The sequence below is a fragment of the Pantoea sp. B623 genome, from assembly GCF_024814475.1.
GTDB lineage: Bacteria > Pseudomonadota > Gammaproteobacteria > Enterobacterales > Enterobacteriaceae > Pantoea > Pantoea ananatis.
In genome coordinates, this window is sequence record NZ_JANUXM010000004.1 from 4,192,730 (window position 1) to 4,250,400 (window position 57,671).

44 protein-coding genes, 2 tRNA genes and 2 pseudogenes (2 of these 48 running past the window's edge) are annotated in these 57,671 nt (G+C 46.3%); 31 read left to right on the forward strand and 17 right to left on the reverse strand.

Annotated features, from left to right (window positions below):
- From NXS97_RS21385 to NXS97_RS21435, 11 genes are all read left to right on the forward strand, one after another.
- A protein-coding gene (locus NXS97_RS21385; protein WP_112900181.1) for an FHA domain-containing protein crosses the window boundary here: on the forward strand, positions 1 to 465 show its 3' portion. It extends 462 nt beyond the left edge of the window; the window shows 465 of its 927 coding nt (coding positions 463-927); its start codon lies off the left edge, out of view; the stop codon is at positions 463 to 465.
- Positions 459 to 1,823, forward strand: coding sequence for a FliI/YscN family ATPase (locus NXS97_RS21390; protein ID WP_105076836.1), 1,365 nt, complete (start codon positions 459 to 461; stop codon positions 1,821 to 1,823). Before NXS97_RS21385 ends, NXS97_RS21390 begins: the two co-directional genes overlap by 7 nt.
- 25 nt (positions 1,824 to 1,848) lie before the next feature.
- Entirely contained in the window at positions 1,849 to 2,271 is a 423-nt protein-coding gene (locus tag NXS97_RS21395; RefSeq protein WP_128574353.1) for a hypothetical protein, read from the forward strand.
- On the forward strand, positions 2,268 to 2,915 hold the full coding sequence (locus NXS97_RS21400; protein ID WP_128574352.1) for a hypothetical protein: 648 nt from the start codon (positions 2,268 to 2,270) through the stop codon (positions 2,913 to 2,915). The genes NXS97_RS21395 and NXS97_RS21400 overlap by 4 nt, the downstream gene beginning before the upstream one ends.
- A complete protein-coding gene (locus NXS97_RS21405; protein WP_200286891.1) occupies positions 2,915 to 3,970 on the forward strand; it encodes a FliM/FliN family flagellar motor switch protein in 1,056 nt (351 codons plus the stop codon). The genes NXS97_RS21400 and NXS97_RS21405 overlap by 1 nt, the downstream gene beginning before the upstream one ends.
- A gap of 5 nt (positions 3,971 to 3,975) precedes the next feature.
- A complete protein-coding gene (gene sctR / locus NXS97_RS21410) occupies positions 3,976 to 4,629 on the forward strand; it encodes a type III secretion system export apparatus subunit SctR (protein ID WP_105076839.1) in 654 nt (217 codons plus the stop codon).
- Positions 4,630 to 4,639: 10 nt separating this feature from the next.
- A complete protein-coding gene (sctS, locus tag NXS97_RS21415; protein WP_042676587.1) occupies positions 4,640 to 4,900 on the forward strand; it encodes a type III secretion system export apparatus subunit SctS in 261 nt (86 codons plus the stop codon).
- Between the two features lie 2 nt (positions 4,901 to 4,902).
- Entirely contained in the window at positions 4,903 to 5,700 is a 798-nt protein-coding gene (gene sctT / locus NXS97_RS21420) for a type III secretion system export apparatus subunit SctT (RefSeq protein ID WP_042676586.1), read from the forward strand.
- A gap of 11 nt (positions 5,701 to 5,711) precedes the next feature.
- Positions 5,712 to 6,797 carry a type III secretion system export apparatus subunit SctU gene (gene sctU, locus NXS97_RS21425; RefSeq protein ID WP_042676585.1) on the forward strand — a complete coding sequence of 362 codons (1,086 nt, stop codon included), beginning with the start codon at positions 5,712 to 5,714 and terminating at the stop codon, positions 6,795 to 6,797.
- A gap of 202 nt (positions 6,798 to 6,999) precedes the next feature.
- Positions 7,000 to 12,303, forward strand: a complete 5,304-nt coding sequence (locus NXS97_RS21430; RefSeq protein WP_105076840.1) for an AvrE-family type 3 secretion system effector — start codon at positions 7,000 to 7,002, stop codon at positions 12,301 to 12,303.
- 14 nt (positions 12,304 to 12,317) lie between these two features.
- A complete protein-coding gene (locus NXS97_RS21435) occupies positions 12,318 to 12,734 on the forward strand; it encodes a type III secretion system chaperone (protein ID WP_105076841.1) in 417 nt (138 codons plus the stop codon).
- A gap of 122 nt (positions 12,735 to 12,856) precedes the next feature.
- Here the strand turns inward: NXS97_RS21435 and NXS97_RS21440 are convergent, their stop codons facing one another.
- From NXS97_RS21440 to NXS97_RS21505, 15 genes are all read right to left on the reverse strand, one after another.
- Positions 12,857 to 14,110 carry a hypothetical protein gene (locus NXS97_RS21440; protein WP_181901432.1) on the reverse strand — a complete coding sequence of 418 codons (1,254 nt, stop codon included), beginning with the start codon at positions 14,108 to 14,110 and terminating at the stop codon, positions 12,857 to 12,859.
- 930 nt (positions 14,111 to 15,040) lie between these two features.
- Positions 15,041 to 15,223 carry an HrpT family type III secretion system protein gene (gene hrpT / locus NXS97_RS23255; RefSeq protein WP_308736891.1) on the reverse strand — a complete coding sequence of 61 codons (183 nt, stop codon included), beginning with the start codon at positions 15,221 to 15,223 and terminating at the stop codon, positions 15,041 to 15,043.
- Entirely contained in the window at positions 15,220 to 17,406 is a 2,187-nt protein-coding gene (gene sctC / locus NXS97_RS21445) for a type III secretion system outer membrane ring subunit SctC (RefSeq protein WP_259232796.1), read from the reverse strand. The genes hrpT and sctC overlap by 4 nt, the downstream gene beginning before the upstream one ends.
- Before the next feature lie 15 nt (positions 17,407 to 17,421).
- Positions 17,422 to 17,814, reverse strand: coding sequence for a hypothetical protein (locus tag NXS97_RS21450; protein ID WP_042677803.1), 393 nt, complete (start codon positions 17,812 to 17,814; stop codon positions 17,422 to 17,424).
- Complete coding sequence (locus NXS97_RS21455) at positions 17,814 to 18,038, reverse strand: HrpF protein (protein WP_042677804.1); 225 nt, start codon at positions 18,036 to 18,038, stop codon at positions 17,814 to 17,816. Before NXS97_RS21455 ends, NXS97_RS21450 begins: the two co-directional genes overlap by 1 nt.
- An 83-nt stretch (positions 18,039 to 18,121) precedes the next feature.
- Positions 18,122 to 18,745, reverse strand: coding sequence for an HrpE/YscL family type III secretion apparatus protein (locus NXS97_RS21460; protein WP_259232797.1), 624 nt, complete (start codon positions 18,743 to 18,745; stop codon positions 18,122 to 18,124).
- A 4-nt stretch (positions 18,746 to 18,749) separates the two neighbouring features.
- On the reverse strand, positions 18,750 to 19,319 hold the full coding sequence (locus tag NXS97_RS21465) for a hypothetical protein (RefSeq protein WP_042677806.1): 570 nt from the start codon (positions 19,317 to 19,319) through the stop codon (positions 18,750 to 18,752).
- Between the two features lie 2 nt (positions 19,320 to 19,321).
- The gene (gene sctJ, locus NXS97_RS21470; protein ID WP_105077022.1) at positions 19,322 to 20,095 is read right to left on the reverse strand and encodes a type III secretion system inner membrane ring lipoprotein SctJ; all 774 of its coding nucleotides are present in this window, start codon (positions 20,093 to 20,095) and stop codon (positions 19,322 to 19,324) included.
- 8 nt (positions 20,096 to 20,103) lie between these two features.
- Complete coding sequence (locus NXS97_RS21475; protein ID WP_105076846.1) at positions 20,104 to 20,484, reverse strand: EscI/YscI/HrpB family type III secretion system inner rod protein; 381 nt, start codon at positions 20,482 to 20,484, stop codon at positions 20,104 to 20,106.
- Between the two features lie 65 nt (positions 20,485 to 20,549).
- A complete protein-coding gene (locus NXS97_RS21480; RefSeq protein ID WP_128574363.1) occupies positions 20,550 to 20,789 on the reverse strand; it encodes a hypothetical protein in 240 nt (79 codons plus the stop codon).
- A 115-nt stretch (positions 20,790 to 20,904) separates the two neighbouring features.
- Positions 20,905 to 21,906 (reverse strand): sigma 54-interacting transcriptional regulator, encoded by a 1,002-nt coding sequence (locus tag NXS97_RS21485; RefSeq protein ID WP_116219967.1) that lies wholly within the window; start codon positions 21,904 to 21,906, stop codon positions 20,905 to 20,907.
- A gap of 474 nt (positions 21,907 to 22,380) precedes the next feature.
- Positions 22,381 to 23,382 (reverse strand): lytic transglycosylase domain-containing protein, encoded by a 1,002-nt coding sequence (locus NXS97_RS21490; protein ID WP_200286893.1) that lies wholly within the window; start codon positions 23,380 to 23,382, stop codon positions 22,381 to 22,383.
- 119 nt (positions 23,383 to 23,501) lie between these two features.
- Positions 23,502 to 24,785 carry a hypothetical protein gene (locus NXS97_RS21495; protein ID WP_042677808.1) on the reverse strand — a complete coding sequence of 428 codons (1,284 nt, stop codon included), beginning with the start codon at positions 24,783 to 24,785 and terminating at the stop codon, positions 23,502 to 23,504.
- A 341-nt stretch (positions 24,786 to 25,126) separates the two neighbouring features.
- Entirely contained in the window at positions 25,127 to 25,918 is a 792-nt protein-coding gene (locus NXS97_RS21500; RefSeq protein ID WP_116219930.1) for an AvrPphF family type III effector, read from the reverse strand.
- Between the two features lie 466 nt (positions 25,919 to 26,384).
- Positions 26,385 to 26,460: transfer RNA gene (locus NXS97_RS21505), tRNA-Asn, on the reverse strand.
- A 290-nt stretch (positions 26,461 to 26,750) separates the two neighbouring features.
- On the opposite strand from NXS97_RS21505, the gene NXS97_RS21510 reads away from it, so the two are divergent.
- The gene (locus tag NXS97_RS21510) at positions 26,751 to 28,550 is read left to right on the forward strand and encodes a DNA/RNA non-specific endonuclease (protein ID WP_116219931.1); all 1,800 of its coding nucleotides are present in this window, start codon (positions 26,751 to 26,753) and stop codon (positions 28,548 to 28,550) included.
- A gap of 31 nt (positions 28,551 to 28,581) precedes the next feature.
- Positions 28,582 to 28,764: pseudogene (locus tag NXS97_RS21515) on the forward strand (2Fe-2S iron-sulfur cluster-binding protein); the annotation flags it as partial.
- 309 nt (positions 28,765 to 29,073) lie between these two features.
- Here NXS97_RS21515 and NXS97_RS21520 read toward each other — a convergent pair.
- The gene (locus NXS97_RS21520) at positions 29,074 to 30,618 is read right to left on the reverse strand and encodes a methyl-accepting chemotaxis protein (RefSeq protein WP_042677810.1); all 1,545 of its coding nucleotides are present in this window, start codon (positions 30,616 to 30,618) and stop codon (positions 29,074 to 29,076) included.
- A gap of 798 nt (positions 30,619 to 31,416) precedes the next feature.
- Positions 31,417 to 31,492 (reverse strand) — tRNA-Asn (locus NXS97_RS21525).
- Positions 31,493 to 31,995: 503 nt separating this feature from the next.
- On the opposite strand from NXS97_RS21525, the gene NXS97_RS21530 reads away from it, so the two are divergent.
- From NXS97_RS21530 to NXS97_RS21615, 18 genes and pseudogenes are all read left to right on the forward strand, one after another.
- Positions 31,996 to 32,919, forward strand: coding sequence for a sugar ABC transporter substrate-binding protein (locus tag NXS97_RS21530; RefSeq protein ID WP_013026300.1), 924 nt, complete (start codon positions 31,996 to 31,998; stop codon positions 32,917 to 32,919).
- Between the two features lie 30 nt (positions 32,920 to 32,949).
- Entirely contained in the window at positions 32,950 to 34,434 is a 1,485-nt protein-coding gene (locus NXS97_RS21535; RefSeq protein ID WP_116219932.1) for a sugar ABC transporter ATP-binding protein, read from the forward strand.
- Between the two features lie 23 nt (positions 34,435 to 34,457).
- Positions 34,458 to 35,483, forward strand: a complete 1,026-nt coding sequence (locus tag NXS97_RS21540; RefSeq protein ID WP_028715298.1) for an ABC transporter permease — start codon at positions 34,458 to 34,460, stop codon at positions 35,481 to 35,483.
- A 662-nt stretch (positions 35,484 to 36,145) separates the two neighbouring features.
- Positions 36,146 to 37,063, forward strand: a complete 918-nt coding sequence (gene nac / locus NXS97_RS21545) for a nitrogen assimilation transcriptional regulator NAC (RefSeq protein ID WP_013026297.1) — start codon at positions 36,146 to 36,148, stop codon at positions 37,061 to 37,063.
- A 210-nt stretch (positions 37,064 to 37,273) separates the two neighbouring features.
- Positions 37,274 to 38,233: an HTH-type transcriptional regulator Cbl gene (gene cbl, locus NXS97_RS21550; RefSeq protein ID WP_013026296.1), complete on the forward strand. Its 960-nt coding sequence runs from the start codon at positions 37,274 to 37,276 to the stop codon at positions 38,231 to 38,233.
- 779 nt (positions 38,234 to 39,012) lie between these two features.
- Complete coding sequence (locus NXS97_RS21555; protein ID WP_181901428.1) at positions 39,013 to 41,106, forward strand: NUDIX hydrolase; 2,094 nt, start codon at positions 39,013 to 39,015, stop codon at positions 41,104 to 41,106.
- A gap of 1,449 nt (positions 41,107 to 42,555) precedes the next feature.
- Positions 42,556 to 42,792, forward strand: a complete 237-nt coding sequence (locus tag NXS97_RS21560) for a hypothetical protein (protein WP_042677263.1) — start codon at positions 42,556 to 42,558, stop codon at positions 42,790 to 42,792.
- 104 nt (positions 42,793 to 42,896) lie between these two features.
- Positions 42,897 to 44,177, forward strand: a complete 1,281-nt coding sequence (locus tag NXS97_RS21565) for an HlyD family secretion protein (protein WP_105076852.1) — start codon at positions 42,897 to 42,899, stop codon at positions 44,175 to 44,177.
- Complete coding sequence (locus tag NXS97_RS21570) at positions 44,164 to 46,269, forward strand: peptidase domain-containing ABC transporter (RefSeq protein WP_405037498.1); 2,106 nt, start codon at positions 44,164 to 44,166, stop codon at positions 46,267 to 46,269. Before NXS97_RS21565 ends, NXS97_RS21570 begins: the two co-directional genes overlap by 14 nt.
- Before the next feature lie 402 nt (positions 46,270 to 46,671).
- Positions 46,672 to 47,991 (forward strand): PTS sugar transporter subunit IIC, encoded by a 1,320-nt coding sequence (locus tag NXS97_RS21575; RefSeq protein WP_042677258.1) that lies wholly within the window; start codon positions 46,672 to 46,674, stop codon positions 47,989 to 47,991.
- A 171-nt stretch (positions 47,992 to 48,162) separates the two neighbouring features.
- Positions 48,163 to 48,984: pseudogene (locus tag NXS97_RS21580) on the forward strand (LysR substrate-binding domain-containing protein); the annotation flags it as partial.
- 150 nt (positions 48,985 to 49,134) lie between these two features.
- The gene (locus NXS97_RS21585; protein ID WP_029570234.1) at positions 49,135 to 50,592 is read left to right on the forward strand and encodes an NAD-dependent succinate-semialdehyde dehydrogenase; all 1,458 of its coding nucleotides are present in this window, start codon (positions 49,135 to 49,137) and stop codon (positions 50,590 to 50,592) included.
- Positions 50,593 to 50,945: 353 nt separating this feature from the next.
- The gene (locus NXS97_RS21590; protein ID WP_014605498.1) at positions 50,946 to 52,415 is read left to right on the forward strand and encodes an aldehyde dehydrogenase; all 1,470 of its coding nucleotides are present in this window, start codon (positions 50,946 to 50,948) and stop codon (positions 52,413 to 52,415) included.
- A gap of 32 nt (positions 52,416 to 52,447) precedes the next feature.
- Complete coding sequence (locus NXS97_RS21595; RefSeq protein WP_013026293.1) at positions 52,448 to 53,116, forward strand: haloacid dehalogenase type II; 669 nt, start codon at positions 52,448 to 52,450, stop codon at positions 53,114 to 53,116.
- 10 nt (positions 53,117 to 53,126) lie between these two features.
- Positions 53,127 to 54,404 carry an FAD-binding oxidoreductase gene (locus NXS97_RS21600; protein ID WP_116219934.1) on the forward strand — a complete coding sequence of 426 codons (1,278 nt, stop codon included), beginning with the start codon at positions 53,127 to 53,129 and terminating at the stop codon, positions 54,402 to 54,404.
- Between the two features lie 145 nt (positions 54,405 to 54,549).
- Positions 54,550 to 56,157 (forward strand): ABC transporter substrate-binding protein, encoded by a 1,608-nt coding sequence (locus NXS97_RS21605; protein ID WP_022623356.1) that lies wholly within the window; start codon positions 54,550 to 54,552, stop codon positions 56,155 to 56,157.
- 26 nt (positions 56,158 to 56,183) lie between these two features.
- Entirely contained in the window at positions 56,184 to 57,137 is a 954-nt protein-coding gene (locus tag NXS97_RS21610) for an ABC transporter permease (protein WP_022623355.1), read from the forward strand.
- On the forward strand, positions 57,137 to 57,671 hold the 5' portion of the coding sequence (locus NXS97_RS21615; protein WP_014605501.1) for an ABC transporter permease. The gene runs 314 nt beyond the window's last position; only the first 535 of its 849 coding nucleotides appear in the window; it begins with the start codon at positions 57,137 to 57,139; its stop codon lies beyond the right edge, outside the window. The genes NXS97_RS21610 and NXS97_RS21615 overlap by 1 nt, the downstream gene beginning before the upstream one ends.

The window sequence follows — 57,671 nt, forward strand, 5'->3', positions numbered from 1 at the left end:
AGTTGCACTATTTTAAGTTGGATATTACAACCAACTATTGCACAAACCGGGCGTGACGAAAACCAGCGTCCAGTTTTAGCCACGCTTCAAGAAATGCGTCCTGCTTTACTTGCCATGTTAAGAGAAAGAAATCTTATTCCTGGTGTCAAAATCGACATGCAGAAGGGGAAGATTGTTTTATACGGTGAGTTAAGTAAAGAACGTATTTTAATATTGGACCGCATGATTGCTCGTTTCCACAATGAGTATAACGCTATGCCACAACTCGTGAATAACACACGCCCATTATCAGAAAAGCTCCCTTTTAGGATTGTTCAAGTATCTACAGGGGGACATGCTAACATTGTTACTGATGATGGAAAGCGTGTTTTTATTGGTGATGATATCGATGGGCTACATTTAGCTTCTATCACTGACAACCGTATACTTTTTACGGGTAATAAAAATATAGAGGTTAACTGGTGATGAGTGAGGTTAATGTCGACATTGACGCATGGTTCCAAAACAAGAAAGAACAAATAAATCGTTTCAACGCAATTAATGTTTTTGGACGTGTCACCGGCGTTGGTGGCATTCTTTTAGAGTGCCATTTGCCTTCTGCACGCTTAGGAGACCTTTGCATGGTTCAGGGGAAATCCGAAGAGCCAATAATGGCAGAGATTGTCGGTTTTACGCCTAATAACGTTTTGCTTTCAGCGCTATCTCAAGTCGATGGAATCGCACAAGGTGCCAGAGTTACTCCCCTGTATGTCGCACATAGTATTGTTACGAATGATAATTTATTAGGTTGTGTGCTCGACGGATTTGGACGCGCGATAGAGCCTGGTGGCATTGATGCTTTTACGATCCCAGGTGAAAGCCAGACCTATACACAGGTAATAAGCGATCCACCGTTACCAACGGATCGTCCCAGAATCGATTCTCCTTTAGTGACAGGCATCAGGGCTATTGATGGGTTGTTAACGATAGGTCTGGGTCAGCGTGTTGGGGTATTTGCCGGTGCCGGCTGTGGCAAAACAACGTTGTTAGCAGAATTAGCGAGAAATACGCCTTGTGATGTCATTGTATTCGGTTTAATTGGTGAACGAGGGCGTGAATTGCGTGAATTTCTCGACCATGAACTCGATGAGACCTTACGTTCCAGAACAGTGATGGTTTGTTCAACGTCTGATCGAAGTAGTATGGAGCGAGCGCGTGCTGCATTTACCGCAACCGCGATTGCGGAGTCATATCGTGATAAAGGCAAAAATGTCCTTTTAATTCTCGATTCACTGACTCGTTTTGCCAGGGCCCAGCGTGAAATTGGTCTTGCATTAGGTGAACCTCCCGGACGAGGAGGATTACCTCCTTCTGTTTATACATTGTTACCTAAATTGTTAGAGAGAGCAGGCAGGACAAATACGGGCTCCATTACTGCATTTTATTCCGTTTTGATTGAATCAGACTCAATGAATGACCCTGTCGCTGATGAGGTTCGATCGTTAATTGATGGTCATATTATTCTGACGCGAAAACTTGCTGAAAAGGGGCATTATCCTGCAATTGACATTCTTGCAAGCCTCAGTCGTACCATGACAAATGTTGTAGATAATCATCACATGAAACAAGCGACATCAGTACGCAGGTTAATGGCAGCCTATAAGCAAGTAGAAATGCTTCTCCGCTTGGGGGAATATCAAAAAGGAAATGATAATTTTACCGATGCGGCGGTTGAGGCACAGGATTATATAGCAAATTTTTTACAACAATCTAATCGTTTGCCTTGTCCCTATGATAAAACCAGGAACGAATTGGATGTGTTAAGTCATTATGCAAAAGTATAACTATTTTGAAACTGAAGATGGCACTATGTCCGAGTTTGATGACTATGAACATATCATCAAAGTTTTATTGCCAATACGTAAAGAACGTCTTCATAAGATCGAACGTATTGAGCGCGAACAGAAAAAATCGTTAAAAAAAAGCCAGGAATTAAAGGCTGAAACTGAAGAAGCTCTTGAAAAGAAAATATTCACGTATAAAGAAATTTGTCGGGTTTTCAATGATAAAAACTTAGGGTTGCAATCCTATACCAAGTTGATTTCCTCCCTGGATAAAGAGGACGATGCAAAAAAAACAGTATTAGAAAATGCTAATCGTGTTTCAAAGTTGCAGAGTGATGTCGAGCAAAAGCAGGCGAAGGTTCTTAAAACTGCATTCGAGAAAAAAATGAGACTTCGTGATGTTGAGAAAATTGAATCGCTTCTTGATGTTATTAAGGAATTATCATGATTAATTCTAATCTGTTTTATGTTGAGAATAAGCTTAGTCTCGAAAAAAAAACGAATCAGGCCTATACAGATAATCAGGAAAACACATCAAAAGTTGGAAAATTGCAGGTTACTCGTAACAGACAAGAAGCTGAGAAAAAAAATATGCGCTTTGCGGATGAACGAACAAATCGTTTATGCCGTACGGGGGCGGGCGAAAGATTTAGTCAGAATCATACTTCTCTCGTTTCTGAAGAAGAAGGTGGTTTATTCATGCGTCTACTTAATGATGAAGAGGACGAAATCGTACCTCTTCTTCATGAGTTTCCTTCATTCCAACAGCCTGTGACGAGAAGGGAGGAGTATGAGAATAAATCTGCTCCTCATGTTCCCTTTACATGGGATGAACTGGATTCTGATATAGAACAGCTGATACAAACTGTTCCATATAATGAATGCAAATTTTCAATTGAGTTACCTTGTCTCGGTGCCGTGGATGTTAATTTTAAACAAACTCATGATAATGGGTTAGATATCAGTCTCGGCTTACAAGAACAGGCTTACAAGGCACTGAATCCTTTTCGTGAGAAATGCCGACTTTCTCTGGACAAAAAATTAGGCAAATCCGTTCGTTTAAACCTTACACAAAAAATACAGGTTTGCTAATGAAATCACTGAAATTGCGGTTTATCACATATAAGGAGCAGAGGCTTCGTCAGAGGATCGGATCGGGACTACTCTGGTATTTTAACCGCCATGACGCATTAGGGACAATTTATTTAAGCCTGTATCAAGGTGAAATGGTCAAGACATTGAGCTATTGGCAATGCGAGTCTGGGGGCTTCGCCTTAACTGAGGCTGAAACTCTGCTCGCAAGCTTGACTGATGCCCCCACCTTTACTGCAGCAGATGCACATGAAAATGGTGACTGGTTTTGGTCGTGGTGGAATACGCATTTACCTTTTGAAATAACAATGCTTTTTGGTTTTATAAAACCCGATACGATAACGAATCAGGAGGAAGACTTATGTACCGTTGAGAGCCTTACATTAAGGCTTGAGGTTAGGATAAACCAGCAACATTTTTGTAGTGCTGTAAAGATGTCAGAAAATGTGCTTGAAAAGTTACTTAACAAAAATGAATGGCACTGTACTAACAGAATGTTGCCTGAAAGTTTTCCCATGAGTTTTCCTATCCAAATAGGAAAGACAGCGTTAAGTATCGAGGCAATTTCAGGCTTAAGAAAGAATGATTTAGTTCTACTTCAACGTAACGATTTTACCCCTGAAGGAAAAGGTATCATTACCTGCGGTAAATTAATTCTTAAAGGTGAATTTTGTAAGCAAGCGGGTGAAATGGAATATTTTTATGTTAAAAATGTGGAGACTACTACCGTGAATTTACATCCAGAAGAACCAGAAGAAACGACATACGCCTTCGAAAAGAGCGATGCGCAAACAACCACGAATCCAGCTTTTGCTCCTATACCATTGTCACTTTCAGTTCGCTGTGGGGTACTGAAAATGACACTAGGTGAACTTCAGCAACTTGATACAGGATCATTGATACTTGTTGATAATGTTATTCCTGGCGAAGCCTTACTTTGTCATGGTGATTACAGTATTGCAAAAGGTGAACTGGTTGATGTCGAGGGGAAGTTAGGCTTTCAGGTTACAAATATATTGTCAGGTTCGGCACGTTCATTGCATGAGGATAGTTGATATTTATGCAAGATCTTTCACTTAATCCGATGACTCTTGCACTTTTTCTTGGTGCATTGTCGTTGCTGCCTATTATGTTAATAATATGTACAAGTTTTTTAAAGATATCTATGGTGCTTTTATTAACACGTAATGCGATGGGGGTGCAGCAAATCCCCCCAAATATGGCTATCTACGGTATTGCACTTGCAGCAACGCTTTTTGTTATGGCACCTGTTTTTAATGAAATGTCTGAGCATGTTAAAGCTGTGCCAATTGATATGAAGACACCTGAAAAGCTCGACTCTACAACACATAACGCTATTGAACCGTTACAGCATTTTATGTTAAAGAATGCTGATCCCGATATCCTCACGCACTTACAAGAAAATGCACAACGAATGTGGCCGAAAACCATGGCTGATTCTCTCACACATGATAGTCTGATGCTTCTAATACCATCGTTTGTATTATCGGAACTACAAAATGGTTTCAAAATTGGTTTTCTAATTTTCATTCCTTTTATTGTTGTTGATTTAATTGTTTCTAATGTTTTACTTGCTCTGGGAATGCAAATGGTTTCACCAATGACGATATCCTTACCGCTAAAAATTTTACTTTTTGTTTTAGTAAGTGGTTGGACACGGCTACTTGACGGTTTATTCTACAGCTATATGTAGTGAGGGCTATATGGATATCATGACACTTTTTCGGCAGTCAATGTTACTTGTAGTGTATCTCTCTGCACCACCGCTTATTGTTGCGGTGATAGTAGGAACCCTTGTGTCCTTACTGCAAGCTGTGATGCAACTTCAGGATCAGACCTTGCCTTTTGCAATTAAGCTCGTTGCAGTCGGGTTAGTGCTGGCTTTTAGCGGACGTTGGATAGGCGTCGAATTAATTGACTTAACTCAAAGTGCATTTCAAATGATGCCTTATGTGAAGAGTTAGTTATGTGGAATAGCCAACTTCATGAGATGTTCACTTTTATCATTTCAGTCGGCTTTGGGATGGCGCGCATTTACCCCTGCCTGTTGTTATCACCTGTGTTCTCCTTCGGCGTTATTAAAGGTGGACTACGTGGTGTTATCGCCATAGCTGTTGCACTTTTTCCTGCCCCTGCTATTCAACAGTCAATGCTCCTTAATAATCCCTCATGGTTTTTTCTTGGTGGTTTAGTTATTAAGGAATTAGTCATTGGGTTATTAATAGGTTTATTCCTGAGTATGCCATTTTGGTTATTTCAGTCAGTTGGTGCTTTGTTTGATAATCAGCGAGGAGCATTGATGGGAGGACAGCTTAACCCCTTATTGGGTGAAGACGAAACCCCACTAAGTTTTCTTATGCAACAATCGGTTGTTTTTTTATTGCTATCTGGGCTTGGCCTTACTGTAATAACCCAGGTGCTATGGGATAGTTATTTACTTTGGCAACCTCTTCAGTGGATGCCGTTCCCTGATTATGCCGGATTTAGAGTTTATCTAGAGGTTTTGAAAGAGGTTTTTATTGATATCGTTATTTATGCGGGTCCAATAGTCGTACTTCTACTTATGGTCGATTTTGCACTGGCTATATTGAGTATATACAGTCCTCAGTTACAGGCGACCCTATTGGCTGCTCCTGTAAAATGCTTGCTAGGAATGTTTTTCCTGGTTCTTTATATTCCGAGTTTAAATGAAATTGTTAGTCGTCACTTATATGATTTCAAAGATCTTGTTGTCATTCTAAAAAATGTATTTAGTAAAAGATAAGTAGGGATGATATGTCTGAAAAAACAGAACAGGCAACACCTCAGAAACTGCAGGAAGCGCGAAAAAAAGGGCAGGTTGGCCAGAGCCAGGATGTTCCAAAACTCCTTATCTGTGCAGGTTTACTTGAGACAATTTTTGCTTTGGCCGGCGATGGTATGCAAAGATTACAATCTATCTTTTCGCAATCCGTGATAAACATCAATGAGCCGTTTTTCACTGCTATCAAAGATGTTTTTTTATCTTCATTGTGGTGTCTGGCTTATTTCTCTGCTGTTACAAGTTCTGTGGTTGTTATCATGCGTATTCTAGGGGGGTGGGTACAGTTTGGACCGCTGTTTGCGATAGAATCTATTTCTTTTAAATTCGATGCATTAAACCCTGCTGGTCATCTTAAAAATATGTTTTCTGCAAAGCAGTTGACGTCTTTGTTTTTAAATATTTTTAAAGCTGCAGTTATATTTGTAGTCTTTTACTTTTCACTTGAGTCTGAGCTTTCCTCATTTATACAGTTAGCCTCTGTACAAGATCTTAACCAATTCTGGATTGCAGTGCTCTCGCTATTAATTAAGTTGACCAGAACTACGCTTGGTATCTTAATATTATTAAGTATTATAGATTTTGCATTACAGAAGTTTTATCACCTTAAGCAGCAACGTATGAGCCACGAGGACATACGTAATGAACATAAGCAGAATGAAGGCGACCCGCATATGAAAGGGCACCGCCGGCAGAAAGCACATGAGATTTTGAATGAGGATCCTAAACCGCAACGTGTTGTCAATACGGAAGATGCAGATATGATCCTTGTTAACCCCACTCACTATGCAATCGGATTATATTATCGTAATGGTGTGACACCTCTGCCTTTAATGTTGTTTAAAAGTGAGGGATATGAGGCTAAGGAAATTATTGCAGAAGCGCAGAGTAAAGGCGTGCCAGTCGTAAGATTCATCTGGCTGACCAGAACGCTTTACCATTCTGTTCAGGAGGGGGCATATATAAGTCGTGAAACTTTAAAAGCTGTGGCGCAGGTTTATCGTGTATTACGTGAGTTTGAAGAGCATTATATAGGGGAAATAATTGAAATGGATGAATAGTTTAATTACTCTTCATTGTTTTTTTTGTGCATTATAACAATACGCAACTTTTATTCTTCTTTATGTAAAATGCACTTTTCTTCCATGACATTTTTTGATGGCTAAAGCAGAACGATCAAGTTTTTGTTATGCCTGGAACGTATTTTATTTTGAAACCACTACATAAGTAATCAGGATCGTAACTTTTCCAGGAGCGGGTGCTATGGCCTCTGTAATGCGGAATGTTATTTCTACTCTGGGTTTACGTAAAAACCAGCGCACTGAAACTTTATCGACTGTCTCACGTCGTCAGGAAAGTGTCGTTCAACAGCCTATGGCGCCCTTGCACTCAGGCGGAGGTACGCTAAACAGAACGCTGAGTGAGCATCCTTCAACCCTGGCAGAACAACTTCATCAGTCTGATTATGTTCCTGCCAAAAAGAGTAGCCGTTTCAAACGTTTTTTTAACAGTTCACTATTTCACAAAAAACGGGCACAACATCTTGCAGAAACAGGTGTTGAACCCCGCCATCAAGTTGACGCCAGCTATACTGGTTCTCCACCCCGTTTGCAACTTAATCTCCCGGATGAGGATGAGAGCATAGAACATGCGCTTGATGCTTTATGGGATCGTGAACGCGCTGAAAACGGAGGTAGTACGTCTTTACAAACCGCCGCACCTAAAACTGGGTCAGTAATAACAGATCCCTCAGCATCGATGTCATATCATGTTAACTTTGCCACGTCAGACAGACTTACTCCATCGGATACATCAGAAAATCTTAGTGAACTTACTAAAAATGCAACTGTTAAAATACTGCTCGAAGATAATCATAATGTAACAGTGATGAGTGAATGTGACGTTCGAAAATCATTTTTGAGCCAAACCATTGGAGATGCAAACAGACATTATCAGTACACCGCATCTGATGCGGTAAATCTTCAGCACGCACTATTGGAAGACAGTGGGAGATTAATCTCTCTTCATACTTTTTCCCATTCGCTAATCGGCATTACCAGTAGTCAAGCCGAAGCAAAATTTCGTCGTAAGGATGCTGGCCGTCCTTTTTTTACCCCTACAGGTCATCACCCCTCAACGCGTGCCATTACCTTTAATGATGATAGAGATATCTGTATCTCAGAACTTCATTCTGGTCGCGTACACTTGCAGGCGAAAGTTTCTTCTCCAGACAATGCTATACTCAGCCACCTTTCCGGTATATTCATTCAGCGTGGAACTCAACATTTATTCCGCATGGTTGACGGTGAAATGTATCGAATGGCAGAAGGGAATACAGAATGGAAACACTATACGCTTCACGGTACAGAGACGGATAAATCTGTTATGCGATTAAGTTTGCAGCAAAATGCACAACTTTTTTGTATCTATGATAACCATTCGCTGTTTGACATAGACTCGGGCTCGCAAACCTCTCCCATTGAGGAAAACATTAAACATTATTCTGTTTCGACAGAGGGTAAAGCATTTCTTCTCGTCAAGAGTGAAGAGGGACATCAACAAAGCATTAAATACTTGCCCAGATTCGATGCATCAAATAATGAGCATGTTACCTGGAAAATCCAACCATCGGGTTTAACCCTGAATACTATTGCTCATGCTGAAAATACATTGCTTGGTGTCGGCAGTGAAGGAAAAATTCATATTGCAACGACAGCTGATGCGCAAGACGTACTGCAGTTTGGTGCAGGGGAAAATCGTGTTCTTGAAATATTACTTCACCAAAAATTAAGTAAGGATGTTGGCGAAGGGTATTTTGTCGAGGATTTGATCCATGGTAAAAATAATCGTTTGCATGCGGTTGTTAAAGACGCTATGGACAGAAAGCATGCTCTTGTTATCAGTCCTTTTAAGGATGGCGAAAGCATACAGTCAGCCTGGAACTTAAGTGACAGCCTTGTTCTGAATTATAACAAAGGACTACCACAGATTTCGCCTGACCCTGAGCACATTGTCAGTATTAGTCAAGGTGGGCTGTTAACCCTTGACAAGGGAAAAGTGCATTTTTTTAACGATACCACCCAGGCCTGGGAGTCAACAGAAATTGAGGCAACGTCATTACGTTGTGGTCAGGATGGCCAGGCATGGATTACTACCGACAAGAACGATGTTAAAAAACTGAAATTAAATTTTTCCAGTAATAAAATACAAGCTGGGCAGAATGTCTTTGCGCTATATCAGGTTAAGAAAAGCGTAAAAGAAGACACTGCCATGGTGGGGACTGAACCTAATCATGAGAGGGTTGCGACCGCGATACTTGATAATGGGCGCTTTGTTCAGCTTGGACATGATGGCGATCTGCATATCATTCACGTCAATAACGATAATCGTCGGGAAAGACACGCGCCATTAAGGCTCGGCAAAAATGTATTAAATCAGGCCATGTACAGCGCTGTGGCAAAAACGACTGAAGGTTTAGAACCTGATTCGGAATATGACAGTGTTAAAGGGGGACATGCAATTAAAGATATTGCTATCGGCCCGTCAAATCGCCTGTTTATTCTCAGTGACAAGGGAACGGTATTCAGTATCGCCGCTGAGCACTGGCTAAAAGGGCGTTTGGACGATATGAAAATTGAAAATGTACCACAAGAAATCGATGACGATGGTAATGCCTGGAATGTGCTTCCAGATTCATTTCTGGTAAACCAACGTGAACGGCTTTTATTGAAAATAGGTGAAAATTTATTAGCTAATGATGGTGATGGCCGCTGGCGACATGTGGATGCCGAAAACGCACTTCGTGACACTTCGATGAATAATTATGCGGAGCGTTATTTCACACGCATAAGCAGAGCTACGCCTGAAGGTAGGGTCGCTAAAACAGGTCTTACCTATAAACAAGAAGTAAATACTTTTGGGCAGACCGGACATGACAGTACGAAAGTGCATACGGGATTTCGTACCCGTCTTAATACTTTTGTGTTTCGTCCCCTCATTCGTCTGATGCCACTGAAAAATGCCTATGCTTTAGTCACCCATAAATATGGCGGACGCAAAGGGTTAACTGCAATTTATGAGGAACAAAGTAAACAATTTGAAGAATTGAACCATATTCTGGATAAGCCTCCTGTCGACCCTGCAGCCTTGTCTCTTGACGAACAACTTGCTCTGATTAAGAGCCGAAAAGGGGCACCAGAATGGCTAGAGGATGTGGTGACATTTAATCATATTATTGCACAAAGCACGATGCATCAGGCTCGCCAAATTAAAGAGCGTTATGAAAAATTTGAAGCTCCAGTGAAAACCGAACTCAACGCTTTTACGAATCATATGAATCCTGCCACACTGCGTAATAGCGATTTACTCAATAAATTATTGCTTGTTTTTAAGCATTACCCGGGGGATACGGCTAATCACGCCTCTCATTTGCTTAGCGCACTTGCAGAAAAAAAGGTAAAGCTGTCTTATCAAAAAGAAAATGTACCCTTTGGTATGCACCGTGACAAGTATGATAAAACCGGCCTGATAAAATCCCGTCTTATCCTTGATGCGGTTACGCTTGTAAAATTACATCATATTACCACGCGCATAGCCTCAGCACTTCAACACCCTATAGAACAACGCCAGACTGAACTTGGCAGCCTGAGGCAAGAATTCAGCCGCCTGCGTTTGGATGAATGGGAAAATAACCCGATTAACCAAATTACTCGGCAGGGCTTTACGGACAATGACAGGCTGGAGGCAAACTACGATGCTATAAAAACAATGCTTCAGGCGTTTTCTCAACCGGAACATGCTATCAATGTGACGGCCAGAACAGTCACACATGCCAAAGATCAGGCTGACTTAATCAGGCGTCTGGATAAAACCGTGCGAACGATGCATAAAGGGGAAAGCATTTCATTTAGTCGTGCTTATACAGTGACAGGCACCTTTAGCGGGGCGCCAAGCATGCATGCCGGCGGTGTAATTGCTGCGGCTAGTATCCGCGCAAATCTTGCCAGAAACTACAATATGACGCTCACGCGTGGTGAGGGGGCGATTAACATCAGCCTGGGGCGTGATGGTGGAGGAAGTGTTACCTTACTCGGTGGTATCGGTTATAACGTACTAACGGATCATATGAAAGCGCATCCTATTCATATTGATAGTGATCGCGATCTGTCTCCAACAATACGTTTTGGCGGCGTGATGTCTGCAAGACCGCTCGATTTAAAAAAGCAAAACAGTATCAGTTTTGATATTACTGAAGCAGATTTTCCTCAGTTTATACGCGGTCTCGAAGAGGGAACGCTTGATCCATTAACACTCCTCAATATGGGCGTCAATCACAGTGTCAAACATGGCAATATCGCAACTGTAAGTCTGGACGCGAACTTCGTAATAGAAGCCTCGGTGGGGTTTCCCGTTACGCCTAAATCCGAAAAGCATGTGATTTCCAACTTACGCACTGGGTTGATTGCTAATGTGGGGGGGAATTTAATGTCAGCAACGCGAGAAAGAGACCGTTCACGTAAAGAGGACAGTGCCTCTTACGGCCGAAGCAATAACAGTATTCAGGTTTTAAGTAATGGGGTAGTAGGTGTCAGTGCTGCAATCCCTATAGGTGTATCAGTAAGAGATGACAGGGGACGCGTCCCGTTTTTTACCGCCCTTGGCGCATCAGTACAGTTAAGCGTTGATAGCACAACTAAGCATAACCTGTCTGTTACGACCAAAGTACCACGCGAGATTGCATCAACTGACATCGAAGAGCTAACCAACAGTATTAAAGGCGCTTTTACCGACTCAGCTACGGTCCAGCTCCTGGAGGAACTGAATGGCCCACAAAAAGATGATGACAAACCCACTCTCACAACATTAGAAAAAATGACCAAGTTAAACCAGCACTTTACGCCAAGAAATATGCATACGCATAACAACTCACAGCGGGAGTCATTGCGCAAACTGGATAAACTGATACGTCAACATCAGGCCTGGCAGGATGGAAATTTATTACTGGATGGGGCTGAGCATAAAATTACTGTTAACAACATGAGCAAAGTTACAGGTGAAAGCGTTGGGGATATGTTAGCTCATATGTTGAAAAACATACTGGGACCGGCAGATTTAGGATCGCTTCACGATATGATTAAGAGTGATGCTGAACTGGCCGCCTTGATTAAGACACTTCAGGATAATACGAGTGCCACTGCCGTTGTCACCTTCGAACTCAAGGATGAGGAGCGCGATGCACTGGAAGAGCGTTTACTGTCCGGTAAGAATGTTCCCGACGATCTCCATCGTGAATTACTCTCGCCAGGCAAGATGCGTATTAAAGCAGTCGAATTTACTAAAAATCAGATTAAAAATGATGGCTTTGGCACACCTGCTTTTTTACTGGGGGGGGCAAGCAGCGCGTCCGTTTCAATGAAACGCAGCCTGGGTAAAATCAACTTTAGTTATGGTGCAAATCAAGACAACCCCGTTGGCTACAGTCTGGAAGGGCGTATTGCAAACGCCAACGAAGCGCTTGCACAAATGTTATTACAGGGGCAGCAGCAGCATTGGGGTCTAAAAGGTTGAGTAAGGAGGAGAAGATGTCTGCGACAGACAACGTGAATACATGGCTTGCAGCATGGGGAGCAGCGCATAATACGGTACTGTCATTAAATAATGGTGTGTGTGCCATTTTTAAAGATAAACAGGAAGCCGCAATTATTGAGTTACCTGCAGAGAGTGAGAGTCTGCTTTTTCATTGTAAAATTGAAACGTTCCACGAAAACGTGAAAACAATAGAGTGGTATTTACGCATGTTGTTAGCGCTCAACTTTGAAATGGACGCGATGCGTGGCTGCTGGTTAGCGTTAGATGATAAAGATAATCTACGACTCTGTACACAAGTCGAACTGGCAATTCTGAATAAGCAGACTTTCATCAATATGCTTGAAGGATTTATGAATCAGGTCACGGATGTGGTTGAGTTTTTGGCAGAAGTACAGTCTGCATCAGCCTGACGGACATCACGCGATTAAGTTGGGTATGCAAAATGCGCTGTAATCATACTGCGATCCTGAAATACACCCGCGAATCTCTGGCGCTGTAACCCGCCCGAGGGCGGGTTACAGGCTTGTGAGTGTCAACGGCTGTATGTCAGCTCACCATCGATCACGCACCCGTCGCTACACAACGTGACTTTATTCGCCTGGAAACTGTGTCCCGGTGCGAATAAAATTTCCTTCTCTCCAACAAAGCTTATGCTGGTGGGATTATGGGCATCCATAGCATCCACATGGATACCGCGCGCATTATTCGCCGCAAAGTTAAAGATAAGGGAAGAGGGGTTCCAGTTTTCAGTACGCAACTTAGCCAGTGTCGTTCGTCTGAGTGACTCTGTTACAGGATCGTCACTGCGCAAATCAATGGTATACATAGGAGAGCCAAGCTCATCAAGCCGGTTTATACCTGAAAACTGTAGGGCCTGAGCGCTGCTTGATGTGGTGCTAAGAAAACCATTGAATAAAAGTGCGTCACCGTTAAGAACTCGCCGTAATGCAGCGTTACTACTGATACGCGTCCCGTACAGATTATCCTCGGCTATCATCCCTTTTTGCACAGTGACCCCAGAAATACGGGGTGCGTGCGCTAAAAACTCTGCTAAGGCTGCCGTGGGCGCACGGAGATTTCGTTCAATGTGCGTTTTGGTATCGTTAAATTCTTCTGCTGTTTGTCCCTCAATACCATAATTTTCGTTAAAATTTTGTACAAAATGATTAAGATCTTGCTCACTGACCGGATTTGGATGCATAGCCGTTAAGTAATGCCGCAGTGAGGGATATCCCATCGCATTCACATTCATTAAATAGTTATCACCACAATCGGCCTGATACCGGTCCAGCGCATCAGCAACCGTCGCAATGCTTCTGCGCTGCGCGTACTGATGACTATAGGCAAGCGTTGTGTCGTGAAGCCGCCTCAGCTGGTCCGGATAACGATTCAATTCATGACTCGACAGACGTGCCAGATTACGTCTGGCCTGAGCGATATAATCAGCCCGATGGCGCAGGATGCTTTGTTGCACGTTCGCGGGTATCTGCATATTCCCACGTCGTAAAACCGCATTCGAATTCGGGCCAGAAAACGCTGAGGTAAAACCATTTTGTGCTACCGCAGTAGTGGCGACCTGCCTGCCATAGACGGTGGCACGGTTTGCACCCGGACGTCCCCCCATGGATGTCGGCGCAGCGCCAGAGGTGCCCGAACGGGAGGGGGGCCGTTGCAGAGCACTGTAACCGGCTGCAGAAGGTGGGCGTGGAGGCATACCATATCCTCCCATCGAAGGATGATGCGATGTCATGCCATAGCCTGAAGCAGAAGGGGGACGCGGTGGCATTCCATACCCTGAGGCTGAAGGGGGACGTGGAGGCATACCATAGCCTCCTGCAGAAGGAGGACGCGGTGCCATACTATATAAACTCTGTCCGGCATAAGGCATCTGACCAGAATGGCTAGCGTGTGGCTGCATGCCGTAAATGTTCATCGATGAAGATGAACTGCCTCCTTGTCGGGAGGGGGGGCGATCGGGGTAATATGAGTATTGAAATGGGTTTTGAGCGCTACCGGGAACGCGACCAGACATAATTATTTTCCTCATTGTGTTAATAAAATCAAACAACTGTGTGTCATGGCGTCTTAACTCGTTCCATTAATATAATTAAAGTGTTTTTTTTTCTGGTAAGAAAAATGATATAAAGGCTTTATGGCTGAGCCTGATGTGTTCAATGAATTAAGGGAGTGAACAATAAATAGTTACGTCAGCCTTTTCTACGAAAAGAGAGAACATAAACAAAGCACGGGGACGGTTTTTTATCTTTTAGGAGGGGATTAGCGGCATTGTACATTGCGGCATCAAAGATGCCTCTTGTTATGTGATGAGACGCGTCATCACTTACTGTTCGTTTTAACCCCCCCTGTAAATAATATTTACAGGGGGGATGTCAATCGGGAAGGCTTTCACTTAAATCGATTAATAATCTTATAATATCGTGTGCGTCATCACCCGGTATTAAATGATACATTATAATTAAGTTACCAGCGTCGTCACTGGTAATATAACAGCCATCAAATCGAGATGGCTGTTGATACCGTACCGTCAGTGCATTGAAAATGGTTGCTGAATTACTGAAGTCAACGTTATGCCGTAATAACAATTGTGGGACATGGTCACCTGCCAACTCAAACGTCAGCTTGCGACTCAAGTGCCACCGGCAGCGTTCATTCCTGACGCTGCACTGGATAAACGCATTGATATCATTAACAACGATCATTGATTGACGGAGACGGAGGTGTAATCATAAGGGCCATTTCTCAAATCGGGTTGCCACCAAATGGTTAAGCTGTCAGGTTTTGAGACAGGCCGACATGACATTTCACGGCAACCCGGCAGCTTCGGTGTACTGCAGGCCGTAAGAATAAAGGCTGTGATAATGACTAAAATTTTCATCATGATTGGGTCTCACTTGGAACAAGATTCACTGAATGAGTGTGCTTTTTATGATGGTGAGTCGGTTTTTTGCCTGCCTGTGCAGACTGAACAGGTGAGGAACGAAGACTGTTACGCTGAAGTAAAGACGCGCGATTTTGATATGGCGACGCCTCTGCATTATAAGCGATATACACTTCGGTGGATTCGCCAGGTTTTAGCTCTGAATGAGGCCATGCAGAAACGGCGAGCGTCTGTGCCCGGTGACAACTTGCTTCATCAAATCGTTGTGACTGGCCGGAAACATTCGTGATAACACCGACCGTAATGGCAAAACTGTCATTCGAATACCATTGTTGGCGAGGTTCCTGCCTGAAGGTCAGCGGTGACTGGCAGAGTGCATTCAATGAAGGGCCACTGTTAGCGACTTTCATTCCCCCAGGGAGGTGGCCTTCAGCCAGTTCACGCATTGCATTCTCAATCTCGCGTTTACTGTTGGCAAACTCGTGTCGACGATTGATATTTTGTAATGCATCGCTAACGGTTCCCCGGTTATCAGCATCAACATATCGAGAGGGATCAACCTGATCGCCAATGAGATGAGGGGTGATGATAAACAGACGTTCGCGTTGTTCTGTCGTGCGATTAGTACTGCTAAATAAACGTCCTAAAAACGGGATCTTTCGTAAAATGGGGATACCGCTGTCACTGTCTCCGCTTTGTTGTGTATGAAATCCACCCATAACCAACGATCGTTTAGCCTGCACAAGCGCCTGCGTACTAATCACGCCATTTTCAGTACTTTTGGCCGAACCATCTTCTTTTTCGTTAAGTTTGCCATCCTCAACATCCACAACCAGTTGGACAGCTTCTTTACCTGGAATTTGACCAATGGAACGCGGGGTAACGCGAAGACTGGTACCGGCAGTCACCTGCTGAATATCCGCTACGCGCTCACCTATGGCGGTTATAAATGCTGTCTTACTAAAATCAATGACGGCAGGTTGGTTTTCCAGCGTCAATACAGAGGGATTAGCAAGAATAGAAGCTGTTCCTTCGCCTTCAAGTGCCTGAATATCTGCAATGAAACGTGTTGGATCAGTAATGGCAAGGGTAGGGGTTGCACCGCTTAATAATGACGGTCCCCCCGTGACACTGCCAAACTGGCCCTGCCAGTCCACAGAAAGACGAGACAGTTCATTACGATCTATGTCGACAATCAAAGCATCAATCTCAACGAGCTTTTGAGGTTTGTCGATCATATTAATGAGTGCCTGGTACTCCGCGCGGAGTTTTTTGTCATCCCTTACAAGCAACGTGTTGTTGCGGACATCGGCAGACACTTTACCTTGTAATTCTGGATGATCCGAGTCTCCATTATGTTCATGTGCCGCATTCAAACCGGTAACACGCTGCAGCATTTGATTATAAAGCATATTGGCGCCATTCATCTGATTCTGACGTGCCATGTCGCCAAGGTCACTGCCCGCGTTCCCGCCCTGGTTATCCTGTACACCACCTGCGCTTTGGCTCCCACCCTGGCCCAAGAGTTCATTTAAAATACTTGCTACGCCCGGTACGACGAGTTTTTTGTCCCGGAAGTAAATACTCCTGTCTGCAACATCAGCATATTTAAGTGGAAAAGCCATTAAAGTGGTTTCTGTATTCTTTTCATCTGGTTCGGATTTTTTGCTGAACTCAGAAACCAGATCGACATATTTCGGTGGACCTGTCACAAGCACAACACCATCATCAGGTAATTCTCCCCAGCCAAATCGCGGCTCCAGAAGTCCCACGCCTTCCAATGCCTGTTTGATATCCGGTGCTGCATCCTGACTGATTTTTAATCTACGGGAGGTTTGTGCAGACTGTGCACTAATATAAAGTGTATTGTTGTAAACAAACCATTGAAAATGATATTCAAGTGCAAGTCGGTTGAGGAAGGCTTCCGGGCTTTCTGACCGTAAGCGGGCAGTGACCGTTTCCTCGGGGAGTCCATCGATATTAATATCGACTCCATGGCCGTTTGCAAAATCCTGAAGAATCACATTGAGTGATGTTTGATCGGCCGAATAGGCATAAGCACCACTTTTCCAGTCATCTGGCGTACTGGCATAGCTGCTATAAATAGGGCTGGCACTAAGTGCGAGTGCAAAAATAAGTGGTGAGCGTAAGCAATGTGTAATGAGTGGTTTAAGTTTAAACACGCGTCTCTCCTTTTATCAGGACGCTGAATAGACAGTTGCAGGGAGTATCGTTTTAATAACGGCTTGCCATATTTCGGTTTGCTGGCTGATGTCATCTAGTTGTGAAAATAATTCCTCCGTTTTATCCTGACCGATACGCTGTATAAGATAAAGTGTCTGACTGGATGGGTTTAAACCCAGTGCCGCAGCGGTTAAACCAAACTTTTCAAGTGCAAACGGAGTTATCATTATTGGTAATTTTAATGTATCGTTGTTAACCTCATGTAAAGTAATAACGCGCGAGAAAACAAAAAATCCTCCATTGCAGCGTTCGAGGCATAAATGAATATCATTAAATAGTAGCTCAAGCGGTCTTTCAGGACAGTTGAGCCAGTTATCTACTTCCCTGTAAATATCATCTTCATCCATTATGTAATAGAGTCAATGATGGCTTTACGAATGCCATGAGTGAACTGAGTGTACTGTGAATTTGCCCAGTTAGCGTTTGAAACGTCCATAAACGCCATTTGGAAAGCATACATATCACCAATGTCGTATGGATTGTCATTTTGGTTACGGGCAAAATTGAAAGCATCATTTTGTGCTTTAACCAGATTGTGATCCAGACGCCTTGACATTACATCACTACTCATTTTTATCTCTCCTGTACTTGCTTAATGATTAAGTGGTATGTTGATATTGACTGTTCCAACAGAATATTCCCAGAGATTAATCCTTATTCCTGAAGACGTTGCGCCATTTTTTTGCAAAGAGATTGCCAACTAATTGGTATTTCGCTTTTTTCATTTTCCAGGCGTAGCGAGACATTGGGTAGGTTTTTATCTATTTTGCAAGTCCAGTTCAGTTCCGGATGCGTGGCAAGCCATTTTTTTATTTCAGGGCTGATGTCTGATGAACAATAGAGCGTTGTGCCAGTATTAGTATCCAGTACTTGATTCAGGTGCAAAAGCATTGAACTGACTTTAATATCCATGGGTTGTTCGTTAAGTATTTGTGTAAGTGCATCAACCAGCAAATTTTCAAGACGTGGCAGAAGACGCTTTGACCATTCTTGCCGTTGTATTTCCCATTCATTAAAAAAAGCTTTAGCCTGCAATAAAAAAATTTCTTCTTGATTTTTACGTTGTTCTTGTAGCAGCGCTTCATGACATTCTATGGATTTTTCTTTGTTCAAAGCGGCTTCTTCATTAGCTTTTTCTAACAAAAGAACCGCCTGAGCTTTCGCCTGTTCAATAATGGATAAGCCCTTCTCATGCATATCCAGATCTTCCAGGTGAATGATGTTGCTATCCACCTTGGGCGCAGAGGGAAGTAATGTGATTTTCTTTTTGACCCACATAGTTTCAGTTCCCGTATTGTGGAAGATTCCATAAGGCTGACTCCCACAGTGCGTTTAACCGTCCCGGGTGAATAGATTCATTGGGCGTCATGAGCTCACTTTGCTGAATGTTATGTTTGTCGAAACTAAAACGGAGTCTTGGCCAGTTTTCCATAGAAAGCTCTCTGAGCAGAACTAACGCAGTCGCTTCACCCGAAGTACTGTAATCAGCGCAGAGCCATTTCTCACATCGTAAAGCGCGCGATATACGGCGATAGTTAATTTTTTCGGCCGAACTGAATGTAAACTGGCGCTGATGAGGAAAACACATTTCATGAATGATATGCAATAGCGACGCGCGTTCCTGCGTATTGAGATTGATTATTTTTAAAATTCTCAAATGAACAGGTGGAGGAAGAGAATCAGGAACACCAAAGACATGCGACATTTCACTCGCATGATGCATGCTAATTTGTTTTATTGCTTGTTTCGGCAACTGGAAGACAGCATGGTTTTTCCAGCTATCATCCATATTAACCCACCATCCTTTATGCCACCATTCAACCCAATGATCAATCTCGTGCCCATTTGTCATCGCTATTTTTCCGCAGGTAATTCTGTACGTTTGGTAAGGCGTTTGAGCTTATTGCCGGCTCGAAAGAAAATAAAAATAACAACCAGAATAAGAACGATAAAGCCACTGATACACCACCTAACCGTATTATACTCATCAGGTGTCAGTTGAAATGGGCCGAGTTGAATAATATCGGTATGATCTTCGTATGTGAGTGCGGGAACAAACACGATAGATAAGTCTCGATCAGTTTTACCAGCCAAGCCAGGTATACTGGTTGAAACAAGCTGACGGATTCGCGGCTCAATACTATCGGGATCAAGTGTTGTACGATATTTAATAAAAACAGATGCTGACGCAGGTTGTACGGGCTCACCTGGTGCAATACGTTCGGGGAGTACGACATGAACCCTCGCGGTCACAACACCATCAATTTGCGATAGTGTTGATTCAACTTCCTGAGAAAGTGCATAAATATAACGAGCACGCTCTTCAAGTGGGCTTGAAATCACCCCATTCTTTTGGAAAACTTCGCCAAGGTTCGTTCGTGCTTTATGTGGTAGACCAACTGCATCAAGTATTTTTACACTTCGCTCAATTTCTGATGACTCGATGGAAACTGCAACACCTGTCTTGTCCATCTGCTTGTGAGCATCAATATGATACTGATTAAGTTCCGCAATAATATCGTTTGCATCGGTTTCGCTTAGACCACTGAACAACACCGTTGCGTCATTACACCCTGAAAGGGTAAATAACAGCACGAAAAATGATAATTTTAAGGCGATATTTTTCATCGTCATTATTATTGCAGGTTAGTTAGTTTATCGAGAGTTTGCGTCGCTTTAGAAACAATTTTGGCATTCATCAGACTTTCAATGTAATAGTTTGAGATGGACTCATTAGCTCTGCTCATAGCAAGCATATCAGAAGAACGAGAAGCATTTTTAAGGTCTTTAAATGCCAGGTCGCGTTTATGTTCATTACTAGAAAAGGTTTGTGATAACTCTGAAAAAATTGCCGATGAATGTGATATTGGTTTAATCTTTTTTGCTTCTGACTCGCTGGAATCGACCGCAAGTTGTGATGAAAAATAGTCAACGTCTGATTTTTGCGGTTCTGAGAATGTTGCATTTATTGTCAGGTCAGGGGCAACATTAGTATTCTGTATAGAGGTGACTTTCATTTTTGTCTCCTGACAAACTTATTAGGAAAATTACGGGCTGCAGAAACAGCCCGTAAAGGAATAACTTAGTACTGGACTTTGTTCTGGGTCGCTGCGTTACCTGCTGTAATTGCGTTGTTAGCAATTTGGTTCAGGTTTTGCATTTCAGCACCCATCTGGGCGTTTTTGATACTGTTTGACTGCATTTCAGCCATTACGCCTGTCATGCCTGCTGCATAACCACTACTGCTGGCCATCTGACCTGCACCTGAAGCCGCACCGCCTGCAAAACCACCTGCCATACTTGCTAAACTCGTTGAAGGCATAGCTATATCCTCTTTTAAATTAATAGTTACGTTTTAATGAATACACGACATATTCAACTATTAAGTGGAGGGGGCTTTGTGTTAGTTCCATAATCATATTCAATTTATACAAAGATCATTCGTTACCAATATTTAGCATTTTTATTCTGTGATAAAGTGTACGTCGAGGTATCCCCAATTCATGTACAACGTTGTCAATTTTATTCTCATGACGTTTAAGGCAGTCTGTGATTAGACAACGTTCGATGCGGCGCAAACGATCTTTAAGCAATGTCGCGCCGGGTTCACGTGGGACAGAACTGTTTAAAGGTGAAAGCCCTAATACATAGCGTTCTGCTGCGGCCTTAAGTTCCCGAATATTTCCTGGCCAGGCATGCAATAGAAGCGACTCATCCAGTTCGAGTGAGCGGGCAGGGACGGGTTGGTTTAATCTCTCCGCTGCTTCAAAAGTAAATCGCTGAAATAAAGGAATAATCAGCTCAGCATTTGATCTTAAGGTTGGGGTCTGAATTTTAATTGTTGACAAGCGAAAGTAGAGGTCTCGTCGGAATTTCCCTTGTCCGACAAGTTTAATTAACGGCGTTTGGGATGCCGCAATAACCCGTAACTTTAATTCAATAGGCTGGGTTGAGCCAAGCCTGCATACGCTTCGTGTTTCAAGCACGCGTAGAAGTTTGGCCTGTAAAACCAAAGGCATACTATCAATTTCATCAAGAAAAAGAACACCATCGCCCGATGTTTCAATGTATCCGGGGCGTGAACTTATCGCTCCGGTATAGGCTCCAGAAACCACACCGAAAAGTTCACTTTCTGCAAGATTTTCCGGAATAGCCGCACAATTGACAGGTACCAGGGGCCCTTTAGCGCCTGAAAGTTCATAAATTTTACGCGTTAATGTATCTTTTCCTGTTCCGGTCTCACCTTCCAGAAGCAGGTCAACATCTAAAGGCGCGAGTGTTTCTATCATTTTGTGCAAGCTAGCATGGAAATCTGCTTCACCAGATTCAGTTTGGATGCGCGGAAAACAGGCGTCATTCTGGGCATCAGGGATTGCACACTCCCTGTTTTTTTCAGGAAAATCATATAATTCGTATAGTTTTTCTCGATTTGTAAGCATTTTATTCACCATTCCCCTTGAAATTACATCAGGTAAATCGGCTACCTGAATTAAAAAAATCCCATACTCAAAAAATTAAATTAACGCTTATTTCTTTAATTTAGTTAACTCATATCATTCATTAGCACTTCGTGACGAACTATCAGTTTCCTCTGAACTTACTGTAGGCAATCGCCTTTTATTTGTAGGGATATCCTTACCACGTTTGCTTTTCTTTATTCTTGTTGGGTATTATTGATGAATTTCTATGGGGACACGGCATTAGATCAACATTGCGTAGACAGGACTTAAAATGGAAGGTTGGTGAAGTCATTTTGCAGGATATATACTTAAGTTTCTGACACTAACGATTTAATCGTAAGTGTCGGATGGCTACTGGAGTTTATTTATAGTGGAGATTCCATGTTTATATTTTTTCACGATATGATAATGTAAGGCAGTATCTAAATCATACTGCCTGTAAATTAACTAAAATCACGCAGGGAGAGTACCTGTACCACTTTTGATAATGGCTGCGAAATTCTGAACTTTATTAACGTAAGTTGAATCGCCGGTACCATATTTTGAAATATCACTTAAATTACTTAGGTTCACATTTTCTGGCCCTGAATTGTAAGCACGCAATGCTGCACCATCGTCACCATTAAATTGCGCTTTCATATCTTTCATGTACAACGCTCCTGCCATAATGTTGTCATCAGGGTTGTTGGGATTTGCATCAGACTTAAGGAGATCTGGATATTTTGTTTGCAGATCCTTAAATGTGTTCTCGTTAACTTGCATGAGACCGGCATCAGTCAATCCGTTGCCACCGTTCGTTGATGAGGCATTGATAACGCCTCTTGATTCTTGATAGATCTGGCCTGCCAGCACTGCCGGATCAATGCCTGATGCTTTGGACGCTTTTTCAATGGCACCTTCAAAAGGTTTGAGACTTTCAGGTAGATGCAAACCGGATGATGAGACACCACTATTCTCCCCAACGCCTGATCCTGCTGGTTGAGAAGGAAATGCAGTTCCGCCATTTTCCTCTGAATTCCCTTGTTCAGGCTGATCAACATCTTCAGACTCATCAGTTTTATCTGAGCCATCGATATCATCTGAGCCATTGATATCATCTGAGCCATCAACATCACTCGCACCTCCAGTGGAGGGTGACTGAATACTACCGGTATGGTCATTATTTTTTTGAGAGCTTTGCATAAGTGACTGCATCATCTGCATCATCATTTGCATGAGTTGCATGATGGTTTGAGAAAGCTGTGCAGAGTTATTATTGGCATTGCTAGTGTTATTTGAAGCCTCATTATCTAATGGTGTTCCCGCATTACCACCAAAGTTGATATTTCTGTTATTAATAGGCTCATTACTCTGGGTGGGCGTATTCCTGTTGTTATCCAAATTGAGCGTAATTTCACATGAATTGACATGTAAAGGCAGAGATGGCTGTGCATTGCTACCAGATATAGTATTCATTTTCCTATCCTCTTAATGTATTGACCATATTGTGACCTCATTAGGTCAATTTTAAGTAGGTTAAAAAATAATAAAGTTCCAGGTTCGATGTTATTGTATTCATAAATAAGATTTTTTAATCATCTCTGCATTTTTCCCTGGAATTGTTTCCCTAACCAACTGGCCGCACTTGTTATGGCATTTGGAGTTTCATGAATGGCATGACTCATGTCGTTACCCAATTTCTCGCCCATAATTTCTACGGCCGGAACTGCCGCATAAATTGGTGCTAATCCTAAAGTGTTTACCAGATGACTCATTGCTTGCGTTGAGGCTGAACTGAAATGAGCACTGCCCATGGCGGCCATCACTGCGGATCGGGCCCAACTGACGGCGCCAACGCCACCTGCCATAATCGCGGTTTTTCCCAAGCCACCTGCCGTTGCCAACGCCCGTAATGCTGCAGGCGAGTCGGTTATGACATCCAGTGGAAAAGAGGCGGCTCTTTTTACCCCACTAGTGACACCGTCTTTAAAAGGTGATGTGTTTTTAAGTGCGTTATATTGCTGAGCCCAGTCAACACGTGAAAAAAGATATTCGGGACCAATCCGGTTTTTTTTTAAATTGACTTCATTGTTAGTAACACTCATGAGTCCGCCAGAAACGATACCACCAACGGCAGAAAAATAGCTGTCTACCTGTGCAGCGACTGCCGGGCCTTTCCAGGCTGATACGCCTGAATTTAAGCCAATGCGTAGTGCGTTTCTTAAGCTATAGTACTGAATGGAAAGGCTGTTTTCTGCAGCAAGCGCAGTTTCGGTTGGCAGTTTTTTATGAAATATTGTTTGCATCACGGGTTCAAGTTCATTCTCTTTTGCTTGCATCCAGGTGACGTCCGCAGTCATTCGATTCAGAAGAGAACAGCCAAAAGTATCTGCAAGACTCGCTTGCATACCGGCATTCATGCCAAGAAGTGCAGCATGATGCGCAAACGATGATAGTACAGGAAATGAATCAATCGCCATCGATGAAGCCGCAAACGGAATGGATCTTACCGCACCTCTCAAAAAATGATTAGCTCTGTTTAACCGTATGCCTTTCAGAATTGTTGCTTCAATACTTTCCGGCGTTTCACCCATACTATGCAATTGCTTTGTCCTGGTTAGAATCATTTTATCCAGCGCATCACAATTATCAGCGTCGATATGCTTTTCAAAGATGCGCGATAATCTACTATGTATCGCTTTTTCATTAGGACTGAGTGCGCCTCTTTCCGTTGCGTCGTTAACAGAGCCGGTAGCCACTGATTGCGTCGATTCATTATGCGATATCGTTGTAGGCGTTGCATTCTCAGGCTGGTACTCTACTGCGTCATAATAATGTTCGTTTTGGCCGATTCGTGATGAGTCGGAAGACGTTCTCATAATAATTTCCTCATCTTTTTTTGGCAGGTGGGTAGAATCTAAAAAAGATCCCTTTATTAAAGGTAACGTATTTTGGATGCGTAGTGTCTTTAATTTTTCGCTGTAAAACCATGTTTGAAAATTATTTTTTCGAGTATGGTGTAAATGTTGTTCAAATATGTATAGGGGAGACTATCACTACTGTTATTAATTATGATCGATTCGAATGTTTTAATATATTTTTGCTACAGGTATGTCAGGCCTCACTGTCTGTATTAATAATACATAAGACCGACTTTTACTGGTTTATTCATTGTCACATTGATGTTCTCAGTTTGAGCATACTAATCAATGTAAGCTGATTATTGTACGATTTGTACTGGAACACTCTCACCGTGGGGTAATGTGACAATTAAAGGCGCTGTATCCCGATCCCCTGTTATAGCTGAGCCGACATCAAAATAGACTTTACCACCACGTTGGAGAAAATCCCCTAATTTCATTTTAACAACAATATTATTAGGATTTTGCCGGCCGTACATCGCGGCAAAGGTATGAGCTTGAGAGCCTGCCATTACATTCAGTGTAGGGCCGAGATCACTTGCACGAGCTGGTGCCGGTGAATAGGCTTCAGCCGTTCCTACTCGCGCATCAGCATAAAATCTGCTCGATTGATTCGCTACTAATTTGTCATGACGCACAATTCTTGCCATTGACTCAGGATTCCCTTGTATGCAGCCGTTGCTGACATATCGGCGTTCGGTAGTCCGATAAAGACTGGTATTGGCGTTGAGGTTATGCATATACCTCATCGGATCGTGCTCACTTAAAAAACGTTCTTGTTCATCGGGCGGTAATTGCCTTACATGAGTGAGTTCAGGGGCTGGCGCCCGGTGGCCAGACCGTGATTGCGAGCGCTGGGGCATGCCATGGAGGCTATCAGAACGCGATTGAGTAGGTTGGCGGGTAATGCACATCGCGCTACTTCCGCTGCTGCTCGCGCTCTGAGCAGATAAAGGGTGAGAAGGCGATGGTATGGAATCGTTACCTTGAGAGCGAGAAGGATGCGAAGTAAAACTGGTTTGTAGCCTTGGCATAGCACTGCGCATTTGACTCGTTGAAAAGGCCCCTGAACGCGAAGGAGGACGCTGCATGCTATTGACCTGCGTGTTGCTTTGCCGTGAAGAGGGGCGTTCTGGATAAGCAGAATATTGATAGGGATTTTGTGAACTTCTGGGGATATGTCCTGACACAATAAATCTCCGATAGGATTAATTTTCGTTTTTGTGTCAGCACGTTCAAAAATGTTCCACAGTAGCCATCATGTTATCTTGTTTTGGCAGCGCACCATGAGTCGCACTAGTTACACTGTCAATGCTTATCGTATGCGTGAAGCTAACGGGAAAGCGGCCTTAGCAGAGCTGAATTCCAGAGGGTCAACAACAGGTAACGGTTTTCAGATGGCTGACCTGGAAAAGTCTTAAACTTAAAACCACGATCAGGGTACTGGTCAGTGCATGTCACAATGACAATAACTTTTTCAACTCAGACAGGACAGAACTCAGGAGTAATAATGTTTAAAAGCCCGCTCAGGTTTCCCTGAGCGGGCTTCTTTAAATCTGGCTCCTCTGACTGGACTCGAACCAGTGACATACGGATTAACAGTCCGCCGTTCTACCGACTGAACTACAGAGGAATCGTGCTACAGGGCGCATAGTAATGGAGTCGGCATGCTGAGTCAAAGCGGTTTTACCCGCTTTCGGATCGTTTGCTGAAGGATTCAGCAGCCTGGTTATTTCATCCACAGTTTACCACATGGCAGGGCCGTTCAAATCGTCAGGAAAGGCCAGTTTAAGACGCCGAAACAGTCTTATAGAGACCATGTTTTCTGCAAGTTAGCCACTGTGTCGCAGCGCCGCAATGTGCCGCCTGTTCCGTGATAAACAGCTATGGTTAAAGAGAGCAAACCCAACCATGGAGATGCGAATGAACGAGCAACTGAAAGCGCAGATAGCCTCAAGGCTGGCGATTACGGCCGGGCAACGGCAGCAGACGCGCACTGCGCTCAGCCAGGGCCAGCAGGCGGAACCGGACTCACGACGAGCGCAGCGCTATGCGTTTCAACAGCGGGCCCGCCAGAGCGTCATTATGGGCGCTAATGACTTGCTGCCGGTGTCATTTTTACAGCAGGGGTTACGCGCAGCCCGCGCCGTCGCGCTGGTCAGAGAAGATGGCATACCTAAGGGAAGTGGATTTCTGACCTATGGCAACCTCTTCGTCACGAATCATCACGTGCTGCCTGAAGCCGCCATTTCGGGCCGCATCACGCTGCAGTTCGGTTATCGCCAGGGCGAATCCGGCGAAATTCTTCCAGGACGTCTCTATGCGGTGGATGCCGAGAGTTTCTGGCTTTCCAGCCCAACGGAGGCGTTCGACTGTACGTTAATAGCGCTTGGCGAGGCGCTTAACGACAGCGGTGAGCAACCGCTGCCGCTGGCACTTAACGATCGTAATGATAAACATGCGCTGGGCATCAGCCTCAATCTCATCCATCATCCGGGTGGTGCGCCACAGCAAATCACGCTGCGCAACAATGCCCTGTTAGCACGTCACGAACAGTTTCTGCACTATGAGGCCGACAGTGAAGGCGGCTCGTCAGGTGCACCGGTCTTCAACGACGGCTGGCAGCTGGTGGCCCTTCATCATGGCGCCACAGAAGACAGCGGAAAATGGGTTAACGAAGGCATTCGCATGAGTGCGCTCACCGACTGGCTGAAGGGCGAGTTGCCAGCGCTGTCCCCGCATGGGCAGGCAATCCTGATGCAGGCGCTCACGGCCGATAATGCACCGCTACTGCCTGAGTCCAGTGCCGCCGCGCCAGATGAAAACTACTTTAATCGCGACGGTTTTCAGGCAGACTTTCTGGCGGACAATCCTGTCGATATGGCACAGATTATCGCGCCGCGTGCAGGGGAAGTCGCCCCTCTGCGTGACGGGCGCAACGGCGCTGATGCCAGGCTGAATTACGAGCACTTTTCTCTGCTGATGAATGCCGAACGACGGCTGGCTTTTTTTACCGCCACCAATATCGATGGGGCACGCTATATCAACATTGACCGCGGCAGTGGGCAACCTTCGCTGTTGCCCGAAGGTGACCGCTGGTATGAAGACAGCCGCATCGACAGCCGCTATGTTACTGGTCAGTCGTTTTATAGCGCGTTCAGTCGCTGGTTCGATCGCGGTCATCTCACCCGCCGCAGCGATCCCACCTGGGGCACGGCGGCTGAGGCGGTGCGCGCCAATAAAGACACGTTCCACTTCACTAATTGTTCCCCGCAGCATTTTCGCTTTAACCAGAGCGTACAGTACTGGCAAGGGGTTGAGCGCTATATCCTGGAATATGGTGTGTTGAAGACTAAACAGCAAATTAGTGTACTGACCGGCCCGGTACTGAACGATCAACATCGGCAGTACGGGGATTTGCAGGTCCCGCTGCTGTTCTGGAAGGTCGTTCTGCGCATCGGTCCACAGGGCACGCCGCAGGCCACCGCACTGCTGGTCAGTCAGGATAAGCTGCTGGATGAGCCTCGCCGCGTGTTGCCGCTTTTACAACCGGAAGCGGCGCCGCAGGTGGACGAATACCGCGTGGCGGTTCGTTCACTGGAAACCCTCACCGGGCTTGATTTCAGCGCATTTCGCGACTGGGACAGCTGGCAGCCCGATCCCAGCCTGCTGGCCGAGCCTGTGCAGGCAAAGCTGATTATGACGTGGCCGGAGCTATTGTAAACGCGAAGAAAACGTCACTGGCTGACGCCTCAAGCTGGGGCTGCATATTCCCAAGGCGTGCGGTATGGGCATCTTCGGCACCTGCAAGGTGAAATGCCTGGAAGGGGAAGTGGAGATGAACCACAACGGCGGCATCACCGATGAGGACGTAGAAGAGGGCTATATTTTGTCGTGCTGTAGCATTCCCAAAGGCAATATTGTCGTCGAGTTTTAACCCCATGCAGACGAATGCTTGCGGGGAGCATCCTCTTTTTTCCGACGTTGAGGCGTCAGTGAACAGCGAACCTCATCGAGATTCGCTGTGTAATGCCATTGTAAAAAACAGGCGGGAGCGCGTGAAAGGGGGGCTACTCCGGGTGTGGCGATTGTTGTCATACGTGCGCAACAACGGCAGCAATGCCAGCCTGAACCCTGTGATTTTCTGTGCTGTGGATCAGGGCTTTATTCCTGTGCCGGCACCCGTTGAACCGGGATGCTCTACGAAAACAGAAAATATGCTTCACCATGAACCCACAACCCGTTCTCAGACATGAAACGCCGCTACCATACCGCGCAGCGCCTGCGCCTGTTCAGACAGCGAACGCGAGGCTGAAGACGACTCCTCGACCAGCGCCGCATTGTTCTGGGTCACGCCGTCCATCTGACTCACCGCCACGCTGACCTGTGAAATCCCCTGCATCTGCTCGGAGGACGCCAGAGAGAGGGAGTCCATGGCCTCCGCCAGCTCGCCGACCATCCCGACAATTTTGATGATGCTCTGCCCGGTCGAGGAGGCCACGGCAACGCCGCTTTCCACTTGCTCAACGGCCTGTTCAATCAGGATCTTGATATCGCGGGCCGCCGTGGCGCTGCGCTGCGCCAGCGTGCGCACCTCACCGGCCACCACGGCAAAACCGCGGCCTTCCTCGCCGGCGCGCGCCGCCTCCACCGCGGCGTTCAGGGCCAGGATGTTGGTCTGAAACGCGATGCTTTCAATGACCGATGTAATGTCCCGGACTTTAGCGGCACTGACGGAAATATCCTGCATCGTGCCAGACATCCGCTGCACGTCGGCCTCACCCGAACGGGCCAGGCGGGCCGTATCTCGGGCCGATTCAGCGGTTTGCTGCGCGCCAGCGGTGTTGCTCTTCACCGTGGCGGTCAGCTGCTCCATGCTGGCAGCGGTTTCCTGCAGGGCGGCCGCCTGCTGCTCGGTTCGTGACGACAGCTCGGTGTTGCCCTGGGCGATTTCGTCGGCCGCCAGCGCCACGGAAGTGGAAGCATCCTTTATCTGCGATACCAGGCCGCGCAGCCTGGCCTGCATGCTGTCCAGTGAGGCGAGCAGGCTGCTGGTGTCGTTGCGACGCAGCAGCACGGTGGAGGTGAGGTCCCCGGAAGCGATGGTCGCGGCCAGCGCCTGAGCCTGTGCAGGTTCACCGCCCAGTTGGCGCATCAGCTTCCTGCTGATGACGAGACAAATCAGGGCGCCGGAAATGACGGTTGCAATGATGAGAGCAATAAAGGTTTTGATAACGCGGCTGGCGGACGCGTTACTTTCCACGGCGGTGTTTTCAGCAAAGGCACGCTGCATGTCCGTGAGTTCGTTGAGACTGGAGATAAGGATTTGCTGAGGGGGACGAACAACGTTGGTCAGATAATCTGCGAGGCCATTCAGTTGTCTCTGCCTGCCCATGTTTGCCGCCGTCGCGAGTGTCGTGAGCGCGGCCTGTTCATTCTGCTGTACTTTCCTGAGTAGGCCAATTTCCTGCTGGTTATGGTCGCGTTCGATCATGGATGCAAGCTCAGTGCGTTTCTGGGTATAAACCCCTTTCTGAGTTTCAAAGCGGCCCCACTCATTCTCAATTGCTTTTTGATCAGAGAAGAGCGCCATATTTCTCACCTCAACAAGCATATTTCTCAGCGCCGTACCTGCATCATTAGACAAAGTCACTTTTTTAAGGTTGGTGTTGACGATCTCATCAATATTCTGACGCGTCTCAAGCAGATTGCTGATTGCAACCGCTGAACTGATGACGAAAAGCAGTATCAAAAAAGCAAAGCCAGCAGACAGTCGTGTCGATACCTTCATCATTCTCTCCAGTTATGGTGTTGTCGTACCCATGTTGTTTTCGGCAAAGAACGAGTGAACCTAAGTGTCCTTTTCAGAAACCGCAGAACGACGCTTTTTTGTGACGGAGGGGATATCGGTAGGGGCTGACGCCATAAAAGCCAATATTTTTATATCAACACGTGACTCAAGACTTCTGTTGCCTGTAAACATACCTGACCACGCCAGCGCTATGGGCAGCGCTTCCTTGCCCAATGCTGTCGCGGACAGCGCCACGCTTCACAAACAGAAAGCCTTGGCCGTGTAGACGTTAGCCAAACCGGGCGCAGAACAGCGCGGAAGAACCCAGCTTTCAACAGGATACCTCCTTTTACTGCGCCAGCCTGCGGGTCGGAATCTGAACCGACTTTTCCAGTTCTGTGCGGTTATGCGGGATTGATCTTCTTTTTCAGCCAGTTACGCATAGCGTCGCGCGGATGGCAGGAGGAGTCAGTGACGGGCACCTGATGCAATGCGGGATTCTTTTTGGTCGAGGCGCTCTCGGAGAGGACAGCGGCGTGAACCGTCAGGATGGACAAGCAGAGAAAGACGCTGTGAATCAGTCAGTATAAAAGGCGATCACAAGGGGGGATGCTGGGGCTTTTCACGTACGGCTGGGGAACAGATTTATGACGCTATTATCGAGCGGGAATGACGCCAATCAGATTTGCTGTTTCGCCGAATGCGCAGGTTAACCCCACTACGCATCGGAAAAATTTCTCACGCAGACGTAATAAAACCGGGTTGAAAGGCTTTAAAGCATGCCTGAAAACAAGAATTTGGCTCCTCTGACTGGACTCGAACCAGTGACATACGGATTAACAGTCCGCCGTTCTACCGACTGAACTACAGAGGAATTGTCAGAACGGGGCGAATAGTAGCGGCGCCGGTTAGGGATGTCAAAGCCCTCTTTCATGGTTTGCGTTTAAGTGCTCGTAAAAGCAGCGCATTGGTGAATATCAGACACATTCGCTTGCTTTTCAAACTGCTAACAGGATCTCACTTTAACGCCATTTCTCAGTAGATGTTAGACGCATGTCAAAGTTTTGTTATTTGACGATATCAAAACGCTTGTTTCAGTGCTTTTATGATAAAAATTTCAAAAAAGAAATATATGGAATAAACAAACTGCTTGGCGCCTGAAAGTGGGATGGACGTACCAGCGTCAGGACAATACCGTCAGCATGTTAAGAAAAATCATGCGGATAAGAAAAGCAGTGGTGATTTTAGCAAAAGCATCAACGTAGTCGTCTTACCTCAAATTTTCCATAAAAACGCCGGCGAGGCAGTGTGAATGTAAAAGATATTTTTCATTCGAAACGTAAATCGCTAGCAAGTTAACAAATAAGAAGGGTCCCTATGAACATCAAAAAAACGATTGTTGCCTCACTGTTAGCCTGCATGTTGCCCGCCGCTGCGATGGCGAAAGATATTTCCGTGGGTGTTTCTATGGCGGTTTTCGATGACAACTTTCTGACGATTGTGCGTAACGCTGTACAAAATGAGATGAAAAAAGATGGCGTCAAAGGCCAGATCGAAGATGCCAAAGGCGATGTGGCCCAGCAGCTCCAGCAGGTACAGAACTTTATTGGACAGGGCGTTGACGCCATCATTGTTAACCCCGTCGACACTGACGCCGTAAAACCCATTATCGATCAGGCGTCCAAGGCCGGTGTGGCGTTGGTATTTGTTAACCGTAAACCCCAGGCCCAGCTAGGCGACAAAATGGCGTTTGTGGGCTCTGACTCTGAACTGGCGGGCCGTCTGCAGATGGAAGCCCTGGCGAAGGCGATGAACGGCAAGGGCAACGTTGCCATTTTATTAGGTGATCTGGCTAACGAATCGACCCGCGAACGCACCAAAGGTGTGGAAGCCGTAGTGGCGAAATACCCGAATATTAAAGTGGTGCAAAAGCAGACGGCGAAATTCAGCCGCAACGATGCGGTAGATGTCGTGAGCAACTGGATGACCGCTGGCGATGATATCAATGCCATCGCGTCAAACAATGATGAAATGGCGATTGGTGCCATTCAGGCATTAGGCAAGAACGATAAACACATTCTGGTGGCAGGCGTGGATGGCACACCGGATGCGTTGCAGATGATCAAGAACGGCAAGATGGTGGCCAGCGTATTCCAGGATGCAAAAGGGCAGGGTGAAGGCGCTGTTCAGACCGCAATCAAACTGGCAAACGGTGAAAAAGTGCAGAAGATTGTTGATATCCCATTCCAGCTGATCACCAAAGACAACTACACCAAATATACCAGCATGAACCAAAAATAAACGTCTGAACCCGTAGTACGGAGGTGATGTATGACCGCTTTTGCGCTTGAAGCCGAAGGCATCAGCAAGTTCTTTCCGGGTGTGAAGGCACTGGACAATGTGTCGCTGCGCGTCCGCTCTGGAACGGTACATGCTTTGATGGGTGAAAATGGCGCGGGCAAATCCACTTTAATGAAGTGCCTGATCGGGATTTACCGTCCCGATCAGGGCACCATCAAGATTAAAGGGGAGCCAGTGCAGTTCAGGGACACCATGGATGCGTTACGTTCGGGTGTGTCAATGATCCACCAGGAGCTGAATCTGGTGCCGCACATGACCGTGGCCGAGAATATCTGGCTGGGGCGGGAGCCGATGAAATTTGGTTTTGTCGATCATGCCCGGCTAAATAAAGACACGCAGGCGCTGCTTAACCGGCTCAATATCAAACTGAAAGCCGACCGCATGGTAGGCGAACTGAGCATCGCCTCACAGCAGATGGTGGAAATCGCCAAAGCGGTGTCCTGGGATGCCGACATTGTCATTATGGATGAGCCCACCTCCGCGTTGACGGAAACCGAAGTCGCACATTTATTTACCATCATTCGCGATCTGCGCGAACAGGGTAAAGCCATCGTTTATATCAGTCACAAAATGGATGAGATCTTTTCCATCACGGATGAGATCAGCGTGTTTCGTGACGGCAGTTGGGTGGGCAGCGACAGCACCAGTGCGTTCACGCGCCAGTCTCTGATCACTAAAATGGTCGGGCGTGAGCTGACACAGCTTTTCCCTAAATTCAACAATGCCATCGGGGAAGAGGTGCTGACCGTTCGTCATCTGAGCTGCAAAGACCGCTTCACCGACGTCAGTTTCGGTGTGCGCCGGGGAGAAATTCTCGGTGTGGCAGGCCTGGTCGGAGCCGGGCGCAGCGAAGTGATGGAAAGCCTGTTTGGCATGACGCATTTTGACAGCGGCGAAATTCTGATTGACGGCATCCCGGCGAATATTGACTCACCGTCGGTCGCCATCGAAAAGGGCATGGCATTTTTGACTGAAGATCGTAAAAAGTCAGGATTGTTTTTGGTGTTGTCGGTGCTGGAGAACATGAGCATTGTCAACATGCCGGAATACAGCGGCAAAAGCGGCTTTGTCAGCCATGTCAAAATGGCTCAGGACTGCATGGATCAAATTCGCCGTCTGAATATTAAAACCCCTACCATGGATCAAATCATCAATAACCTGAGCGGCGGCAATCAGCAGAAAGTGCTTATCGCCCGCTGGCTATTGGCTCAACCGAAAATCCTGATCCTGGATGAGCCGACGCGCGGCATTGATGTTGGGGCAAAAGCAGAAATTTATCGTTTGATTAGTGAGCTTGCCAACCGTGGCGTTGCCATCATTATGGTGTCCTCAGAGCTGCCTGAAATTCTGGGCATGAGTGACCGCATCATGGTGATGCATGGTGGGCGCATTACCGGCATCCTCGATAATGAAGAGGCCGATCAGGAAACTATTTTGTCGTTAGCATCCGAATGAGGCGCGAAACCACGATGAGTAATATGAAAGCCACGGCCGCTCAGGCTTCTCAGCAACAACCCTCTTTCCTGGCAAGCCTGCGTCACCGGGTTCCAAAGGATACCGGCATCTTTGTGGTAATGGTGGGGATTGCCTTAATTTTTGAAATTTTTGGCTGGTATGTTCGCGATCAGTCGTTCCTGATGAACACGAACCGCCTGATTTTAATTGTATTGCAGGTCGCTATCATCGGTATCATCGCCGTCGGTGTAACCCAGGTGATCATTACGACCGGTATCGATCTCTCTTCCGGTTCGGTGATTGCGTTGACTGCGGTGGTGGCTGCCAGCCTGGCGCAAACCTCAGATACGCTGACGCCGATGTTTCCATCCCTGGTGAATATGCCTGCGGCCGTGCCGATTGCTGCCGGCATTGGCGTCGGTTTACTGTGCGGGTTGATCAATGGCGTATTGATTACCCGCACCGGCATCCCACCTTTTATTGCCACACTGGGTATGATGGTTTCTGCGCGCGGTCTGGCGCAGTATTACACCCAGGGTAACCCCATCAGTTTTCTGTCCGATGGATTCACCTCTATTGGTCAGGGTGCCATGCCGGTGGTGATTTTTCTGGTTGTGGCGCTGGTGTTTCACGTTGCGCTGAAACATACCCGTTATGGCAAATATGTTTATGCCATTGGCGGCAATATGACGTCGGCCAAAGTGTCCGGCATTAACGTCAACAAATACCTGATTATCGTTTACACCATTGCGGGGGCGCTGTCAGGCCTGGCGGGCGTAGTGCTGGCGGCACGCGTCAGCAGTGGCCAGTCAAGCATGGGCGTGGGCTATGAACTGGATGCGATTGCCGCAGCGGTGATCGGCGGCAGCAGCCTGATGGGTGGTGTGGGCCGTATTACCGGCACGCTGATTGGTGCGGTAATTCTTGGTCTGATTAAAAGCGGATTCACCTTTGTTGGGGTGGATGCCTATATCCAGGACATCATCAAAGGCATCATCATCGTCGCCGCAGTTACCATCGATATGCGACGTAATCGCGCTAAACGCTAAAATACGCTGCCGCCTTTGCGCCGTAGCGGCGTTGGCGCCAGGCGCTTATCCCAGTCACATAGTTTACTATGCTCCTGGGCCTAAGCGCTTGGCGCCGCCTTGCTACAACACACATGCGTTTGCGTATTCGCCTTTCTGACCTTTTTAAAAAAACGTGAGCGTATTGAGCGTTACAGGTGGGAAGACGTTTCGAATCGATCAACCGCTCAGGCAATAAACCTGTTTCTCCTCAGCCAACAGTCTTAGACTTTTACGCAGCCACGCAGCCACGCAGCCACGCAGCCACGCAGCCACGCAGCCACGCAGCCACGCAGCAACCTAGCAACGCATCTCACTCTCTTTCTGCTTTTTCTCCTGCATAACCGGGCCGGACGCTGGCACGTCGATAACCTTTGCTGGCACAGGGCCGACGCTGCACGCTGGTTTGACATGTTTCGCACTATTGAGGTGCAGCTCACCCTGTGTCGCCGCCTGAATGCGGCGGTGCTCCCCGATTTACCTCTTTGGAGGTACAGAGAAATGCTGTTTATTCTGATGCTTAGCAATTATTTCCCGACATGTTTCGCGATCTGAATAAACCTGGTCTGCATATTGCAATTCATCTGTATACAGGCTGGTTGATACGGATCAGCCAGAAACCTTGACGTAGCAACGGAGGCAAGATGAATTTAAGACGGCTGAAATACTTTGTGAAAATCGTCGATATCGGTAGCCTGACGCGGGCAGCAGAAGTGCTGCATATTGCCCAGCCTGCGTTAAGCCAGCAGGTTGCTACGCTTGAAGGTGAGCTGGAGCAGCAGCTTCTGAATCGCACCAAACGCGGCGTAACACCTACGGAAGCCGGAAAATTACTCTACAGCCATGCGCGCGTTATTCTGCGACAGTGTGAGCTGGCACAGTCAGCGGTGATGAATGCCGGTGAAGTGGTGAAAGGGCAGGTTTCCATTGGACTGGCTCCCGGAACGGCCGCCTCCTCGCTGACGATGCCATTGCTGCAAACGGTACGGGAACAGTATCCGGATATCATTGTTTACCTGCATGAAAACAGCAGCAGCGCCCTGAATGAAAACATTATTAGCGGGCAGCTGGATATGGCCGTGCTGTATGACCGTGCGCCGACGGCAGGGATCAACAGTCTACCGCTGCTCAAAGAAGATCTGTATCTGGTCGGCACCACTGCCTGTCCGGGTACCAATGTGGATCTGGCTGAAGTGGCACAGATGAGCCTGTTTTTGCCACGCGATTACAGTGCCGTGCGTCAGCGCGTTGATGAGGCATTTTCACTGCGCCGCCTGAGTGCGCGTATTATTGGTGAAATAGAGTCGCTTTCCACGCTGACCGCCGCGATATCCAGCGGGATGGGCGTCACCGTATTGCCGGAATCCGCCGCCCGGGCGCTGGTGGGTTCCACCCAGGCATGGATGGCGCGTATTACCAGCCCGACGATCAGCCTGCCGTTATCGCTCAACCTTTCACATCGGTTACCTTTATCGCCCCCGGCGCAGGCCGTTAAAAATATCCTGCTGTCGCTGCTGAACAAACCGCTGACGGAAAAACGGGAACTCACCCTGGTCAGTTAGAACGCCTGTCCTGACCCACTTTCTCTGAAGCAGGGCGCGTAGATATCGCGCCGCTGCCCTTTCTGTGACTGTCCATCAGGATGCAGCTCAACGTCTCCCGCCCTGTTCTATATGCTTAAAATGCATAAATAAAACTTTTTTAGTATTTCCAGTTATCGAAAATCCTTTTTACCCTCTGTTTATCGGATTGTGTAAAGAGAGGTAAATAGTGTGAATTTCCAGCAACTTAAAATTATCCGCGAAGCGGCACGACGGGAGTTCAACCTTACAGAGGTCGCAAGCACGCTATTTACTTCGCAATCGGGCGTCAGTCGCCATATTCGCGATCTTGAAGATGAGCTTGGGGTTGAAATCTTTATCCGGCGCGGCAAGCGGCTGCTTGGCATGACAGAGCCCGGGAAAGCGCTATTAACCATTGCGGAGCGCATTCTGGACGAAGCCGGTAAAGTCCGCCGTCTGGCTGACGTGTTTACCAATGAATCCAGCGGTATCCTTTCCATCGCCACCACGCATACGCAGGCGCGTTACAGTCTGCCGCCCGTCATCAAGGCGTTTCGCCAGCTTTATCCCAACGTCAGGCTTGAACTGAACCAGGGCTCGCCGCAGGAAATTGTGAACATGCTGCTGGCAGGCGAGGTGGATGTCGGAATTGCCAGTGAGATGCTGGTGAATAACAGCAGCCTGGCGGCGTTTCCGTGGTTTAGCTGGCATCATGCCCTGCTGGTGCCGCACGATCACGAACTGGTGCAGCAACAGCCGGTATCGCTCAATGCGCTCAGTCACCATCCGCTCATTACCTATCGCCAGGGGATCACCGGGCGTTCACGTGTGGACCGGGCCTTCCAGGGGGCAGGCTTAAAGCCGGACATCGTGCTCAGCGCACAGGATTCCGATGTGGTGAAAACCTATGTCAAACTTGGCCTTGGTGTCGGTATTCTGGCCGATCAGGCCTGTGAAACCGAACCGGGCGGTGAGCTGGTCAGGCTGGATGCCACGCATCTGTTTGAGGCTAATACGGTGTGGCTGGGGCTGAAACGGGGCCAACTGCAGCGCAACTATGTCTGGCAATTTCTGGAGCTGTGCAACGCCAACTTATCGCTTGAAGAGATTAAAGAGCAGGCACTGTCCTCCGCGGGTGACGATGAGCCGGTCATCGATTTTCAGATTTAGCGACCCTGGGCATCCTGTGCCCTGGCGCAACGGCATAAAAATTTTTTTGATCGTAATTTGCCATAGTGAACCCTATCAGGCTCAAATAACATAATGAGCTGACAAACACCCTCATGAGTTAAAAAGTAACGGTGTGAGGACATAACGTCACCGTTAATAATCCAGTCACAGGCAAGACCGATCTCACTGACTACTTTAAAGTCGGTCAAGCTAGCCGAATAGGCTCGTATCACTGCAGGTATTTACTGGTATCAACAAATATTTCAACAGAATGCTCGAAGGGCATCTGGCGCTGTTTAATTTCTCTGACAGGTTCAACGCGCGGTGTGGCTGTTCAGTAAGCAGGCGCTGGCAGTATCGAATGCGGATGCAAACATGCAGTTAATTTTGTTTGAAGGCGCTATAATGGAAGTTGTTATCGATGGGGAACTGGCCAATTAATTCTGCGAAATTAAGGGTGGGTTATAATATCAAGCACTCCCTGCATGACTTTATGCTTCCTTGTCTAATGTCTATTAAATAAACCCAAGCTTACTAAAGCTGAACGAGAGAAATAAATGATAAAATCGAGTTTTAAATATTTTTTACATCATAAAGAACGGGGGGGTGATAACTTTATTTAGAATATAAAACATATCATTAAAATAAAAATAACCCTCCACATTGTGAGGGATGGGTTCCTTATTTTTTACAATTTAACTTATTAGTGTCAATAATTAAAATTATCTAAGATGGAACTAGTGTTAGTAATTTTCCACTTAATTAAAAAGGAGAATGCTATGTTTTCAACGTTCAAAAGTAACATGATTAATAATTTTAAAAGTTTAGGCAGAAGTAATGATGGCGGCTATCCGTTAGATAGATTCAATACTCGGGAAGAAGGAAGGTTGTGTAAAAAACAATATGAAAAAGTTTTTAATTTAAAACATAAAAATCCAATAATAGTGGAAAATTTTTTAGACTTTATGGGGCGGGTTAGACTTTATCAGTCAGAAAATACGAGTCCCGAAGTTATGAGCGAACTCAGGAAAACAATACCTATTTATTCATGTGAAATTGCTGATATCTACAACAGCAAAGTGGTTTTTCGGGGAATGCATTTATCGAAAGAATTTACTGATATCATTAAAACTGGACCACGTGGGCAGAAAAGTCAGTTTTTGGCACATAGCATAATGCATGGGTTCAAAAAAAAAGATGGGTCATATTTTGGTCGTGGCGTTACGAGTGTTTCAACATTAAAGGCGGTTGCATTGAAGTTTGCGACCAATCTCAAAGCGGGAGAGGAGGCTGTATTAATTAATTTAGAAATGCTGGGTGACAGACCGAAAGAATATAAGTCTGGTGCAAAAGGTATCGTTCCTGAGTATAGCACTCTCCCTCACGATATTCAGAACCCGCAAAGTGAGCATGAAATTATTCTCGATATAACAAACCGCTACGAAATAAGTAATGTCACCTACAGATATGGTGTTATGAACATCGATATGAAAGCTTTTGGTGCGGACAGAAGCGGTGTAGACGACTTTTCTTCTTCGACCAACAGGTGGAGTCGCATCAGCAATACAATGGGTAGTACCCCGGGAGGAGTATTTAAAAATGAAAATAACAAACTAATTTATGTAAAAGTGGTCAGTAGTGAGAGTCGGGCGCGCAATGAAATTTTAGCCTCAAGGCTTTACGCTCTAGCTGGCGTTGATGCGGTTAGTTTGAGAGGGGTAATGCACAACTCTCAATATGCAGTGACGTCACTTTTCGATAGCAATTTAAAGAAAATTAATTTCGATTCGAATTATGCACATGTGAAAGGATTGCATGAAGGATTTATAACTGATGTGTGGTTGGCTAACTGGGACGTTGTAGGTGAAGAGAAAGATAATATCTTGATGAAAAATGGCTTGGCCAAGCGTATTGATGTAGGAGGAGCTCTTCTTTTCAGAGCGCAGAATGGGTTGAAACGAACGGATTTTAATATTGTTCCAAATGAAATAACTACCATGCTAGATGCTAAAGTAAATTATGCGGCCGCTCAGGTTTTTTCCTCTATATCCAGAAATAAAATCATCGAGGGCATTAAACGTCTCAGTGATATTGATAACGAAAAAATTATCAGAGAATGCTTGACTCATGGGCCGGGTAAGAGAAAAGACAGGTTTGCATTGGCGAAAATTCTGATTGAAAGAAAAAATTGGCTGATAAAAGAATTAAATAACGACTTACCGCATATTCATATCAAGAAAAATGATAGTAATCGAATTGTCGGTATCAAATCTCCTTCAAAGCCAAGTCCTCTGCTTTTGTGGGAAGGAAAAAAAGATATACTTTTAGACACAATACTGACTATTACGCCTGGCACAATGCTGCCCCTTTCACTGAACCATGCTGTGTTTCGCCCTTGGCAGCCACCATCCACGAGTGAGGGTTGGAGTAAAATACAAACTTCTGATGTAAAAATTAAAGAGCCTAAATTTATCCCTACTGAAGGGAAGAGAATTGCTGCCGGCGCTGTCATCATTGAACCTGATCTGCGAATTTGGCTTTGTGAGCCCACTAACCATTTTGGCGGACAAACGTTGGTCATTCCTAAAGGAACTATTGATAAGGCATTACCAGATTTGCAAGTGACAGCAGTAAAAGAAGCATTTGAAGAAACGGGTTTACATGTAAAACTCACTGAGTTTATCGGAGACTATGAAAGAACGACTACAAAGGTAAGATATTATCTTGCAAAGAGAATAAGTGGCACACCTGCAGATATGGGATGGGAATCACAAAGCGTAAAGCTGATGTCGCTTAAAAATGCGTATCTTAAGACTGATTCTGATGTCGAAAGAAGAATATTCAAAAAGTTACATGACTTGCTGTTTAAATAATGCTTGATAGAAAAATAGAATGTTAATTTATAGCATTTTACTATACTTATTAGAGGCGAAATATCGTGTGGTTTTTATTCGTTTGTATCTTGAATTAACACCTTGAACGCACTCTGTTAGTAATGCGTGGTCATACAGATTGATAAATTACTTAGACCTGAATGTATAAATGCGTACGTAATTTTTTAATATTTGGAGTGTAATGAGATTCTATAAAAAGTAGAAATTCCTAATAGGGTAAATTCATCATCAAAAGGCTATGAGTTCCGCCAGATAAGAAATCATCTGGATAATAGGTTCATTAGGCTGCATACACAGCTGGTAAATCTAGACCACCTCGGTGTTCTTTATGTCAGCGGAACACTTATCGACAACATCTTTTTTATTTAACTGAAGAATTCACACTTTATTGCTGTTTTACAAATTTTGCAACGACGTCTTTGAAGGCGATATTTTCAAAGTACAGACCGGCAGACATTTATTTGAGACAGCGATCCTCATCCTCAAGTCCTTTAATCTTTGTAATAGCAGAAGTATCCATCAGACCATAGTTTTTTCAAGTTGTGTAACGAGGTCTTATGGATCTTTGCTTCGCTGCAGCCATCTTTGTGGGTGTATCCAGCTTAGCCGGACATCTGAAGGGGAATTAGCGGATGTTCGGTTGACTGGGCTTGTCGCATGGCAATCTTCTCTCGGAAAATAATCAGTATGTAGGAAGATCTCTAAAAGTAAATTACACGATTATGCGGGATGCTCACGGCAACAATGTGCATGCATTCTTACTACGTTGTAAAAAGCAGCATCAAATACAATTTTGTTTGTGCTGTGCTGCGTCAGCGCAAAAGCGAGCCTCACAAAGGAGATGACAGGATATTAAATAAATATTATCGTTTTTTTTGATAAAATTATTTTATAGATAGATGTGTTACATGAGGCGATAAATTACGTGCTGTCCTACATTAATTCACAAAAAATTATTTGAACATTCGTTAAACACTGAACATTTCAAGCATGCGCATGAGTAGCAAGCTAATTATTAGCCTTTTATTTATATATTAAGAAATGATGCTTAAGATCTTTATAAGAATTTTCTTATCACAATGATTTATGATAATAGATTAATTATTTTTTTCTATGTGTAGTCTAATTCCTACAATATAATTCTCTTAATTCCCTGCTGTGTTTTTTAAATTTAACAGAGAAGGTATTGAAGATTGAAAAAAAGGGATAAATCGCATTTACTCTATTATAAATATAGCTTTTGTTTTTTTTACTAAACGCAGTGGTAAGTAAAAGCATTAATTATTTTTCACCTGAAGTTTTTTCTATTAAGTCCAATAAAGTTGGACTTATCGATTTGAGTTATGTAGCTTTATTAAAGGTTGATGAATAAGTGTCAGCCTACTCAAGAAGTTATTAATCTACGTTATGGATAATAGGGGTATTAAAATGAAAGAACTTTCTAGTGTTGAAGTTGAAATGGTAAGTGGTGCTGGTGCTATCGCTGATACAGGCGCTTCAATTGGTTCTGCAATTGGGTCTATTGGCGAGCAGTTTGGTTTAAAAGGTTCAGCGAACTTTGGTAAAGAGATTGGCGCTCTTTGGGGTTCGATTGCTGAAAAAGGACTCCAGACTTTCACTGGTTTCCTGGGCGCTGGTACCGGTGCTAATAATGCTGGTAAATAATTTCAATCGCTGTTAAGTCGATTGGATGATGACTGGCCCTTATTTTGGGGCCAGTCGAACTCACAATCATCTAATATTTTTAAATATAAAGTTAAGGATGGAAATTGTTCCGCCAGGAAGCATTAGAAAACAGGAAAAGAAAATGGACAGGAAGAGCGATGTTACTTAAAGGTGCACCTGTCTGGCTTTCTCTGACAGTTACCTTATTTTTTATCATCGCATTTTTCTCTCTTATTATTTGTGGGAGTTTTACTCGACGTATTAATGTTTCTGGTGAAGTCACAACCTTCCCAAGACCCGTCAATGTTTATTCTCCTGCTTCAGGATACGTCGCCAAACAATATGTTAATGCAGGTGATTTAGTTAAAAAAGGAGATTCAATATACCTGGTTGATACGACGAGATTTTCTCTAGATGGCACCGTTGATACACAAAAAAAAATTGAAATTAAAAGTCAGATTAATCGTATCAACGATATTGTCAATCATATGCATGAAAAGAAGATGATCGTATTACAAGAGCTTTCTAATCAAAAAAAACAGTATGAAAATGCACTAATTTACTCTTCCTCATTACTTAAAGATGCACAAGAGGGAATGAAGATATTTAAAAAAAACATGACCTCTTACGAACTCTATCAGCATAAAGGGCTCATTAATAAAGAACAGTTAAATAATCAAGTTGCTATGTATTATCAGCAACAAAGTAATGTGTTGTCTCTTAGCTCTCAAAACAAACAGAACATGATTGAGGTGGGTGAAATTGAAAGTAAGATGCACATTCAATCAGTTGAGGTTGATAATGAAATATATCAAATGGAACTCAAGCGTATCGAACTCCAGAAGGAATTAATCGGTGCTGAAGCTGATAACTCAACTTTGATAAAATCTGCTTCTGATGGAGTAATCGATTCTATGAACATCACCAGAGGACAAATGGTGCATTCTGGTGATAGTCTTCTTCAAATAATACCGTCTGACGCAAAGACCTTTTATGTTGTCATTTGGGTCCCTAATAGCGCTATTCCTTATATTACATTGGGTATGAATGTTAATATCCGCTATGAAGCTTTTCCCGCACAAAAATTTGGTCAGTTCGCAGGTAAAATAATAACACTTTCTAAAACACCCGCTACTCAGCAAGAAATCCTGTCATATCATTCTGGACCCGATCGTTCTCAATTAGAAAATCTTCCTTATTATAAAGTTATCATCGAACCTTTGAATCAAAAAATATTTTTCGAAAAAAAAATGTTACCTCTTCAAAATGGAATGAAGGCGGTAATTACTCTTTTTCTTGAAAAAAGAAAGATTTATCAGTGGATGGCAACGCCATTTTATGACATGAAAAACAGTATTTCGGAACAGGTCAATAATGGAAAATAAACTTGAATTAATTTTAAGTAAATTAGGATTGCGGTTTTTTAGCGGAATTCCTGTGATTCATCAGGCAGAGTCATCAGAATGTGGAATTGCTTCCCTTGCGATGGTCTGTTCCCACTTTGGGAAAAATATTAGCATGCTCGACCTCCGCCGTAGATTTAGCCCTTCAACACGCGGAGCGACATTAGCTCATATCAAACAAGTTGCCCAACAACTCGGTTTAAATTCACGAGCGCTATCGCTTGACATTAATGAACTTACACAACTCAAAAAACCATGTATTCTTCACTGGAATTTTAACCACTTTGTTGTGCTTGTAAAAGTAAGAAAAAATCAGCTTATCATACATGATCCTGCAAAAGGCAGAGTCACATTATCGTATGGTGAGGTGAGTAAATTTTTTACAGGAGTGGCTTTGGAGTTATGGCCCGGAAATAACTTTGCACAGATAAAGAAAACAAAAAAAATTGATCTTGCTGTCTTTATTAGTGGTGTCGAAGGTATTAAAAAAGCAATAATAAAAATATTTTGCTTATCTTTAGTTATCGAAGCTATCACTCTCTTGCTTCCCATTGGTACCCAGATAGTTTTGGATCATGTCATTCCGTCGTTTGATAGCGGATTATTGGAACTTATTTGTCTTTCCTTGTTTTTACTAATTTTGTTAAGAACAACGTTAAGTATGATCAGAACCTGGTCGTCTTTGGTAATGAGCACACTGATTGAAATCCAATGGAAAACAGGCCTTTTTTCTCACTTGCTAAATCTGCCATTAGCTTTTTTTGAACGTCGTCGTATAGGGGATATTCAGTCAAGATTTAATTCACTAGATGATTTACGTAATAACTTTACTACAAATGTAGTAGGGGCCATTATGGATTTTATTCTGGTGCTTGGTGTCTCCGGTATGCTATGGCTTTATGGTGGTGATCTTTTTTTTGTAGTAGTAGGTTTTTCCTTAATTTACATTGTAATTCGAGTGTTAAGCTATAATTATTACAGACAGCTTTCTGAAGAGTCTATGGTCAGTCAAGCTCGTGTAAATTCATATTTCGTAGAAACGCTTTACGGTATTGTTACGATAAAAACCCAAGGCATGGTTGATAACAGAACGAACAGCTTAACTAATATTCTTATTGAGAAAGTTAATACTGGCATAAGGCTCAAAAAACTGGATATGCTTTTCAGTGGCATCAATACGTTTGTCACTACCTGTGAACAAGTTATTATATTATGGTTAGGTGCCAGTATGGTAATAGACAATCGACTAACTGTTGGAATGTTTATTGCATTCAGTTCATTCAGGGAGCAATTTTCTGATCGTATTGCATCGTTGGTCAATGCGATTTTGCAACTTAAAATGATGAGCTTGCACAATGAACGGGTTTCCGATATTGCATTGAATGAGGTGGAGGCTAAGAAAACTGATTTTGACTATAATACACAAATGCAGCCTTTGTCGCTTGTTGCAACAGGTATTTCATACAGATATGACGTGTTTTCGAAATTTCTTTTTGAGAATGTAAATCTTTCTATTCGCAAAGGAGAATGTATCGCGATTATCGGCCCATCTGGATCAGGGAAGACTACTTTTCTTAAGATTTTGATGGGGTTGTTTTCACCAACGGAGGGTGTAGTAAAAATAAACGATAATGATATCGCTGCGATTGGTATGAATAATTACAGGAAAATGATTGCGTGTGTAATGCAAGAAGATAAAATATTCGCTGGAACTATTAGAGAAAATATATGCGGATTCGCAGAGGAGATTGATTCGGATTGGATGGAAAGATGCGCACGAATCAGTTATATCCATGATGATATTATGGATTTTCCAATGGGATACGACACTTTATTAGGGGAATTAGGAGAGGGAATGTCAGGAGGGCAAAAGCAACGAATTTTTATCGCCAGGGCAATTTACCGAAAACCTGGAATTCTTTTTATGGATGAAGCGACTAGCCATCTGGATAGTGAATGTGAGGCTCAGGTGAGTAACGCGATTAAAAAGATGAAAATTACGCGTGTCATCGTTGCTCACAGAGAAACTACCATTTCCTCTGCCGATCGTATTGTCGATCTGTCTACGCTTTGAGTGTTCAGGTATAAAGTGATATAAAATTTCTCTATTGGAACAGCCCTGACAGTTAATGTTATTCAGTCTTATATAGAAAAAACCATTTAGTGCATTTAGTTTAGATTTAAATGCTAATTAATTTTTTTTTCTGGTTTTTAAAACTACCAGTGACATACTTTAGTTCACAGTACATAAAATCGATTCTGCTATGATAACTTTTACATAAAAAGGCGAGAACGATTGGCGTGAGGCACGTCGATGAGTAAGAGTGTATGGCATTCTATAAAGCTTCATGAAAGATATGAAACTTTTTTGATGTTTTTTTTAGTTATTGATAAATTTGATGTTATTGTGATTGGTTGACTGTAGTGATTGTTTTTACCTCAGAATTTCTGATAATGTATTTAAGAGGAAAGGTGAATGTCTCTGCAAGAGAATGCGATTGATTTCATTGAAGGATGTGCCGTCCGTTTAGATAGCCTTCGTTATGTAAAAGCGATTAAAGCTTCTTTTGTTACATTAATGCCGGTAATTATCGTTGGCGCGTTTTCAGTACTTATTTCAGGCATGGTGCTTGAACCAAAAAATGGACTTACAAGTTATCCCGCACTTACGTTTTTAATAGATCTAAAGCCAGTCATGACAAGCATTTACTATGCTACACAAGGCTTTCTTAGTATTGGTGCGGTGTTCATGGTAGGCATTGAGCTGGCCCGGATTAATGGGAATCAAAAGTTGTTGCCTGGTTTGTTAGCCGTCGTATGTTTTATCTCTGTTATACAAACATCACTTCCTGTAACGCTTGACGGGCATTCAATTATTATACCTGATGTACTTGCAAAAGAGTTTTCTGGTAGTAAAAGTCTGTTTTTGGGTATACTTATCGCAATTTTTTCAGTTGAAATATACTGTAAGTTGGAAAGCTTTAGCTGGCTAAAAATTAAAATGCCAGATACTGTTCCTTCAAATATTTATGATTCCTTTACTGCGCTCATTCCTTCTGTCATCACAGTTTTAATCGTTGCATCGATTGGTGCTGTTTTCCATCGGCTGACGGGAGTTTATTTATATGATGCTATTTATTTACTTATGCAGAAACCCCTCGAATCCGTTACCCAAAGTCTATGGGGAGTAATGCTACTTGTCGTATTTGCGCAACTTTTTTGGTTAATTGGTGTACATGGCGATCAGATGATATTGGCAATCCGTGATCCACTTCTCCTTGGCGCGGTTATGGAGAATATGGACGCCTATGGACAGGGAAAAGACGCACCCAATGTCATTACTATGCCTTTTTGGGACGTATATATGGGTATTGGTGGCTCGGGCGCTACTATTGGTCTGATTATCGCAGTTCTTATGGTGACTAAAAGAAAGGATATGCGAGAAATTGCACGACTCTCACTTGGCCCGGCTATTTTTAATATCAATGAACCTGTTATTTTTGGTATGCCTATCATTCTCAACCCTGTTCTTGCTATTCCTTTTGTTATTACTCCTGTAGTTACAGGTACAATAGCCTATTTCGCTACTCTATATGGCTTTGCTGGCAAAGCAGTATTGATGGTGCCATGGACGACGCCTCCACTTATTAATGCCTGGGTTTCTACAGCGGGTTCCATGGGGGCCGTTATGACACAGTTAGTTTGTATAATTATTTCTGTTTTTATCTATCTTCCCTTCGTTAAGGCTACGGCCAGAAAAAACAACAGTGTTCACCTAAAGTTTAATTCTCAGTAATGATTTTTTTGACAAGGGAAACATCATTTTTAAGACATTTTATTATGGTTGTGAGTCTGTTTTCGTACTGATTATTAATATGTGATTATCGTAAACTTTACTGATTTATTAATCAGCTTGAGGTATGTTTTTTTATTTAGGTAAACTATTTACGCCTCGCACAAATTTTTTGAAATTTATGTTCGATACAGTAAACGTCTGCTCGACATGACGAAACCAGACAAGGTACTTCTCACCATTACCGAGCGCATTTTGGGCGAAGCTGGTAAAGTCCGCCGTCTGGCTGACGTGTTTACCAATGAATCCAGCGGTATCCTTTCCATCGCCACCACGCATACGCAGGCGCGTTACAGTCTGCCGCCCGTCATCAAGGCGTTTCGCCAGCTTTATCCCAACGTCAGGCTTGAACTGAACCAGGGCTCGCCGCAGGAAATTGTGAACATGCTGCTGGCAGGCGAGGTGGATGTCGGAATTGCCAGTGAGATGCTGGTGAATAACAGCAGCCTGGCGGCGTTTCCGTGGTTTAGCTGGCATCATGCCCTGCTGGTGCCGCACGATCACGAACTGGTGCAGCAACAGCCGGTATCGCTCAATGCGCTCAGTCACCATCCGCTCATTACCTATCGCCAGGGGATCACCGGGCGTTCACGTGTGGACCGGGCCTTCCAGGGGGCAGGCTTAAAGCCGGACATCGTGCTCAGCGCACAGGATTCCGATGTGGTGAAAACCTATGTCAAACTTGGCCTTGGTGTCGGTATTCTGGCCGATCAGGCCTGTGAAACCGAACCGGGCGGTGAGCTGGTCAGGCTGGATGCCACGCATCTGTTTGAGGCTAATACGGTGTGGCTGGGGCTGAAACGGGGCCAACTGCAGCGCAACTATGTCTGGCAATTTCTGGAGCTGTGCAACGCCAACTTATCGCTTGAAGAGATTAAAGAGCAGGCACTGTCCTCCGCGGGTGACGATGAGCCGGTTATCGATTTTCAGATTTAGCGACCTGAACATCCAGCGCCCTGGCACAACGGCATAAAATTTTTTTTCTGCCGTAAATCCTCACAGCGAACGCTTTCTGGCCGGCAATAACAACATCCTGCGCTTCTCCCCTCCCGATAAAGTGGAAAGATCTGAACAAAGGGGGATGCGATGTCACGTATACAACTAAAAGATCACACGCTGTTGCGTCAGCAGGCGCTGTTTGCGGGTCAATGGCAGAACGGTTATCAGGGCGAAACGCTGCCGGTTATCGATCCGGCAACCGGTGAGACGCTGGCGACGGTTCCGGCGCTGGGGCGGAAAGAAACCGAGGCGGCGATCGATCATGCGGAGTCGGTACGCCATGACTGGGCCAAAACACCCAACGCCACACGCGCCGCACTGCTGGAAAAGTGGTATCAGTTGATTGTCGATAACGCCGACGATCTTGCCATCATCATGACGGCCGAGCAGGGCAAACCGCTGGCGGAAGCCAGAGGCGAAGTCCTGTACGGAGCCAGTTTCGTTAAGTGGTTTGCCGAAGAGGCGCGTCGCATTTACGGCGATACCATTCCCGCGCCCACGTCCGACCGCAGAATCATCGTGTTAAAACAGCCGGTCGGCGTAGCGGCAGCCATTACGCCGTGGAATTTTCCCATTGCCATGATTACCCGCAAGGTGGCGCCTGCGCTGGCGGCGGGTTGTCCGATTATCGTTAAACCTTCTGACCTGACGCCGCTGTCTGCCCTGGCGCTGGCGGTTCTGGCAGAGCGCGCCGGTTTTCCGTCCGGTGTTTTGCAGGTGGTCACCGGTATGCCGACGGAAATTGGCGCCGCACTGACCGAAAGCCGCCTGGTGCGTAAAATTTCATTCACCGGCTCAACCCGTGTGGGTCAGTTACTGATGAAACAATGTGCCGACAGCGTAAAACGGTTGAGTCTGGAACTGGGCGGCAACGCGCCGTTAATCGTTTTCGATGACGCCGATATTGAGATCGCGGTGGCTGGCGTCATGACCAGCAAATTCCGTAACGCCGGGCAAACCTGTGTTTGCGCCAACCGGATTCTGGTACAGCGCAACATCTATGAACGCTTTTCCGCCCGCTTACTGGAAGCCGTGGCCACCCTTAAGGTGGGCGACGGATTTGCGGCCGGTAGCACCCTCGGGCCCCTGATCAATACCGCCGCGGTTGAAAAGGTCAATGCACATATCGACGATGCCTTACAGAAAGGGGCGACGCTGTTAACGGGCGGCATCAGCAGCGGAGCGGGAACCTGGGTTCAGCCTACCGTTCTGGGGCAGGTGACGAGTGAGATGCGCATTGCGCAGGAAGAGACCTTTGGCCCGGTGGCACCACTGTTTGTGTTTGACGATGAGGCGCAGGCATTGGCGATGGCGAACGATACGCCTTATGGCCTGGGCGCGTATTTCTTCACGGAGAATATTCGACGCGCCTGGCGGGTAGCGGAAGCGCTGGAATTTGGCATGGTAGGATTTAATACGGGCGTAATCTCTTTAGAAGTGGCGCCCTTTGGCGGCGTTAAATTATCGGGAATCGGTCGTGAAGGCTCACGTTACGGAATTGATGAATATCTGGAACAAAAAACATTCCATCTCGGCAGCTTGTAATTTAAGACGTAATACCTGAATTCAGGCGCCAGCATAATCGTTATGCTGGCGCTTTTTTTGTGCGTCAGATCTGGTTTTTGCGCCTTTTCTCCTTTTTAGTGCAAGTTTCATGCGCAATGCACCAAAGCAAGGCGGATTTTTTGTGAGGTAAATCATCTGTTTAACGCTTCGGCAATTCCGCAATAAATCCGTCATTAATACGGCAGAAAAATTTTTTTGCGTCGTTTTAAACGCATTTTTATTTTTTTAACGGCTGGCATACTTTCTGCATTACCTAATTACTTATTCAGAAAAGCATTGCCGAAATTTAACCAATCCAGAGTGTGATGGGTGTAACAAATAAGGATTCTTCCATGTTGAGTTTCGACCCGGAAAGCGTGCCACTCCCGTTAGGCCATTATATCGGCGGGAAACATGTGCAAACACAAGGCGAATCTTTTGCCGTTAAACGCCCCTCAGATGGTCGTGTTTTTGCCACCCTGCATGAAGCGCAGGCGGACGATGTTGATCGTGCCGTGATGACGGCGCATCAGGCACTAAAAACCAGCGGCTGGTCAGGTTGTTCCCCCCGTGAACGCGGTCGGGTTTTGCGCCGCTGGGCGGACTTAATCGAACAGGATCTGCTGCTGGCCCAGCTTGAAGCACTTGGCTCAACGCGTCCGATCGCCGACGTGGTACAGCATGAAATTCCCTTCACCGCCGAAGCCATTCGTTTCTATGCCGAATGTGCTGACAAATACAGCGGTGACCTGTTTCCCACGCGGGATAGCAGCCTGGGAATGCTGATTGCCGAACCCTATGGCGTGATCGGGGCGATTACGCCCTGGAATTTCCCCCTGTCGATGGCCTCGTGGAAATGCGGGCCGGCCCTGGCAGCAGGAAATGCGGTGGTGCTGAAACCCTCTGAACTCACCCCGCTTTCTACCGTGCGCATGGCAGAGCTGGCGGTTCAGGCTGGTTTACCCGCTGGCATCCTGAATATCGTGCAGGGCAGCGGGGCGGTAACGGGCAGCGCGCTCGTCAGACATCCGCGAGTGCGCAAAGTGTCTTTCACCGGTTCCACCCTGACCGGAGCGCGCATCATGAGCGATGCCGCACAGTTTGGCATGAAGCCCGTTACGCTGGAACTGGGCGGTAAAAGCCCCCAACTGGTTTTCGATGATGCAGGGGATATTGAGGTGCTGGCGCAGCGTATTCTGCGCGGCTTCACCGCAAATGGCGGCCAGGCCTGCGTTGCGGGTACGCGCTTAATCGTGCAGCGCGGCATTGCCGATGCGCTGACGGAACGGCTGGCGGCGTTATGTCGTGAGGCCAGGCCAGGCGTTACATGGCAGGACACCTCGCGTTATGCACCGCTGATTGATGCGCGCCAGGGCAATAAAGTGCGTTCGGTCATTGAAGATGCCAAAGCGCAGGGCGCTGAGGTGCTGGTAGGCGGCGAACGCTTCGCGGACACCGATGAGGGCTGGTTCTGGCAACCCACGCTGTTAAGCCAGGTGAAGCAGGATAATCCGGCGGTACAGCAGGAAATTTTTGGTCCGGTACTGACCATTCAGACCTTCGACGATGAAGAGCAGGGGCTGGCGCTGGCAGCACATGATACGTACGGCCTGTGTGCCGGTGTGCATACGCTGAGCCTGCCACGGGCCATGCGGGCGATACGGGCGATTGATGCCGGTACCGTGTGGGTCAATCGCTATGGACGCTCCGGCGATTTCATCATTCCAACCGGCGGTTTTCTGGGCTCGGGTATTGGTAAAGATTTGGGACGCCAGGCGTTCCAGGCCTGCCAGCGCCAGAAAAGCGTACTTATCGATTTTTAAGCACCACACCTGACAATAACGAGGTTAATTCCATGGCACTGTTTAAACCCAAATTCATCACTTTTGATTGTTACGGCACGCTGATCTTTTTTGATATGGCAGGTGCAGCAAAGCGCTGTTTTGCGGAGCGGGTGGACGCGAATGCCATGGATGCCTTTGTCGCTGACTTTTCGGGCTATCGTCTGGATGAGGTGCTGGGTGCCTGGAAGCCTTATTACGACGTGGTGAGCAATGCGATTCAGCGCACCTGTAAAAAATGGGGCGTGAAATGGGAGCAGGCAGACAGTGATTTTATCTACACCGACTGCGCCACCTGGGGACCGCATCCGGATGTGCCCGCCGGATTAGCCAAAGTGGCGAAAGAATTTCCGCTGGTGCTGCTGACCAACTCAATGAACGACCTGATTCCGCATCACATTCCTCGTCTTGGCGCGCCTGTGCATATGGCGATTACGGCGGAAGAGGCCGGTGCCTATAAACCGCAGATGAAAGGCTTTGAATACATGCTGGAAAAACTGGACTGCCGTCCGGACGAAATTCTGCATGTGTCATCCAGTTTCCGTTATGACCTGATGACCGCGCACGACCTGGGCATTAAGCATAAGGTCTGGGTCAATCGCGGGCATGAACCGGCCAATCCCTATTATCAATACACCGAAATTAAAGATATTGGCGGCCTGCCTGGCGTCGTCGGTCTTTGAGGACACCGTCATGAAACTGGAATCGTACTGGCAAGCCACCGCCCCGTCGTTCAGCGCCGCCGCTAAAGCCCCCTTACCGGCACAGGCCGATGTGGTCGTGATTGGGGCGGGTTTTACCGGTGTGTCCGCAGCGCTGACGCTGGCGCGTAGCGGAATTAATGTGGTGGTGCTGGACAGCGGAGAGGTGATGAGTCAGGCCTCGTCACGCAACGGCGGCCATTGCAACACCGGCGTGGCGCAAAACTTTGCCTCGCTGGTTGGCAGCCACGGACTTGACCAGGCCAGTCGCTTCTACAAGGCATTTGACGATGCGGTGACCTATGTTGAGCAGTTAATTAAGCAAGAGCAGATCGACTGCGATTTTCGTCTGTGCGGCAAGCTCAAACTGGCCAGCAAGGCATCCCACTTCTCCGGCCTGCAGGACGCCTGGACACTGATGCGCCGCACCGTGGATCCCGATATCCAGTTACTGAGCAAAGATGAGGTTCAGCGTGAAATTGGCGGTGGCGACTTCCATGGTGGACTCTTGCAACAGCATGGCGGCCAGATGCACATGGGCAAGTTTGGTGTGGGCCTGGCCGAAGCTGCGGTGCGCAGTGGCGCAAAAATCTATACCTATCATCACGTCACTCAGCTGGTACGGCTCGACGGCTATCGTCACCGGGTGGTCACCAGCCAGGGCGAAATCCTGACCGACAAAGTGCTGATGGCAACCGGCTGCTCCAGCGAAGGCCCGTTCCCGTGGTTTCAGCGTCGTATTGTGCCGGTGGGCAGTTTTATTGTCGTCACTGAGCCACTGGATAACACGCTGCTTCATGCGCTGCTGCCCGAAAACCGCAACTACGTGACCTCGATGAACATCGGTAACTACTTCCGTACCACGGCGGATAGCCGTCTGGTGTTTGGTGGCAGGGCGCGCTTCGCCATCAGCAATCCAACGTCGGATTCACGCAGCGGCGACATCCTGCATGCGGCAATGGCGAAAATGTTCCCCCAACTGGCTAACACGAAGATCGACTACTGCTGGGGCGGCATGGTGGATATGAGTGCCGATCGTCTGCCACATGCCGGTGAACAGGACGGGGTGTTTTATTCGCTGGGTTACAGCGGGCATGGCACGCAGATGTCGGTATGGATGGGCCGGGTGATGGCCGATCTGATAAGTGAGAAATCTCGCGATAACCCCTGGCAGCGCGAGGCATGGCCTGCACTACCGGGCTATCACGGAAAACCGTGGTTTTTGCCGCTCGCCGGGCTCTACTACAAAGCAAAGGATCGCCTTTCATAAATTCACACTGTTTTTCAGGCCGCTCTGGGCGCGCAGTGAATGACGACTCGCCAGCCCGGCAGCGGAACGGCCAGCCAGCATGCGCCGTCTGAATGACGCAGGGGATGTTTCCATGTTCTCTCGAACACGTAATGAGGGTGTACAGATGAGTAAAATTGATAATAAAGAATCTGACGTAACCAATCCTGCTCTGACGCGGATGATCACGGAGGGCACGCTGTCCCGTCGCAGTTTAATGAAGCTGCTTTCCGCCGGTGCAGTGATGAGCACCGGACTGATCGGCTTTCCCGGCGTGGCGCTGGCAGAAAGCAAACCGGTTCAGGGCGGAAAAATACGTGTTGGCATGTCTAACGCGTCTGCGACTGATACGCTTGATCCGGCAAAAGGCAGCAACAGCGCCGACTACACGCGCCAGTTTATGTTTTACAGCTGTCTGACAGAGGTCGACAAGTCAATGTCGGTTAAGCCCGGCCTGGCTGAGTCGGTGGATTCGGACGACGGTATCACCTGGAGCATCAAACTGCGCAAAGGCGTCACGTTCCACGACGGTAAGCCCTTTACCGCGAAAGACGTGATTTTCTCGCTTAACCGCCATAAAGATCCCGCCGTGGCCTCAAGTGCATTCAAGCTTGCCGAACAGTTCAAGACCCTTACAGCTGTCAACGACAATGAAGTTCAGCTTGTTCTCGTGGCACCCAACTTTGACCTTCCTTACATGCTGACGACATCTCCCTTCCTGATCGTTCAGGATGGCACCAAAGATTTCAGCAAAGGGATCGGCACCGGCCCCTTCGTGTGCAAAAGCTTTACGCCCGGGGTCAATACCGTGGGCACCAAAAACCCCAACTACTTTAAACCGGGGCTTCCGCATCTGGATGAAGTGGAACTGCTGGGTGTGACCGATCAGGCCGCCCGCGTCAACGCGCTGCTGTCGGGCGATATCCAGGTGGCCTCGGGTCTGAAAGCGCCGGACAGTATGCGCATCAGCCGTACGCCGGACCATGCGGTGCTTGAAACCAAAGGTGGCATGTACACCAACCTGATTATCCGCACCGATATCAAACCCGGCAGCAACCCGGATTTCGTGCTGGCGATGAAATATCTGCAGCCCAGAGAAATCATCGTGAAAACCGTGCTGCAGGGCTTTGGCGACGTGAGTAATGACACGCCGGTTCCACCCTGGCATCCGCTGTTTAACGCCGACCTTAAACCGCGTCCGCTCGATCCCGAAAAAGCCAAATTTTATATCAACAAAGCGGGCATGACCGGGCAGACCATTGAGATTGTGACCTCTCCGCCGCTGGAAGGCGCAACGGAAGGGGCACAGCTGATTCAGCAGGTAGGACGCAATGCAGGCCTGAACGTCAACGTGCGTCGCGTGCCTTATGAAGGCTACTGGGGCACCCACTGGATGAAAGATCCGGTGGGCTACGGCTCGATCAACCCGCGCCCAACGCTCGATATGCTGTTCTCACAGTTCTACCTGTCAAGCTCATCCACCAACGAGAGCGGCTGGAAAAACCCTCAGTTCGATCAGTTGGTGATTGCGGCACGTGGCGAACGTGATAAAGCCAAACGCAAGCAGATGTACGGCGATATGCAAACCCTGATCTATGACCACTGCGGTACGCTCATCCCGGCATTTATCAGTTCCATGGACGGTTACAGCAAGAAGGTTAACGGACTTGAAGCCTGGCCATCGGGCATGCTGATGGGCTATCGCTTCCATGAGTTCGCCTGGCTTTCAGCCTGATAATCGTCTGAAGAAGGAGTTCGCCGATGAACCGATACATGATGTTCCTGATTGCCCGGCGCATTGGCGCTGGCATCCTGACCTTGCTTATCGTCTCGGCGGTGGTGTTTTTTATCACCAGCCTGCTGCCGGGCGATGCGGCGCAAATGATCCTGGGGCAAAACGCCACGCCGGAAACCGTGGCGGCTCTGCGCCAGCAGTTGGGCTTAGATCAGCCCCTGCTGGTGCGCTATTTCACCTGGCTTTGCGGTATGCTGACAGGGAATTTTGGCACCTCATTTGCCAGTCATCTGCCGGTAGCACAGCTGGTGGCGCAGCGCTTGCCTGCCACCTTTGAACTGGCTGCCACCACCACGGCGATTTGTGTCCCGCTGGCGCTGATTATTGGCATCGCGGCGGCCATGAATCGTGGCTCAAAACTCGATCGTGCCCTGGTGATTGGCACCATGGCAACGGTTGCGGTACCGGAGTTTCTGGTTGCAACCGTCGCGGTCCTGATTTTTGCAGTGAAGCTGCACTGGGTTTCGGCCATGTCGCTGGGCAGCCCCAATATGGACTTCGCCAGCTACCTTAAAGCCTATGCGCTGCCGGTGATGACGTTATGCTGCGGCCTGGTGGCACAAATGGCGCGCATGACCCGCGCGGCCATTATTAACCAGCTCGACAGCCCTTATCTGGAAATGGCCTTGCTGAAAGGCGTTTCCCCGATGCGGGCGGTGCTCCGTCATGCCTTACCGAATGCCGTTGGCCCTATCGCTAACGCCATTTCCCTCAGTCTTTCTTACCTGTTTGGTGGGGTCATCATTATCGAAACCATCTTCAGCTATCCCGGCCTGGCCAGTCAGATGGTCGATGCGGTCAGCAACCGCGATCTGCCGGTAGTTCAACTCTGTGTGATGCTGTTTGCCAGCTGCTATCTGCTTCTGCTGCTGGCGGCCGATATCCTGACTATCGCCTTTAACCCGAAATGGAGGAGCTGATGAAAATATTGCTTCCCTGGCGCATTTTTCAGTCACTGTCTTTATCGGGCCAGTTAGGCCTGGTGGTGACCTTGTTCTGGCTAATTATCGCGCTCTTCGGCACCTGGTGGGCGCCCCACAATCTCGACGACATTGGTGCGGGCCCGTTAATGGGGGGATTTACGCATGAAAACCTGCTGGGTACGGATTACCTGGGGCGGGATATGCTCAGCCGCATTATGTACGGGGCGAAATTTTCCCTTGGCCTGGCGCTGGGCGCTGCGGTGCTGGCCAGCCTGATTGGCACCCTGCTGGCGCTGTTAGCGGCGGTGACCGGACGCTGGCTGGAAGAGCTGCTGGGCCGTATCAACGACGCCATGCTGGTGTTACCGGGGAAAATCCTGGCGCTGATGATCGTGGCAGTGTTCGGATCTTCATTGCCGATGCTGCTGATTACTGCGGTATTCACCTACTGGCCCGGCGCATTTCGTATCGCCTTTGCCCTGGCCAGTAACTTGCGCAATATGGATTATGTCCGCGCCTCCCGACTGCGGG

What these genes read in the sequence shown, in the direction of transcription:
- NXS97_RS21485 (WP_116219967.1), bottom strand. Translation starts at nt 21,906, where the DNA reads ATGCTTACAAATCGAGAAAAACTATACGAATTATATGATTTTCCTGAA.
- NXS97_RS21435 (WP_105076841.1), top strand. Translation starts at nt 12,318, where the DNA reads ATGTCTGCGACAGACAACGTGAATACATGGCTTGCAGCATGGGGAGCA.
- NXS97_RS21450 (WP_042677803.1), bottom strand. Translation starts at nt 17,814, where the DNA reads ATGGATGAAGATGATATTTACAGGGAAGTAGATAACTGGCTCAACTGT.
- NXS97_RS21455 (WP_042677804.1), bottom strand. Translation starts at nt 18,038, where the DNA reads ATGAGTAGTGATGTAATGTCAAGGCGTCTGGATCACAATCTGGTTAAA.
- NXS97_RS21610 (WP_022623355.1), top strand. Translation starts at nt 56,184, where the DNA reads ATGAACCGATACATGATGTTCCTGATTGCCCGGCGCATTGGCGCTGGC.
- NXS97_RS21585 (WP_029570234.1), top strand. Translation starts at nt 49,135, where the DNA reads ATGTCACGTATACAACTAAAAGATCACACGCTGTTGCGTCAGCAGGCG.
- sctT (WP_042676586.1), top strand. Translation starts at nt 4,903, where the DNA reads ATGTGGAATAGCCAACTTCATGAGATGTTCACTTTTATCATTTCAGTC.
- sctS (WP_042676587.1), top strand. Translation starts at nt 4,640, where the DNA reads ATGGATATCATGACACTTTTTCGGCAGTCAATGTTACTTGTAGTGTAT.
- NXS97_RS21430 (WP_105076840.1), top strand. Translation starts at nt 7,000, where the DNA reads ATGGCCTCTGTAATGCGGAATGTTATTTCTACTCTGGGTTTACGTAAA.
- NXS97_RS21405 (WP_200286891.1), top strand. Translation starts at nt 2,915, where the DNA reads ATGAAATCACTGAAATTGCGGTTTATCACATATAAGGAGCAGAGGCTT.
- NXS97_RS21540 (WP_028715298.1), top strand. Translation starts at nt 34,458, where the DNA reads ATGAAAGCCACGGCCGCTCAGGCTTCTCAGCAACAACCCTCTTTCCTG.
- NXS97_RS21605 (WP_022623356.1), top strand. Translation starts at nt 54,550, where the DNA reads ATGAGTAAAATTGATAATAAAGAATCTGACGTAACCAATCCTGCTCTG.
- NXS97_RS21480 (WP_128574363.1), bottom strand. Translation starts at nt 20,789, where the DNA reads ATGCCTTCAACGAGTTTAGCAAGTATGGCAGGTGGTTTTGCAGGCGGT.
- NXS97_RS21530 (WP_013026300.1), top strand. Translation starts at nt 31,996, where the DNA reads ATGAACATCAAAAAAACGATTGTTGCCTCACTGTTAGCCTGCATGTTG.
- sctU (WP_042676585.1), top strand. Translation starts at nt 5,712, where the DNA reads ATGTCTGAAAAAACAGAACAGGCAACACCTCAGAAACTGCAGGAAGCG.
- NXS97_RS21560 (WP_042677263.1), top strand. Translation starts at nt 42,556, where the DNA reads ATGAAAGAACTTTCTAGTGTTGAAGTTGAAATGGTAAGTGGTGCTGGT.
- NXS97_RS21400 (WP_128574352.1), top strand. Translation starts at nt 2,268, where the DNA reads ATGATTAATTCTAATCTGTTTTATGTTGAGAATAAGCTTAGTCTCGAA.
- NXS97_RS21440 (WP_181901432.1), bottom strand. Translation starts at nt 14,110, where the DNA reads ATGCCACCGCGTCCCCCTTCTGCTTCAGGCTATGGCATGACATCGCAT.
- nac (WP_013026297.1), top strand. Translation starts at nt 36,146, where the DNA reads ATGAATTTAAGACGGCTGAAATACTTTGTGAAAATCGTCGATATCGGT.
- NXS97_RS21590 (WP_014605498.1), top strand. Translation starts at nt 50,946, where the DNA reads ATGTTGAGTTTCGACCCGGAAAGCGTGCCACTCCCGTTAGGCCATTAT.
- NXS97_RS21495 (WP_042677808.1), bottom strand. Translation starts at nt 24,785, where the DNA reads ATGAGAACGTCTTCCGACTCATCACGAATCGGCCAAAACGAACATTAT.
- NXS97_RS21555 (WP_181901428.1), top strand. Translation starts at nt 39,013, where the DNA reads ATGTTTTCAACGTTCAAAAGTAACATGATTAATAATTTTAAAAGTTTA.
- NXS97_RS21600 (WP_116219934.1), top strand. Translation starts at nt 53,127, where the DNA reads ATGAAACTGGAATCGTACTGGCAAGCCACCGCCCCGTCGTTCAGCGCC.
- NXS97_RS21520 (WP_042677810.1), bottom strand. Translation starts at nt 30,618, where the DNA reads ATGAAGGTATCGACACGACTGTCTGCTGGCTTTGCTTTTTTGATACTG.
- NXS97_RS21575 (WP_042677258.1), top strand. Translation starts at nt 46,672, where the DNA reads ATGTCTCTGCAAGAGAATGCGATTGATTTCATTGAAGGATGTGCCGTC.
- sctR (WP_105076839.1), top strand. Translation starts at nt 3,976, where the DNA reads ATGCAAGATCTTTCACTTAATCCGATGACTCTTGCACTTTTTCTTGGT.
- NXS97_RS21510 (WP_116219931.1), top strand. Translation starts at nt 26,751, where the DNA reads ATGAACGAGCAACTGAAAGCGCAGATAGCCTCAAGGCTGGCGATTACG.
- NXS97_RS21490 (WP_200286893.1), bottom strand. Translation starts at nt 23,382, where the DNA reads ATGAATACTATATCTGGTAGCAATGCACAGCCATCTCTGCCTTTACAT.
- NXS97_RS21475 (WP_105076846.1), bottom strand. Translation starts at nt 20,484, where the DNA reads ATGAAAGTCACCTCTATACAGAATACTAATGTTGCCCCTGACCTGACA.
- NXS97_RS21395 (WP_128574353.1), top strand. Translation starts at nt 1,849, where the DNA reads ATGTCCGAGTTTGATGACTATGAACATATCATCAAAGTTTTATTGCCA.
- hrpT (WP_308736891.1), bottom strand. Translation starts at nt 15,223, where the DNA reads ATGATGAAAATTTTAGTCATTATCACAGCCTTTATTCTTACGGCCTGC.
- NXS97_RS21595 (WP_013026293.1), top strand. Translation starts at nt 52,448, where the DNA reads ATGGCACTGTTTAAACCCAAATTCATCACTTTTGATTGTTACGGCACG.
- NXS97_RS21500 (WP_116219930.1), bottom strand. Translation starts at nt 25,918, where the DNA reads ATGCAGCGTCCTCCTTCGCGTTCAGGGGCCTTTTCAACGAGTCAAATG.
- sctJ (WP_105077022.1), bottom strand. Translation starts at nt 20,095, where the DNA reads ATGAAAAATATCGCCTTAAAATTATCATTTTTCGTGCTGTTATTTACC.
- NXS97_RS21465 (WP_042677806.1), bottom strand. Translation starts at nt 19,319, where the DNA reads ATGACAAATGGGCACGAGATTGATCATTGGGTTGAATGGTGGCATAAA.
- NXS97_RS21535 (WP_116219932.1), top strand. Translation starts at nt 32,950, where the DNA reads ATGACCGCTTTTGCGCTTGAAGCCGAAGGCATCAGCAAGTTCTTTCCG.
- NXS97_RS21460 (WP_259232797.1), bottom strand. Translation starts at nt 18,745, where the DNA reads ATGTGGGTCAAAAAGAAAATCACATTACTTCCCTCTGCGCCCAAGGTG.